The 43,476-nt window shown below is 61.0% G+C and carries 37 protein-coding genes and 1 pseudogene; 1 reads left to right on the forward strand and 37 read right to left on the reverse strand.

The features are described 5' to 3' along the window. The 33 genes and pseudogenes from ACFWAY_RS39915 to ACFWAY_RS40075 form a co-directional block, all read right to left on the reverse strand. On the reverse strand, nucleotides 1-1,116 hold a 1,116-nt coding region (locus tag ACFWAY_RS39915), incomplete at its 3' end, for an NAD(P)(+) transhydrogenase (Re/Si-specific) subunit beta (RefSeq protein ID WP_378514480.1). Then, complete coding sequence (locus ACFWAY_RS39920; RefSeq protein WP_378514444.1) at nucleotides 1,116-1,442, reverse strand: NAD(P) transhydrogenase subunit alpha; 327 nt, start codon at nucleotides 1,440-1,442, stop codon at nucleotides 1,116-1,118. The genes ACFWAY_RS39915 and ACFWAY_RS39920, both read right to left, overlap by 1 nt. Next, nucleotides 1,443-1,592, reverse strand: coding sequence for a hypothetical protein (locus ACFWAY_RS39925; RefSeq protein WP_378514445.1), 150 nt, complete (start codon nucleotides 1,590-1,592; stop codon nucleotides 1,443-1,445). It lies immediately after the preceding gene. After that, nucleotides 1,589-2,702, reverse strand: a pseudogene (locus ACFWAY_RS39930) (Re/Si-specific NAD(P)(+) transhydrogenase subunit alpha). The gene ACFWAY_RS39925 and the pseudogene ACFWAY_RS39930 overlap by 4 nt, the downstream one beginning before the upstream one ends. 397 nt (nucleotides 2,703-3,099) lie before the next feature. Continuing rightward, on the reverse strand, nucleotides 3,100-3,816 hold the full coding sequence (locus ACFWAY_RS39935) for a GntR family transcriptional regulator (RefSeq protein WP_378514446.1): 717 nt from the start codon (nucleotides 3,814-3,816) through the stop codon (nucleotides 3,100-3,102). A 329-nt stretch (nucleotides 3,817-4,145) separates the two neighbouring features. Continuing rightward, nucleotides 4,146-4,469 (reverse strand): ferredoxin, encoded by a 324-nt coding sequence (fdxA, locus tag ACFWAY_RS39940; RefSeq protein WP_378514447.1) that lies wholly within the window; start codon nucleotides 4,467-4,469, stop codon nucleotides 4,146-4,148. Nucleotides 4,470-4,471: 2 nt separating this feature from the next. Then, nucleotides 4,472-5,833 carry an FAD-dependent oxidoreductase gene (locus tag ACFWAY_RS39945; protein WP_378514448.1) on the reverse strand — a complete coding sequence of 454 codons (1,362 nt, stop codon included), beginning with the start codon at nucleotides 5,831-5,833 and terminating at the stop codon, nucleotides 4,472-4,474. Continuing rightward, a complete protein-coding gene (locus ACFWAY_RS39950; RefSeq protein WP_378514449.1) occupies nucleotides 5,833-7,248 on the reverse strand; it encodes an acetate--CoA ligase family protein in 1,416 nt (471 codons plus the stop codon). The genes ACFWAY_RS39945 and ACFWAY_RS39950 overlap by 1 nt, the downstream gene beginning before the upstream one ends. Before the next feature lie 34 nt (nucleotides 7,249-7,282). After that, nucleotides 7,283-8,086 (reverse strand): enoyl-CoA hydratase/isomerase family protein, encoded by an 804-nt coding sequence (locus ACFWAY_RS39955; protein ID WP_378514450.1) that lies wholly within the window; start codon nucleotides 8,084-8,086, stop codon nucleotides 7,283-7,285. A gap of 15 nt (nucleotides 8,087-8,101) precedes the next feature. Beyond that, nucleotides 8,102-9,313: an acetyl-CoA C-acetyltransferase gene (locus ACFWAY_RS39960; protein WP_378514451.1), complete on the reverse strand. Its 1,212-nt coding sequence runs from the start codon at nucleotides 9,311-9,313 to the stop codon at nucleotides 8,102-8,104. 10 nt (nucleotides 9,314-9,323) lie between these two features. After that, on the reverse strand, nucleotides 9,324-10,067 hold the full coding sequence (gene fabG, locus ACFWAY_RS39965; protein WP_378514452.1) for a 3-oxoacyl-ACP reductase FabG: 744 nt from the start codon (nucleotides 10,065-10,067) through the stop codon (nucleotides 9,324-9,326). A gap of 51 nt (nucleotides 10,068-10,118) precedes the next feature. Next, nucleotides 10,119-11,285, reverse strand: coding sequence for an acyl-CoA dehydrogenase family protein (locus tag ACFWAY_RS39970; protein ID WP_378514453.1), 1,167 nt, complete (start codon nucleotides 11,283-11,285; stop codon nucleotides 10,119-10,121). A gap of 10 nt (nucleotides 11,286-11,295) precedes the next feature. Then, nucleotides 11,296-13,302 (reverse strand): AMP-binding protein, encoded by a 2,007-nt coding sequence (locus ACFWAY_RS39975; RefSeq protein ID WP_378514454.1) that lies wholly within the window; start codon nucleotides 13,300-13,302, stop codon nucleotides 11,296-11,298. A 46-nt stretch (nucleotides 13,303-13,348) separates the two neighbouring features. Beyond that, a complete protein-coding gene (locus ACFWAY_RS39980) occupies nucleotides 13,349-13,813 on the reverse strand; it encodes a MaoC family dehydratase (protein ID WP_378514455.1) in 465 nt (154 codons plus the stop codon). Then, entirely contained in the window at nucleotides 13,810-14,733 is a 924-nt protein-coding gene (locus ACFWAY_RS39985) for an HpcH/HpaI aldolase/citrate lyase family protein (protein ID WP_378514456.1), read from the reverse strand. The genes ACFWAY_RS39980 and ACFWAY_RS39985 overlap by 4 nt, the downstream gene beginning before the upstream one ends. Beyond that, nucleotides 14,730-16,004, reverse strand: a complete 1,275-nt coding sequence (locus ACFWAY_RS39990; RefSeq protein ID WP_378514457.1) for a CaiB/BaiF CoA transferase family protein — start codon at nucleotides 16,002-16,004, stop codon at nucleotides 14,730-14,732. Before ACFWAY_RS39990 ends, ACFWAY_RS39985 begins: the two co-directional genes overlap by 4 nt. Then, nucleotides 16,001-16,822, reverse strand: coding sequence for an SDR family oxidoreductase (locus ACFWAY_RS39995; protein WP_378514458.1), 822 nt, complete (start codon nucleotides 16,820-16,822; stop codon nucleotides 16,001-16,003). Before ACFWAY_RS39995 ends, ACFWAY_RS39990 begins: the two co-directional genes overlap by 4 nt. A gap of 6 nt (nucleotides 16,823-16,828) precedes the next feature. Beyond that, complete coding sequence (locus ACFWAY_RS40000; RefSeq protein WP_378514459.1) at nucleotides 16,829-17,743, reverse strand: LLM class flavin-dependent oxidoreductase; 915 nt, start codon at nucleotides 17,741-17,743, stop codon at nucleotides 16,829-16,831. Between the two features lie 127 nt (nucleotides 17,744-17,870). Further along, the gene (locus ACFWAY_RS40005) at nucleotides 17,871-18,290 is read right to left on the reverse strand and encodes a carboxymuconolactone decarboxylase family protein (protein ID WP_378514460.1); all 420 of its coding nucleotides are present in this window, start codon (nucleotides 18,288-18,290) and stop codon (nucleotides 17,871-17,873) included. 817 nt (nucleotides 18,291-19,107) lie between these two features. Then, nucleotides 19,108-19,764: a cysteine hydrolase family protein gene (locus ACFWAY_RS40010; RefSeq protein ID WP_378514461.1), complete on the reverse strand. Its 657-nt coding sequence runs from the start codon at nucleotides 19,762-19,764 to the stop codon at nucleotides 19,108-19,110. Nucleotides 19,765-19,820: 56 nt separating this feature from the next. Continuing rightward, nucleotides 19,821-20,747: a polysaccharide deacetylase family protein gene (locus ACFWAY_RS40015; RefSeq protein WP_378514462.1), complete on the reverse strand. Its 927-nt coding sequence runs from the start codon at nucleotides 20,745-20,747 to the stop codon at nucleotides 19,821-19,823. A 400-nt stretch (nucleotides 20,748-21,147) separates the two neighbouring features. Next, nucleotides 21,148-22,353, reverse strand: a complete 1,206-nt coding sequence (locus ACFWAY_RS40020; protein ID WP_378514463.1) for an NAD(P)/FAD-dependent oxidoreductase — start codon at nucleotides 22,351-22,353, stop codon at nucleotides 21,148-21,150. A 2-nt stretch (nucleotides 22,354-22,355) separates the two neighbouring features. After that, entirely contained in the window at nucleotides 22,356-22,625 is a 270-nt protein-coding gene (locus ACFWAY_RS40025; protein WP_378514464.1) for a ferredoxin, read from the reverse strand. After that, on the reverse strand, nucleotides 22,559-23,794 hold the full coding sequence (locus ACFWAY_RS40030) for a cytochrome P450 (protein WP_378514465.1): 1,236 nt from the start codon (nucleotides 23,792-23,794) through the stop codon (nucleotides 22,559-22,561). The genes ACFWAY_RS40025 and ACFWAY_RS40030 overlap by 67 nt, the downstream gene beginning before the upstream one ends. 78 nt (nucleotides 23,795-23,872) lie before the next feature. After that, the gene (locus tag ACFWAY_RS40035) at nucleotides 23,873-24,715 is read right to left on the reverse strand and encodes an SDR family NAD(P)-dependent oxidoreductase (protein ID WP_378514466.1); all 843 of its coding nucleotides are present in this window, start codon (nucleotides 24,713-24,715) and stop codon (nucleotides 23,873-23,875) included. Between the two features lie 84 nt (nucleotides 24,716-24,799). After that, nucleotides 24,800-25,129: a DUF1330 domain-containing protein gene (locus tag ACFWAY_RS40040; RefSeq protein ID WP_378514467.1), complete on the reverse strand. Its 330-nt coding sequence runs from the start codon at nucleotides 25,127-25,129 to the stop codon at nucleotides 24,800-24,802. Then, a complete protein-coding gene (locus ACFWAY_RS40045) occupies nucleotides 25,129-25,980 on the reverse strand; it encodes an amidohydrolase family protein (RefSeq protein WP_378514468.1) in 852 nt (283 codons plus the stop codon). The genes ACFWAY_RS40040 and ACFWAY_RS40045 overlap by 1 nt, the downstream gene beginning before the upstream one ends. A gap of 184 nt (nucleotides 25,981-26,164) precedes the next feature. After that, on the reverse strand, nucleotides 26,165-27,091 hold the full coding sequence (locus tag ACFWAY_RS40050; protein ID WP_378514469.1) for a LysR substrate-binding domain-containing protein: 927 nt from the start codon (nucleotides 27,089-27,091) through the stop codon (nucleotides 26,165-26,167). Nucleotides 27,092-27,340: 249 nt separating this feature from the next. Further along, nucleotides 27,341-27,532: a ferredoxin gene (locus ACFWAY_RS40055; protein ID WP_378514470.1), complete on the reverse strand. Its 192-nt coding sequence runs from the start codon at nucleotides 27,530-27,532 to the stop codon at nucleotides 27,341-27,343. 3 nt (nucleotides 27,533-27,535) lie between these two features. Beyond that, nucleotides 27,536-28,828 carry a cytochrome P450 gene (locus ACFWAY_RS40060; RefSeq protein ID WP_378514471.1) on the reverse strand — a complete coding sequence of 431 codons (1,293 nt, stop codon included), beginning with the start codon at nucleotides 28,826-28,828 and terminating at the stop codon, nucleotides 27,536-27,538. A gap of 25 nt (nucleotides 28,829-28,853) precedes the next feature. After that, on the reverse strand, nucleotides 28,854-30,068 hold the full coding sequence (locus ACFWAY_RS40065; RefSeq protein ID WP_378514472.1) for an NDMA-dependent alcohol dehydrogenase: 1,215 nt from the start codon (nucleotides 30,066-30,068) through the stop codon (nucleotides 28,854-28,856). Further along, nucleotides 30,026-31,501 (reverse strand): aldehyde dehydrogenase family protein, encoded by a 1,476-nt coding sequence (locus ACFWAY_RS40070; protein WP_378514473.1) that lies wholly within the window; start codon nucleotides 31,499-31,501, stop codon nucleotides 30,026-30,028. Before ACFWAY_RS40070 ends, ACFWAY_RS40065 begins: the two co-directional genes overlap by 43 nt. 801 nt (nucleotides 31,502-32,302) lie before the next feature. Beyond that, entirely contained in the window at nucleotides 32,303-33,499 is a 1,197-nt protein-coding gene (locus tag ACFWAY_RS40075; protein ID WP_378514474.1) for an acyl-CoA dehydrogenase family protein, read from the reverse strand. Nucleotides 33,500-34,819: 1,320 nt separating this feature from the next. Between ACFWAY_RS40075 and ACFWAY_RS40080 the strand changes: the two genes are divergently transcribed. Beyond that, nucleotides 34,820-38,221 (forward strand): protein kinase, encoded by a 3,402-nt coding sequence (locus tag ACFWAY_RS40080; protein WP_378514475.1) that lies wholly within the window; start codon nucleotides 34,820-34,822, stop codon nucleotides 38,219-38,221. 367 nt (nucleotides 38,222-38,588) lie between these two features. Here the strand turns inward: ACFWAY_RS40080 and ACFWAY_RS40085 are convergent, their stop codons facing one another. The 4 genes from ACFWAY_RS40085 to ACFWAY_RS40100 all read right to left on the reverse strand — a co-directional run bounded on the left by ACFWAY_RS40085 (nucleotide 38,589) and on the right by ACFWAY_RS40100 (nucleotide 43,082). Then, nucleotides 38,589-38,879: a hypothetical protein gene (locus ACFWAY_RS40085; protein WP_378514476.1), complete on the reverse strand. Its 291-nt coding sequence runs from the start codon at nucleotides 38,877-38,879 to the stop codon at nucleotides 38,589-38,591. A gap of 355 nt (nucleotides 38,880-39,234) precedes the next feature. Next, nucleotides 39,235-40,818 carry a sugar ABC transporter ATP-binding protein gene (locus ACFWAY_RS40090; protein ID WP_378514477.1) on the reverse strand — a complete coding sequence of 528 codons (1,584 nt, stop codon included), beginning with the start codon at nucleotides 40,816-40,818 and terminating at the stop codon, nucleotides 39,235-39,237. Continuing rightward, on the reverse strand, nucleotides 40,815-41,876 hold the full coding sequence (locus ACFWAY_RS40095; protein ID WP_378514478.1) for an ABC transporter permease: 1,062 nt from the start codon (nucleotides 41,874-41,876) through the stop codon (nucleotides 40,815-40,817). The genes ACFWAY_RS40090 and ACFWAY_RS40095 overlap by 4 nt, the downstream gene beginning before the upstream one ends. Before the next feature lie 3 nt (nucleotides 41,877-41,879). Continuing rightward, the gene (locus ACFWAY_RS40100; protein WP_378514479.1) at nucleotides 41,880-43,082 is read right to left on the reverse strand and encodes a sugar ABC transporter substrate-binding protein; all 1,203 of its coding nucleotides are present in this window, start codon (nucleotides 43,080-43,082) and stop codon (nucleotides 41,880-41,882) included. Between the last annotated feature and the right edge of the window lie 394 nt (nucleotides 43,083-43,476).

Here is a 43,476-nt window from a genome sequence, read left to right on the forward strand (position 1 = left end):
GTCGGCCTCGGCGAGCAGCACGTTCATGTGCCCGGGCATCCGGCCGGCGACCGGGTGAATGGCGTACTTGACCTCGACACCCTTCGACTCGAGCATCTTCGCCATGTCCTTGACCGCGTGCTGGGCCTGCGCCACCGCCAACCCGTAGCCGGGGACCACGATCACCTGATTGGCGTACGCCATCTGGATCGCCGCGTCCGCCGCCGAGGTGGACTTCGCCGTCTTCGCGGCGGTGTCCCCGACCGCCGCCGCGACGCCGCCGCCACCGAACCCGCCGGCCACGATCGCCGGGATGGACCGGTTCATCGCCTTCGCCATCAGGTTGGTCAGGATCGAACCCGACGCACCGACGATCATGCCGGCCACGATCATCGCCTGATTATTCAAGGCCAGACCGGCGGCCGCGGCGGACAGACCGGTGAGCGCGTTGAGCAGGGAGATCACGACGGGCATGTCGGCGCCGCCGATCGGCAGCACCACCATCAACCCGAGCACCGCCGCCAGCACCAGCACACCGACGATCCACCACCCGCTGGTGGGTCCGGTCGGGTCGATCGCCTTGATCCCGATGATCACCGCCAACGCGACGGCCCCGATCAGCAGCACCGCATTGAGCGGCTGCTGCAACCGGCCGATGCCGATCGGCCGGCCCGGCAACGTTTCCTGCAGCTTGAGGAACGCGATCACCGAACCCCAGAAGGAGATCGACCCGATGATCGCCGCGAACAGCGACGCGATGACGATGTGCACCGTCGGCGACTCACCGTGCGCAAACGCGGTGAACCCGTCCGAGTCCAGGAATTCGGCGTACGCGATGAGGGCGACGGTGCCGCCGCCGACACCGTTGAACAACGCCACCAGCTGCGGCATCGCGGTCATCTTCGTCCGCAACGCCGGCGGCACCCCCAACACCACACCGATCACCAGACCGGCGACGATCAGCACCCAGTTGGAGGTGTCGCGGATCGCGATCAGGGTCGCCACCACCGCGACGACCATGCCGGCCGCGGCGATCTGGTTACCGCGGACCGCGGTCTTCGGGCCGGTCAGGCCCATCAGACCGTAGATGAACATCGCGAACGCCACGATGTACAAAACGTTGACCAAATACTCCATCACCGATCACCCGCCTTCTCAGCAGCAACAGGTGCGGCGGGCTTGGACTTGAACATCGCCAGCATCCGGTCGGTGACCACGAAACCACCGACCACGTTGATCGTTCCGAAGACCAGGGCGACGAACAGGATCACCTGCAACCCCCACGGCGGGTCCTCGACCTTGCCGAGCACCACCAGCGCACCGAGGACGACGATGCCGTGGATGGCGTTCGTGCCCGACATCAGCGGGGTGTGCAACGTGTTCGGGACCTTCGAGATCACCGCGAACCCCACGAACCCGGACAGCACCAGGATCGCGATGTTCGCCAACAATTCGGTATACATCTACGACACCTCCCGATGACCGGCGGCATCGAGGTCGTCGCCGTGTTCGTCGATGTACTCGAAGAACTCATACGTCCGTCTGGGCACCATCACGTGGTCGAGGAACACCACCAGCGGTGTCGCGAGCATTCTGAAAAGTGTTGTGATCATGAAGGTTCCTTGGTGTCGCGGGTGACGCAGGCGGCGGCGAGGACCTCGTCCGAGAAATCGGGGGCCAGCGCCCCGTCGACGAGCATCAGCTCGAGCAGCGCGGAGATGTTCTTCGAGTACAGCTCCGAGGCGTGCTCGGGCATGCTCGCGGGCAGGTTCAGCGGCGAGCAGATCGTCACCCCGTGCTTGACGACGGTCTGACCCGGTTCGGTGAGCTCGCAGTTGCCGCCGGTCTCGCCGGCCAGGTCGACCACCACGGAGCCGGGCTTCATGCCCTCCACCGCGGCGGCGGTCACCAGGGGGGGTGCCGGGCGGCCCGGCACCAGGGCGGTGGTGATGACCACGTCGAAGCCCTTGATCGCGTCCTCGAGCGCCTGCTGCTGCTGCGCCCGCTCCGCCTCGGTCAGCTCGCGGGCGTAGCCGCCCTCACCGGCGGCGTCGATCCCCAGATCGAGCCACTGGGCACCGACCGAGCGGACCTGGTCGGCGACCTCCGGGCGCACGTCGTAGCCGGTGGCCCGGCCACCGAGACGCTTCGCCGTGGCCAGGGCCTGCAGGCCGGCGACACCGACGCCGAGCACCAGCACCGTGGCCGGCTTGACGGTGCCCGCGGCGGTGGTGAGCATCGGGAAGAACCGGGTCGACTCCGACGCCGCGAGCAGCACCGACTTGTACCCGGACACGTTCGCCTGCGACGACAGCGCGTCCATCACCTGGGCGCGGGAAATCCGCGGGATCGCCTCCACCGCGAACGCCTGCACCCCCGGCAGACTTCAGCGCGGCGACCTGATTGTCCTGGTTGCGGGGGGCGAGGAACCCGATCAGGGTCTGACCGGCATGCAACCGGCCCACTTCCTCGTCCGACGGCGGGGCGACCTTGACGATCACGTCCGCCGACCACGGGTCGGCGATGGCGGCTCCTGCCAATTTGTACGACTCGTCCGGGATCAGCGCGCCCAACCCGGCACCCGACTCGACCACCACGTCGACACCCTTGGCGATCAACGACGCCACGACCTTCGGCACCAACGCCACCCGACGCTCACCCACGCCCGACTCCCGAACGACGCCGACCGTCGGGTGGGGCGCTGCCTCACCGCGCGATCCCAAATCTCCGGTTCTCAATCTTCTGACTCCTGCGTTGAATCGACACCGCACCACGATCAGCGGTGGGCTTGGTTGCACTGAGGATTGGGTGGCGCCCGGTAAGGGATCGTGGCCGTTGGGTTGGCGTAGTCCCGGCTTCATCGCGCCAGGAGAACGCTTGCCAGTTGGCGCGTGAGTCCGACCCGGCGTTGGTTCGGCGGGGCACCACCACCGTCCTCAACCCCCACCGCGAGGAAGTAGTCGCCCGGTATAGCCAAATCCGCAGACTGGCCGAACAAATGAACAGCGCCGACGGTGAGATTGCCCCGCCAAATTCGTGGACTCGAGGGGTTGGTGCAGCAGCAACCGACCGCGGCATAGGCGCAGCGCCCCAAGTCGGGTCCTTGGCCCGCTGCAAATCTCATGCCGTCGACACTTCCTCCTCTTCCGCCGCCCACATGCCCTGGCTCTCTAGGCTTGCAATAAACCTATCGGCACCCCGCAGGATGTGTTCGCGCATCAGTGAGCTCGCGATCTTTACCCTGCGCTTCTTCAGCGCCTCTAGAATTGCGGGGTGATCGTGCAGCACGCAGTCCACCCGACCCTCGATGCTGTTGTAGAACCGGTTCGGCAATTGCTGCACGATCGATCCCAGCAGAGTGGCGAGTCGACGCGAGTCGGACGCGAGGTTGATCGTCCGATGGAATTCGTGGCCGAGCGCAATCACCTTCTCCTTGTCGCCCGCATCCACTGCCTGATGATGTTGCTCCACCACATCCGAAAGATGTTTGAGCTGCTCGGCAGAAATTTCGCGTGCGACACGATATGCCAATTCGCCGGCTAACGCCGCCTGGGCCCAGAAGAGGTCCCTTACATCCTGCCGTGTGATGGAGGCAACCATGAACCCGCGACGCGGCACAAGCACGACCAAGCCCTCACCGCGAAGAAGAAGCAGGCCCTCGCGCACCGGTGTATTGCTTACGCCGACTGCTTCGGCGATCGGCTCAGTCCGGAGGAACTCACCGGGCGGGACCTTCCCTGAAATGATGAGCTCTCGTACGTAGGTGGCGACATCCTCAGAAAGCTGCCGGCGCTGGAAGTTCGCCACGCGACCCAGCTCATGGGAAGTGGGTTCCATGTATGATTCCTTTCCGCATGGCACTTCTGCGCAAGTAGACTGGTGCCGGCACGCCAAGCTGAACTAGGATGTCCTCGTCCGATCCGCATCCGAAGCCCGGCCCAGCGCAGGGCGAAGGCCAGTATCCGATTAGAATGCTCTGGATTCGAGTTCTGCATTGTCACAGCCTCTCTTGCGGAACACAGTTCGCACCTCGGGCGACAACTGCATCCCCGAGGTGCTGCTAAGCCATCACGCCATACCGCAGCATTTCCTGCGGAGCGAACTGTCCGTTGAGGCCTTGTAGCCGAAACTGCACAAAGAGAGGCTTGCCTGCTCCGAGTCAGGGTTCAGTTCTTCAACTTCGATGAGCGGGACAGGACGAACTCCGGGTCCTTATCCAACTTGCCGACCTTCTTCGCGCCGCCTGGTAGCTCAACACCCTCGAAGAAGTCCTTGTTCGCCTGCGTGTACGAATGCCACTCAGCTGGAACCTCGTCCACATAGAAGATGGCCTCCATCGGACAGATGGCCTCGCAGGCGCCGCAGTCGATGCACTCCTCAGGGTTGATGTACATCATCCTGTTGCCTTCGTAAATGCAGTCGACCGGGCACTCCCGGATACACGACTTGTCCATGATGTCGACGCAAGGTTCTGCGATTACGTAGGCCATCTCTATTTCCCTTCTCCGACAACGGCGCTTCCGCTGAGTTCAAGCATGTCTGCGGTTCGGTGGATCTTGGTACGGGTCCGCCCCACCGACTCCCCAAGAGCGATCTCACCGGCATCGATCTGTTGCCAGCCGCTCCAAGTCACCACGGATACTCCGCGATCCAGGAGCGTGCTCGTGACGCCGTCGGGGTCCGGATCTGGCGCGGGAGCGAGGGTAGGGAGGTCTTCGATGACCTTCTCGACGGTCTCGACCGCATCAGCCTTGTTGGTTCCGATCACACCGCTCGGACCCCGCTTGATCCAGCCCGTTACGTACTTTCCATCGAGTACAGCACCGTGGTTCAGTATTCGTCCGGCTCTGTTCGGAATGACGCCGCGAGCCGGGTCAAATGGAATCCCTGAAATGGGAACACCTCTGTAGCCCACTGACCGAAGCACAAGTTGCGCGGACAACGCCTCAGTTTCACCCGATGCGAGGACCTGACCGGTGTCATCTAATTCAGTGCGTTCAAATTTCACGCCTTCCACAACCGAGGTCCCAACAATTTCGGTTGGTGCACGAAAGAACCTGATGTGGATCCGTCGAGGGCGCCCCTGCGGAACACGCGCTGCACACGCATGTAGGAAGTCATAGTTGCGGCGTAGGTTGCGGTTGCGGTTGATCGCTTCTTCGTTGGCCTCATCAAGTTCCAGATCCTCGCCGTGGACGATCACGTCAGCATTGGCGAGGTCGCCAAGCTCGGCGAGTTCTTTGGTAGTGAACCGGGCATGGACGGGGCCTCGGCGGCCTACCAGATGAATGTCCTCGATCGAACTTTGGTCGAGCACATCCAAAACATGGCTTGGCATATCTGTGTGTCTAAGGTCGCCCGGGGTCTTCGCGAGGATGCGAGTGACATCGACGGCTACATTTCCATGCCCAATCACGGCAGCACTCGTCGCGTCGAGCGTAAAGCGGCCGATTTCGCTTTCGGGATGTCCGCTGTACCAGCTCACGAATTCAGTCGCAGAGTAACTTCCGTGCAAGTCTTCACCGCAGATCTCAAGCCGCCGGTCGGTAGAGGCCCCGTTGGCGACGACTACTGCGTCATAGAATCGATCCAGATCGTCGACAGTCAGATCCCGACCGATATGAACATTGCCGAGAAAACGAACATTCGGCCGTTCCAGTACTCGTTTCAGTGCGTTGACCGCGGACTTGGTCTTCAGATGATCCGGAGCGACGCCATACCGAACCAGTCCGTACGGCGAGGGAAGCCTCTCCAACACATCCACACAGACGTTGCTTGCCTGGGCCAACTCATCCGCTGCGTACAGGCCTGATGGGCCGGCCCCAATTACGGCAACACGCTGGATCCTGCTCATCACAGCCCCCTCCCGCCATGAGCAAGGAACGAGGTGTGCCGAGCAAGGTGGGAAAGAGCTCGGACCGCTCGGTTGGGATCGGTATATGTCGGTATACCCAGCTTTAGAAGCTTCTGACGTGGGCGCCCGCTACCACCGGTCCACGAAACAGCAAACGGCTTATGCGTAGCCGCATAGGCCCGTCGAAGGCACTCGACGATCTCCTCCGATCCCCGGTCGGCATTTCCGAGAACGACCAAGACCATGTCAGTCCGGTCATCGCGGCCCACTGAATCGAGCACGGCCGCAAGCATTGCTGGGTCGTTGAGCAGTGCACCGGTCAGGTCCAACGGATTGGCAGAGGAGCCAAAGGCCGGAAGGATTGTTGCCATGTGCTTGCGTGCTTCGCCGTTCCACTCTTCGACAGCGAGACCTGCCTCGACAGCCGCGTCCGTTGCAAGCGCAGCGGCCCCGCCGCTAAGGGTGACAATCGTTAGACGCCTGCCGGCGCAGCGTCTTTCGGGACAAAAGACGAGCACCGCATCGACGGCGTCCTCCATACCGTCAACCCGAACGAGCCCGTAGCGGCGAACTATGTCTTCGAACTCTGAGTCGATACCCGCCAGCGATGCTGTGTGCGCGGCGACGGCCCGCCGTCCCTCGCTCGACCGGCCCGCTTTCAGCACGATGACCGGCTTGGCGCTATCAAGGGCAGTCTGGGCTGCGCGTACGAGGAGTGCAGGATCGCGTAGGCCCTCGATGTGGCCAATGGCCATGCGGACATCGTCTCGTCGCAAGAGGTTCAGTAGTACCTCTGGGACGGTCACGTCTGACTCGTTGCCGGTATTGGCGAAATACCGGACTCCGGCTCCACACGCTACGAGAGTGCTGTAGATGAATGAGCCGACCGCACCGCTTTGGCTGACGAGACCGATAGGATCGTCAGAGACGTCCGAGGCCTCATCGAATGCCGATGAGAACGTCGCGAATGTGCTGGTTGGAACAGCAAAAGCTCCCAAGCAGTTGGGTCCGATCACCCTCAGCGAGGTCGTACTGACGATCCGGTCCAGCTCTCGTTGCAACGCGTTGGCATCAGCTCCCCCGATCTCGGAGAAGCCGGACGCAAACACCACGGCGATGCCGACCCCGGCGGATGCGCATTCGATCAAAGCCGCCGGAACCGATGCTGCTGGGGTCACAACAAGAGCGAGGTCCACCGGCACGCCGATATCGGTCAAGCTTCGAAACGCAGGGACGCCTTGGACGACCTCCCGATTGGCGTTGACAGGATAGATTTTGCCGGCGAACCCGAATCGCCTGAGGTAGTCGAGCGGGCGACCGGAGATCTTGGCCGGGTCATCCGATGCACCGATGATTGCGATGCTTCGAGGCTCGAACAGCAGCTCATCAACGAGCCGTTCAGTTTGGATAAGCATGGTTGTCCTCAGGATTCAACTGTTTCGGGCTGGGTCACGATTCGAGGGGGACGAAGCGGGGTGCGCGGCGCTCGCGGTGGGCCGCCACGCCTTCCTTGACGTCGGGCCCACCAAAGCCAAGGAACTCCAAACCCAGTGAGGCTTCGAAGAGGGGGCCCTGCGCGCGGTACCAGTTGTTGAGGGAATGCTTGGTCCAGCGGATAGCATCCTGGGCGCCGTGGCTCATATCGTTCGCGATCGCGCGAGCGGTCTCGAGGAGAATCTCGTCCCCTACGCTAAGCGACACCAGCCCTGCCCGCTCAGCATCGATACCCGAAAGCTCTTTGCAGGTAAGCAGGTAATACTTGGCTTTCGCCATCCCGCAAAGCAGCGGCCAGCACATCGCGGCGTGGTCGCCCGAGGCGACGCCGAGGCGGGTGTGCCCGTCGATGATTCGAGCGGTGTGGGCGGCCACAGAGATGTCAGCAAGGAGCGCGACCACCAAACCCGCACCTACGGCCGGGCCGTGGATGGCCGAGATGATCGGCTTGGAGCAGTTGATCACGTTGTAGAACAGGTCACGCGACTCGTGTAGCACGCGGAGCCTGACCGCGTAGTCCTCGATTTGCGCGTCGATCAGGTCGAAGCTTCCCCCTGCGGAGAAGGCCTTTCCTTCGCCCCTCACAAGCACTGCCCGAACGGCGGGATCCTTGTCGATCACCGGCCAGATCGCTGGCAGATCCGTGTGCTTAGCCTCATCGACGGCATTCAGCCCTGGTCCGTCAAAAACGACTTCAAGGACGCCCGGAAAGTGGTTCTCAAATCGTAGGCTCTTGAACTGCTCGTATTGCTTCAGCATGACATCCCTATCTGTTTATGCGCGTTCGAAGACGGCGGTCAGACCCTGGCCGCCTCCGATGCACATGGTTTCCAAGAAGTAGCGAGCATTTCGACGGTCGGCCTCGCGAAGCATCGTTGCGAGAATCCGAACGCCGGTCGCTCCGACGGGGTGGCCGAGCGAGATACCTGAGCCGTTCACGTTCAGCCTTGCGAAGTCGTCGCGACCGAATCCCCACGCAGTCGTGACGGCCAACGCCTGTGCAGCGAAGGCCTCATTCAGTTCGATCAGGTCCATCTGCGCGAGGGTGAGACCCGCGCGCCGAAGGGCCTTCTCGGTTGAGGGGACAGGGCCAATTCCCATTCGAGATGGGGTGACGCCAGCAGCTGCCCATGACACAAGCCGGGCCAGCGGCCGCAGTCCGAGAGAGTCTGCGCGGTCTCGCGTCGTGACGATGCACGCGGCCGCACCGTCGTTCTGCCCGCTGGAGTTACCTGCAGTCACAGTCGCTTCGGCGTCATGCTTGATCATGACGGGAGTGAGCTTAGCCAGCGCGGCTACACTGGCTTCTGGGCGTGGATGCTCGTCGGACGACACAACCGTCGTTTCGCCGCGCCGGCCGTGCACCGCAACTGGCACGATCTCGTAGCTGAACAGTCCACCTTGTGCAGCCGCTACAGCTCGCCGGTGCGATTCCACTGAGAACTCGTCCTGGGCCGCTCGACTTATCGAGTATTCTCTGCGGAGATTCTCAGCAGTCTCGAGCATCCCGCCAGGGACGGGGTATCGCCGCCCGCCGGCGGTTACACGACCGCGCCCTATTCGGTCCATTAGCGGTACCTGGTCGCCTCGGATGCCCCAGCGCAATCCGAGTGAGTAGTGTTCGGCTTGCGACATGCTCTCGACGCCGCCGGCGATGACAAGATCGGCCACACCCGTTTGGACTCGCATTGCCGCATCCAGGACCGCTTGGAGACCAGAACCACACCGGCGGTCGAGCTGAAGGCCTGGCACCTCCACCGGTAGCCCCGCGTCCAATAGAGCAACCCGGCCGATCGCTGGCGCCTCACCGTTCGGATAGCACTGGCCGAAGATCACATCGTCAATCTCAGCGCCGGAAACACCCGTTCGACTGAGCAGCTCTACGATTACAGCTGCGCCCAGATCGACGGCCGTCACGTCCCGGAGCGCACCGCCGTACTTGCCGACCGGCGTTCGGACCGGCTCACAGATCACAGCATCGCGCACACCGGCGCCGTTAGATCCCACGTCCACCACTCACCTCGAGGACTGCTCCACTCACATAGCTCGCGAGTGGAGATGCCAAGAACAGCACGGCATCTGCGACTTCACTTGCCGAACCCGCACGTCCGAGCGGCACTTCCGCCTCTTTCGCTGCGAAGATCTCTGGCTTCATCCTGAGCGTCATCGCGGTCCGAATCAGGCCTGGCTGGACCGCGTTGACTCGTACACCTGCTCCGCCGAGTTCCTTCGCGGCGGCTTTCGTGAGTCCGATCAGTCCAGCCTTCGCGGCGCTGTAGTTCGTCTGACCAGGATTTCCGATCTTGCCCGCCAAGGAGGACATGTTGATGATCGAACCCGAACCCCGCTCCCTCATTCGTGGAGAGACAGTCCGGATGCCGAGCCAGGCGCCCTTCAGGCTCACATCGACTACCGCGTCGAAGTCGGCCACGGACATTTTCGGCATGTACTTATCAATGTTGATGCCAGCGTTGTTGACCAGAACGTCGACAACACCAAAGCGGTCCAGACAGTGGGAAAGCAGCACCTCGTGACTGTCGATATTCGTCACGTCACAAGGGCAGAAGGTCACCCGCTCGCCATATTCGCCCATCGAGCTGGCAAGCTCGGCGAGGCGTTCCTCGTCCACATCAGCCATCACGACCGACGCGCCATTCTCGAGAAATCGCTGCGCTATTGCCTGCCCGATTCCCTGTCCAGCGCCGGTGACGATCGCTGCCTGACCGTCCAACAGGTTCATCTCATCTCGCCTTTCCGGGTGACACTTCATGACTGAGGTTCGACTTCAGTCTCAGTAAGACTTCGGGAGCCCGAGGACCTTCGTCGACACGTAGTTGAGGACCATCTCCTGGGAGATCGGTGCGATCTTGAGGAGTCGGGATTCGCGCCAGAATCTCTCGACGTGATACTCCTTCGAATAGGAGAACCCGCCGTGTGTTTGCAGTGCACGGTCACACGCCTCAAAGCCGGCCTCACTACCGAGGAACTTGGCTGCATTCGCCTCTGGGCCGCACGGCTGCTCGTCGTCGAACAGCGCGGCCGCATTCATTGCGACTACCTCGGCCGCGTGAAGACGTACCCACGAATCGGCAAGGGGATGGGCAACCGCCTGGTTCTTTCCGATCGGCCGGTCGAAAACCACCCGTGTGTTCGCGTAGTTGACGGCAAGGTCGAGAGCTGCACGTCCGAGACCTACTTGTTCCATCGCCACTACGATTCGCTCCGGGTTAAGCCCGTCGAGCAGGTAGTAGAAGCCTCGTCCTACTTCACCGACGACCTCATCGTCCGTAGCGATGAGTTCGTCGATGAACAACTCGTTGGAGTCGATGCACGACCGGCCGAGCTTCTCGATCTCCCGAATGACGACTTTCTCGCGATCGAGATCAGTGAAGAACAGTGTCATTCCGTCGAGCGGCCTTGCATCATCACGCGGAGATGTACGAGCAAGCAAGAGAATCCGCTGCGCGTTCTGAGCGTTCGTGATCCAAACCTTCTGACCGGTGATCGACCAACCTCCATCCACCTTGGTCGCCCGAGTGGTGATCCTCGAGGTGTCGACTCCGGCACCAGGCTCGGTCACCCCGAATGCCATGAGGAGCTTGCCTGCTGCAACGTCGGGGAGGTACTTGCGCTTCATCTCCTCCGACCCGTGGCGAAGGATCGGTCCGGGCGGGAAGATGTAAAAGTGGATTGCCGAGGCGCCTCCGGTACCGGCGCCCGAGGCCGCAACCTCATGAAGCATCACCGCGGACTCTGTAAGTCCGAGGCCCAGTCCGCCGTACTCCTCCGGAATCATCGCGCCGAGCCAGCCACCAGCGGCGAACGCATTCACGAACTCCCATGGGTACTCGCCGGTCTTGTCGTGCTCCCTCCAGTACTCGAGTCCAAATCGGTTCGCCAACTCACGGACCGTCTTCCTGATGAGATCCAGATCAGCCTCTGATGGGGTTTTCGGCATGCTTGAGTCCTTATTCGTGGATGGAGGGATCCGCAGCGAGACGCTGTGACCCCGTGTGGACGATGTCCGCGAGAGCGGGAATGCTCGTAATCGGCGTGGTGGGATCCAGCGCCGACAGGTCGCCCAGCGGCTGCCCGAGGTATTGCGCTCGAATAGTGCGCCGCATGGTCTTGCCGTTCTTGGTCTTCGGCAACGTTCGGACGTAGATGATGTCAGCAGGCGTAATGGCCTTGCCGATCTGCCCGGAGACACTCTCGTGCAACTCTGCCTGCGTGGGTTGGTATTGCTCATCCACAGCAACGGCAAACGCAACGATCTTCTGGCCTCGCATCGGATCTGGCACTCCGATTACCGCTGCGTCCACGATCCTGGCATCCGCGAGAATCGCGGTCTCGATTTCTGCGGGCCCGACGCGACGACCGGCAATCTTGATCGTGTCGTCGGAACGGCCTAATACCGACCAATATCCATCCTCGTCGACGAGCGCCAGGTCGCCATGCACCCACACTCCTTGGTGGGTCGACCAGTAGGTGTGCAGGTAACGCTCGTTGTCGTTCCAGAAGCCACTCGCCATCCCAGGCCATGTATTGAGGAGGGCAAGCTCGCCGACCTCGCCGGCCGTTGGAACACCCCGTTCATCGAGTACAGCGACGTCCATGCCAAGTAGCGGCCCGGAGAAGTTGGCCTCCCCCTGCGGCAAAGATGTGTAGCACGACAGAATGCCTCCTCCGACTTCGGTGCCGCCTGTGTAATTGAGTATCGGCAGGCGCGACTCTCCGACGGTCTCGTACAGCCACCGCCAAGAAGGCGAGTCCCACGCCTCGCCGGTCGAGGCAAACGCCCTCAATGAACCCAGGTTTGCGGTCGGCGGGGCACCGCCCGACTGAGCGATCAGCATGCGGGCGGCGGTCGGGGCAATCCCCTGCACAGTCACGCCGTTCCGCTCCACGATGTCCCAGAGGCGCGACGCGCTCGGATAGTTGGGCACACCTTCGATAAGTACGATCGTCGCGCCGAAGTGCAGGCCTCCAATGATCATGAGTGGACCCAGATTCCAACCCATATCAGCGATCCAGCCAAGGACATCGTCTTGTTGCATATCGAACGCGTAGCCGAAGTCGACCGCGGCTTTTGTAAGGTATCCGGCGTGTGAGTGGACGATGCCTTTCGGTTTGCCGGTCGTACCCGAGGTGTAGATGATCATCAACGGATCATTGGGATCGAGCTCCGTAGCGGCGACCGACTGGTGATTCCGTTCAAATGAGTCCCAGAACCGATCCCTATCCGGCGTCATGGGCACGGACGTCCCTGACGATCGAACAACCAGCACGTTGCGCACTTCGGCTGCATCCTGCAGGGCCTGGTCGACGATCGGCTTCAGTGCAACTGTCTTGCCGCGACGCGTGGTGGCGTCAGCGGTGATGACGACCACGGCACCGGAGTCGTGCAGCCGATTGGCGACCGCCTCCGACCCGTAGCCTGAGAATGTCGGAACGACGATCGCACCGATCCGGGCGCAGGCGAGGAAGGCAACTACGGCCTCGGGTATTACGGGGAGGAACAGGGCCACCCTGTCGCCCTTGATGACTCCCAACTCACTTAGCCCGTCGGCAATTCGAGAAACTTCCTCCGCGAGCTGTCGGTAGGTCAGCTGGCGGCGGTCGCCCGAATCAGCTTCGTAGATGACAGCCGCCTTGTCCCCGTTTGGACCGTCTGCATGCGCGTCCACGCAACTGTTGACGACGTTGAAGCCGCCGCCAACGAACCATCGAGCGAATTCCGGCCCCTCGGATTCATCCATGAGCTGCTCGTAGGGTGTCGTGAACCGAATTCCGAGATCCTCGAGAGCCGCCGGCCAGAACCATTCGGGGTCATCGACGGATGCCCTGTGCAGCTCTGTGATATCGGAATATCCCCACCTCCCCATGGCGGCCATCAACCGGCTGCGTGAGAGCTCGCGCTCAGATGGAAGCCAGACCGGGTTCGCGTGCGTACCGAACTGGGCAAGTCCCCTCATTTGCGTAGCGCCTCCAATTCCGTGACGGCCGTGCGGAAACGAATGTTCATCGATTCACGACCGAGTCACGTCGATACATGAGTGCTGCGCGCTGACAACTACAAATAGTCTCGTCGCGCTGGTTTATGCCCAGATGGCGCCAAGTGACGATCCCTGAATCCGTGCGACTCTTCGACTCACGCCGGCTCAGGATCTCGGTTACCACGTGAATCGTGTCCCCATGAAAGACCGGCTTCGGGAAGGTAACCTGCTCGAATCCCAGGTTCCCCAGAGTGGTGCCCTGGGTCGTATCAGGGACGGTGATCCCAGTTACGAGGCCAAGGATATAGATGCTGTTGACCAGGCGTTGACCGTAAATCGTTTCTTTGCTGTATTCCTCATCGAGATGTACCTGAGCCACATTCAACGTCAGTGCACAAAACAGCACGTTGTCCGTCTCGGTAACAGTTCGCCGTGTGCCGTGGTCGAAGACACGCCCTGGCTCGCACTCCTCGAAGTACAGCCCGGTCATCGCAGAACCGCCGACGTATCGTCGTTGGACTTCCGTGAGGTCAACGTCGCGTGAAGGTCCACTACCGCCTGAGCGGTCTTCACGTGCGCGTAGTCGATGTGTTGTCCCTCGTAGTCCACAGCGGCGATTCCGTCGCGTTCGGCCGCTTCGAAGGCCGCGATCATACCTTCGTAGAACTCAACTTCCGCGTCAGAGGGACTGAAGACCTCGTTGGCGATCTGGACATGCGATGGGTGGATCACGACCTGCCCGCGGAAGCCGAGGCGCCTGTTGTCGACCGCGAAGCGACGAGCGCCTTCGAGGTCGTGGACGTCTTGCCAGAGGCCGAACAATGGAAACTCACAGCCGGCGGCACGGGTTGCAAGGAGAGCTCGACTGCGCATGTACAGCGTCTCGAGCCCCTCGGGTGTGAACTGGAATCCGACAGAGCGTGCGACATCAGCATCGCGTGCCGTCCCGGCAAACAGCGTGGCATTTCGAGGCGAGGCGGCGATGAGCCGCTCACAGGATGCATATGCCTGCGCGGTTTCCAGTGCCAGGATGAACTCGAAATGACCGGACGGAACTCCGTTGCGCCGCTCGAAATGGGTCACGAGGGCATCGAAGTGGGCAATATCGACCTCGGTGAACGTCTTCGGCAGGACAAACCCGTCGAGCTGTTCGATCGCGATCACTTCCAGGTCGTCTCCCGTGAGCCCGCTGTCGAGAGCATTCAGCCTCGCGTACAGGCCGATGTCACTTCCAGACTGGCGTACCTCACGGACGGACTGGGCAACAGTGTGACGCGCCTCATCCTTGAGTGAGCTCGGGACCGAGTCCTCAAGGTCAAGTATCAGTGCGTCCGCACCGGATGCGATTCCCTTCGCGACCCAGGACTGTCGATGTCCGGGAACGAACAGGAGTGAGCGACTGAGTTTCACGATGCCTCCGAGGAAGTGAGCGTGTTGGCGTGTTGCGCGATGTCATCGGTGGGCTGGTTCTCCAGGGCCTGGAAAAGCGTGCCGGCCTCAAGGAGTTGCTGGACCTTTGGTTCCGAGAAGACGGTCACCGCAATCTGACGCGAGTGTTCTCCGATGCGAGGAACATCTGTCACACGCTTGGGCCTGCTTCCGGCAAATCGCCACGGCGCATGGACAAGTCGGGTTTGGTCCACGCCGGTAGTCATGAGATCCAGCGCTCCAGTCTGGGGGTGACCGACGACGTCCGCGAGGTTCAAGACCGGTGCAAACGGGATATCTGCGCCTGTGAGCAAGCGTCCCCACTTCACGCTGTCGCGCTGGCTGAAGACAGGTTCGAGAACTGCTCGCAACTCGAGGTAGTTCTCAACGCGATCTGAGTAGGTGAGAAACCGCGGGTCCGACTTGAGTTCTGGCTTGTCCACCAGATCCGCCAGCTGATGCCAAAACTTGTCGGACGAGGACAGATGGAGTGTAAGCCGTTCGCCATCGCCGGTCCTCAAGCAAAAGTTCTGGGCCTGCGGATGTCGAGATTCGCGCGTTGGCGGCACTCCGGTTTCGCCGAGCTGGGTGAGGGCGTCGATCGTGAGCGTCGAGACGGCCTCGAACATGGAAGTCTGAACTACCGTCCCGGCAGCGCCGTGACCGCGCGCGACGAGTCCGGCTAGCACACCTGTCGCCGCTACGATTCCGGTGATCAGGTCCGCAAGGCATGTCCCGGACAGTCTCGCGTCATCAGGGTCGTTCAGGATCGAGTACAGGCCGCCGAGACTCTGCCCAATGCTGTCGTACGCCGGCCGCTGAACCAGTGGGCCAACCTCGCCGAAGCCAGTCACTGATGTGTAGACAAGCCTCGGATTTTCTGTCAAACACGCCGCAGAACCGAGTCCGAGCGCTTCGAGCTTCCCGGGTCGGACATTTTCGATGAATACGTCCGAGGTCCGTACAAGCAGTTTTACCAGCTCAACGCCGTCCGCTTGTTTCAGATCGACTGCAACGCTCTTCTTCCCGGCGTTGTACTGGGCGAAGTACGGACTTGCGTGATCAACACCGCGCCGAAACGCGTCCCCACCTTCTGGATGTTCAATCTTGATCACCTCCGCGCCCAGGCTGCACAAGATCGAACTCGCGTACGGTGCGGCGATGTATCCACCAACCTCGAGAACCCGAACACCACTGAGGGGCGAACTGTCACGCGCGCGGGTTGACGCCTGGTCCGCTTTTCGGCCGCTCATAGCGTCGTCGCCATTCCGCCGTCGACGGGCAGAACTGTCCCGGTAACGTATGCGCCAGCGCGGGAGGCCAGGTAGATCGCCGCTCCCGCCATATCGCTGTCATCAACGAATCGCTTGGTCCGGGCCGCACCGAGCACCTCATCCGCACCCTTCGCTGCCACCGTTGCTTGCGTCATCTTGCTCAGGTACATCCCTGGTGCGATCACATTTACGGTCACGTGCCGATCCGCCAGCTCGCGAGCGAGATGTCGACTCAAGTGGTGCACAGCGGCCTTCGACGCGGAGTAGGCGTAGGTCTCGTGAGCAGGGACGTGCAGACCGTCGATCGATCCAATATTGATCACACGCGCGGGACTATCCATGGTTGCCCCTTCGCTCAACAACGGCAGAAGTCCTCGGATCAGGAAGAACGTCCCTTTGACATTCAAGTCGAAGACCTTGTCCCACCCGTTCTCTGGGTAGTCAATCAACGGCGCGGCCCAAAGCGCGCCAGCATTGTTGATCACAACGTCCAGAGACTTCTCCCTCACAGACAATTCATCGACGAGCCCCTCACAGCCGGCATACGTCCCCAGGTCGGCCGACAACGGGATACACTCGCCGATGTTGGCCAGCTCGTCCGCCGTCGCCTTGCATGCGTCGTAGTCGCGTGAGCAAACGTAGACTCTCGCACCGGCCGACACGAAGGCCTTGGCGAGCCCGCGTCCAATTCCGCGGCCGCCTCCCGTTACCAACACGGTCTTACCGCGTACGTCGAACAACGCGTCTGTCGGCACGGCATCCTCCCTTGAATCTTGTTCCTGCATATGCTTCGTCACCTACGTCTACATTCCGCTGCGGACAGCTACTCGCTTCAGTACCTCGATGGCGTCACCCGCGTCACGGGGCCCGTACGGAAGCTCAAGAATTACCTCGGAAAAGCCAAGCTCTCGGTAGCACGGGAGCGTGTCCCGGTCGATGGCACCCGACCCGGGGTCGGGACCGGGCCCCGGCTTTGCGACCAGTCGCAGTTCGCTGAAGTCGCGCTGCGCGTCATCGCACGCCCTCTTCAGACGTTCCAGGTGATGGGGAAGATTCTCCAGCGGTTGCTTCGCTGGTATCCAGCCATCACAGGCCCGGGCGACCAGTCGCATGGCCGCGGGGCTCACTCCGCCCCATAGGAACTCGATCGGTCCAGCAGCTCGAGGGAGCATCGTAAACTGCTCCTTGCGCACAGTGGTGTCGTGCGAGCGCACTGTAAACTCAGCTCCTCCTCTCGAGACCAATTGTCGGATAGACTCGATCGCCAACCGGGCGGTCGTGGCGCGTCCTTCAAACTTGGCACCAACGGCGTCGTATTCCTCGCGCAGCCAACCTGTACCGACACCGAGGGCGATCCCTCGCTGGCTGAGCCAGGACAGGGAAGACAACTGTTTGGCGAGCAGTACCGGGTTACGCAGAGTGAGGATGAGAACGCTTGTCCCGATGCGCATATTCGGGCCAATCTGCCCGGCCACCCACCCCAGCGCCAGCAGCGGATCGACCCACGGTGTGTCTGCCGAGAAGGGTCGCTGGCCATCGGAAGTGTGCGGGTACGTCGACGCGGTCGCACGAGGGAGCACCACATGATCACCGAACCAAAGCGACGTATAGCCGAGTTCCTCTGCTGCGCGAGCGATGGCGAGCAGTTCGGCCGGAGGTAGCTGGTCAGTGGCGAGCGGAAGCCGGACTCCCACTGCAACGCCTGCCGGTCCTGACACGGAACACTCCTTCGAAGAAACGAATTGCTGATTTGGATGCTGTCCACATCCCGCCGCCGCGCCGTAGGACACGGTCGAACCGTCACTCCGAACCGTGCAGAGGGCCGCGCTTGCGCCATTCGGTCGGTCAGTTGGCCCCTGGAGATGCACTCCCGGATGCTGCCTCTGCCTCGGCCAAAATGTCGTTGACGACGACGATGGCCTGACGAACCCGTAGGAATCCGAGGTACGGGATCAGATGAAGTAGCACTTCTCGAATCTCCTCGGGCTTCAGCAGGCCACAGCGCAGGGATCCTTGAATGTGCGTGGACAGTTCGTCCGTCGCCTCCATCGCCGTCATAGCGCCGATCGTCAACGCACTCCGGATGCGAAGCTCAAGTCCAGGACGCGCCCAGAAAGCGTTCCAGGCATGGAGGCCAGCTAGCCGCGAAAAATGGGCGAGCGCGTCGGTAGAGCCAGAGTTCGAGCTGTCTACCCAACCGTCACCCATTATGTCGCGTCGGAGCTGATCTCCATCAAGATAGCCATTGTCAGTACCAGAAGTCATGCCCGGCTCCAATCATCATCGATAGCGAGAATGCCCAAACTTAAGCGGCCAGTAATTCAGAAACTAGGCGAGTACGTAATGCCGGTCCAACAGCAGATTGGTTGACACTCACAGCCGGACAGCCACCAATAATTTTGGGCAGCAATAACCCAGGTGAGAGCGGTTCCGAACACGTTGGACAAGATCGTTTGGCGGCCTCGTTTTGCGCGAGCACAGCAAGTGCGCCGATCGTCAGGGCCGAGGATCTTGGCGACGAACGGCGACCTCCATAGGCCGGCAACGCGGTCGGTCGCGCCGGCCACTGCGTGCGTGAAAGTCTTCTCCCGCGCAGCCGATGGCGCTCACGCCCACACCTTTGAGTCCCACCGCGCAAATCGACCGATCTTATGTCGTTGCGCTAGGAAGGCACTGCCCGTGGCCATCGCATCGACAACCGACCAGGTCCCCATCCACGACCGCCTGGTCGCCGATCTTGGTTGTGGCCTCGCTTGGATGAATGCCACTTTCGTCGGCGCGCCGACGGCGCACAACGGCTGGGGACGAGATCAGCGTGCTTCCCTCATCCAGCGAGATTTGTCGATCGGGCGCCTGCAGTGTGATAGCAGATTCATTCGCCGCTCCGATCACTGCCGGCAACCCCGCAACGCTATTGAGTCCACAATCCGTCTGCACGTGCGACCTCACCCGCCTCACGCCAGGTGGGGCCTGCATGTCCCCAGTACGTTCCGTGACCCTCAAAGCTGTAGAAGATCAGCGCATTTCAAGTAGAGCCAGCTATCAAGCAGACGAGCGACACAGTAGCCGGTCGATTGATCGGTCAGCCACGGTGCTTCCGCCAGATGCGCAGGATCTCATCGGCGGTGGCGACGTCGTGCCGTGCCCTCTGGATCTTAATGGAGGCGGCGTGTAGCTCAGCGTTCTGCGCAGCGACTCGATCCTCGACAAGCACGTTGTAATAGTCGTGATATGCGGCATCCCGATAGGTGGCTTCCACGCACCCGGGCGTTTGTTCCCCGATGATGACGACAGTTTGGATGCCGTTGGCTCGGAGGATCAGATCCAGGTTCGTCCTTGTGAATGCGCTCGAACGGTGTTTGGTGACCACTGGTTCGCCGGGGAGTGCCTCGCACCCCTCAACGAATTCCGCGCCCCACGTTCCCTCGACCGAACAATCGCTGACGTTCGCGATGTGACGCTTGGAGCGGATCCAGGACGGCGAATCACTCTGACCATCAGGTAGGTCCACCATCCGCACGTGGATAATTTTGACGCCGAGGTCCCGTGTCTGGGAGAGAAAGTCCGCCGAGCCGATACGAAGCGCTTCCATCGCGGAGATGTCAGTACCCGCTTGCGCAACTTTGCCATTCGGATGCATGAAGTCGTTCTGCAGGTCGATCGGGACTACAGCACACCAGTCGGGATTGAGAACTTCCTCCAGCGTTTCACAGACGTCTTTTCCGAGTATTCGCTTCACCGTGTCACCTGTCGCCATTGATGCGGAATCTTCGCATCTACGTGTTGTGTTGTTGTCTAGTCGGTAAGGTTCGCCGAGCCAGGAAGGCTCGACCCGGCCGGTCGGTTATCGAGCCACCATTGGGCGATCTCGTCACGACGGGCGATCCACACCCCTGGTTGCGTCTTTGCGTACTCGATGAATCGATCGATTGCCAAGGACCTCGCAGGCTTTCCGGAGATTCTGTTGTGAAGGCCGACCGACATCATCTTCGGCACGGTCGCCGATTCGGCGAGCAGCACATCAAGGGAGTCCTTGAGGAAGGTGAAATAGTCGTTTGCGTTGACAAATCCAGGAGCTCGCCAGTAGCGGAAGTCGTTTGTGTCCGACGAGTACGGGAGGATCAGGTGGGGCTGACCGTTCACCTCGATGAAGTATGGGACGTCCTCGTTGTATTCATTCGAGTCGTACAGGAACCCTTCCTCGACGAGCAGTTCGCGCGTCTGATCCTTCAGTCCATTCTTCGCGAACCATCCCGTCGGTCTGACTCCCGTCGTGCGTTCGAGGGAGTCAGCCGCCAACCGGATGCGGGCCCGGTCGTCGTCCCGGTTCAGATTGAGATGGTCTTCCCATCGGTAGCCGTGGCTACAAACTTCATGCCCTCTGCTTGCGATGGCTTTCGCAACCGATGGATTCTTCTCCAGCGCCATACCGCAGGCGAAGAACGTCGTTTTGATCTGGTGCTTGTCGAACAAGTCCAGCAACCGCCACACACCGGCCCTGCTGCCGTACTCGGTGAAGGACTCGATTGTGTAGTTGCGCACGCCCGGACCCAGATCGAACTCGCCCCACTCGCAGATGGTCTCATCGACACCATCGCCTTCGCGAACGGTTCGTTCTGACCCCTCCTCGTAGTTGAGCACAATGGACAGCGCGAGCCGGTTGCCGCCCGGCCACTCGAGAATCGGTGGCTTCCCTGCATACCCCACGTAGTCGCGTTGCATTTTCGACTCCTTATTCTAGCGGTCGGGCTGTTCTAGACGATTGTCTGCACAGCGGGCTGTTTCGGGTGGCGATCTCGGAGTTTCAATTCTCTGGTGATTGATCGCTGACCTGGTGCTTGCGAACCCCCTGCTGGACACCGGGATTCTTGCAGCAGCTCGGGTTGTGGTCCGGGCACACGAGGCTCGAACGTACTGAGGTTCTCTCCCGCAACACAGCTCGCCGGCCCTTCAAGAAGCACAGATCCGACAGACCGAGTGCTGCCAGATTTGGAGTGGTCATTTTGGTCCTCTCACTGCGTGAATCCCTGTACCTGAATCGTCTCCCTCGTGAGAATCGGCGAGGGGCGTCGTATCGCTGGACATCTGCCATGGCAACCGAGAGCATCGCGGACCTCTCGATCTACAGTTGACGAGCTGAAATGGGACGCTGCTGGGGCCGCGGCCGCAGGTCCATCTCGCGGCGATACTTCAGGATTCTGCTCTGCATCCCCAGAGCCACGACACCGACGAGTTCATCCCCTGCGTGGTATTCGATCAAGAATGAGTCCGAGGCGAGCGAACCAGCAATCACTCGGTGACTAGATGCCAGTGAGGGAATGCCGACCGACTGCACCCTGATCCCGAACTGGTCTGACCAAAAGTACGGGACGGTCTCGAACGGCTCTGCTGCCGTGCCAGCGGCGTCGGCAAGCAAGGTGAGGACGGCAGCCGAACCTTGCTCGGAGGCGTTGGTCCAATGCTCCAACCGCATCATCGAATGCCCGAAACGTCCATTTGGCCACCTCACGACATCGCCGGCAGCTGCAACGCCCACGGCTCCTGCCACGCGGAGGAACGCATCACAGAGAACCCCGTCGTCGAGGTCGACTCCCGAACCGACCAACCAATCGGTCGATGGCGAAGCACCCAGGCCGAGTACCACCAGATCTGCCGAGAGTACGGACCCGTCGGTCAGGACCACACGCTCGCTTTTCACACCGTGCTCCAGCGCCCGTAGGCCGACCCCCAGTCGAAGTTCGACACCGTTTCTGCGGTGCAGGGACGCGATGGCATCGCCTACCTCCGTGCCAACAGCTCGCTTGAGGAGGTGGGATTGCGCCTCTACGATCGTGACTTCCACACCGAGCTGACGACAAGCGGAGGCAACCTCGCAACCGATAAAGCCACCGCCAACGACAACTACGTGTGCTGCATGATGAAGCTGTGTGGTTAGGGCGGCCGCATCGTCGAGACTGCGCAGCACATGAACTCGTGAGCCGTCCGGCTCCAACCCCGTAATCTTCCTTGCGTGCGTGCCAGTTGCGATAACAAGACCGTCAAAACCTATCGTGCCACCTCCATCAAGGGTGATCTCGCGGCGCGCCATATCGAGTGATCGAGCCGGTTCTCCCAGCATCCACTGCACGTCGAGGTCGTCGATGCGCAGTGCGGCTTGGTCGGCGTCGAGCGTCCGCATCAAGACCTGTTTTGAGAGCGGCGGGCGTTGATACGGAAGGTGCTTCTCATCGCCGACCATCACGAGTGAACCTGCGAAACCTTCTCGTCGGGCGGTCTCAGCAGCGCGCAGTCCAGCCAAGGATGCGCCCACTATAACCAGGCGATCCATCCCTACGGCTCCATTCGAATCGCCTGAGCCGGACACGCCGACGCTGCATCCCGGACCATTTCAGAGTCGCCGCCGGTAGGATCTTCGACATACTCGAGATCACCGGAATCGTTGAGTGCAAACACTTGTGGAGCAATAAACGTACATTCACCGTGGATCTCACAGAGAGATCTGTCCACCGAAATTCGCATTCTGGTCCTTTCAATCAAATCGGCTGGGACGGCGTGCTGGGATTGAACTCCAGGAGCAACTCGTCGAGGCCTCGAGTCCATACGCCACGCTCACGAGGCACGAACCCGTCCTGGTACTTCACGTCGCCCATCGAGTCCAGGAGTAGTCCGACGCCAATCTCCACTTCCGCCTTCGACAGCATGGCGCCGACGCAGAAGTGACGTCCGAGGCCGAATGCTGTGTGGTTTGCGCCAGCGGAATACGCCTTTGTCGTGTCAAGATCGGGCCGAAAGATGTCGAACCTTCCTGGATCGGCATACTTCCTGGGGTCACGGTTCGCGGCACCAATCAGCAAAATGACATCCTTGCCCGCTTCAATCCGCGTGCCGGCGATTTCCACATCCTGTTTCACCCGCCGACCAAACATATGTCCGGGAGGCGAGAATCGAAGCGTCTCGGCAAAGGCCGCCGATATCAACGACCGGTCCCGCTTCACGGACTCGAGTTGCTCGGGGTTGTCCAAAAGGTTGCGAAAGATACTGCCAATTGAGCTGTCGGTTGTTTCACCCGCGGAGACGAACAGCACGCTGCAGAAGGAGTTGATCTCATCGTCAGTGAACCGGGTGCCGTCGATCTCCGCGGTACAGAGCGTGCTGAGCAGATCGACACCCGGGTTCTGCCGGCGCTGCGAAATCAAAGGCAACATGTACTCGCGGAATTCGACTTTGGTCTGCATCGCCACTGCGGTGATTGCGGGATCCCCTGCGACGTTCTTGATGAACGCGAACATCGTCTTGTACCAGGCCCTGAACTCGTCGCGATGGTCGCTGGGCAGGGCCAACATGTCCATGATCACGTTCACCGGATACAGGCGGGTGAATTGCGAGACCAGATCGACGCTGCCGTCGCGCCTGAACGCGTCGATCAGCTTCTTGGCGCCCGCATCAATAATGGGAATGTACTTCTCACTCAGCTCATGTCCGCGAAACGCGGGCGTCACCACGCTCCGATGCACTGTGTGCTCTCGCCCATCCATCTGCAGCATTGTTCGCCCGTGCAGCGGTTCGATCTGGTCCGCATAGTGTTCGGAGGAGAAGACGGTGGCGTCCTTGAACGCCCGCGACACATCGTCGTAGCGACTGATGATGTAACGCCCTAATCCATCGTGCCAGAGGACGGGATAGTCCTCTCGCAGAACCTCGTATGCGCCATACGGATCGGCCTCGAATTCGGGCGAGAGGATGTCCGGTGCGCCCGCGCTGATCGTCATGCTGTGCTCCTACGTCAAAGAATTCGGTTTTCATATGCGAGGCGGGTGTGACCCGTGGTACGAACCGCTAGATAGGGTTCAACGCGCGGATTGACCACCATCGACGAAGACGACTTGTCCGGTGATCTGATCTGCGTTGTCGCTGGCCAGAAACAACACAGTGTCGCGGATATGATCGGCCTCGACCCTCCACTTTGCTCCCGGGAAGTTGCCGTTCTCGGAGAACTGCTCGAACGCGGCCTCAGCGGTGATTCCGATCTGTTGAGCAATGCCGCTGACCATGGCCGAGCCATGGTCGGGTCCGGGCCGAAGGCTGGCGGGCGCGACTGCGTTCACATTGATCCCGAACTCCGCAAGCTCGTATGCCCATGCGGAGGTCAGGCCGTTGACAGCATGCTTGGCTGCGACATAGTGCGACACCATCGCCATCCCAGTGCGGGTGGTCGCCGATGAGATGTTGATGATCTTGCCGCTCCGTCGACCGATCATGTTGGGGACTGCGTACTTGGCGACGTAGATCGGCCCCTTCACCATCGTGTCGATAAGGGCGCTCATCACGTCACTGCGCATCTCGTGTATCGCATCGAGCGCTACCAGACCTGCGTTGTTCACGATCACATCAATACGCCCATCGAACGCGTCAAGTGCATGACCGACCGCGCGCTTAACCTGCTCTTCGTCCCTCAGGTCACAACTCAGTGCTACACCCTGGCGACCGACGGCGACGATCGAGTCGACGGTCTCCGTAAGCATCGCCGAAGTCGATAGTGGGTACAGCCCCTCCATCGGCGCAGGCACATCGAGAGCCGCGACGTTTGCACCCGCTTGCGCGAAGGCGATCGCACAGGAGTGACCCACACCCCTTGCGGCACCGGTAATCAGGACGTTCTTTCCGTCCACTCCCCGTATCGCTGCCGTCATGTAATCTTCCTTGCTCTGAGTTGATGGTTTCGTCCGACCGGCCGGTGGCTGCACACGCGCGATACCATTGGCTGGCCGGCCTGGCTACACCTCACCGTGCGCGACCAGATACATCTCGAACTCCGCAAATACCTTGTTCCGCAGGGGAACAATGCCGAGGTACTCGCCTTCGAGGAACAGATGCTCCACCACGGATCGGTCTGGAAAGTCGATCACCATAAAGAGATCGGGCCTTGCTCTTCCATAGATGGTCCTCTCGACGAGCTGCCTCCGGACCACTGTGGCTCCATGCCGAGCCAGAAACTCCCTCATAATCGACGAATAGTCGTCGAAGTATTGTTCGTGCCCCGGGGCGAATGTTCCTTGGATCGCGACGGTCGCCCGTACAGTTCCCACGTTCGCGCGAGTGCTCATCAGAGGTTGAGAATGCGAACTGCGTTGTCACCGAGAAGCTTGGCTTCGATATCCGGGGCGAAGCCGTGATCACGCACTTGCTGGAGTGTCGGACGAAAGGCCTGAACCGGATGATCGGTGCCCCACATGACTTTGTCCGACCCGTCGACGTTGTTCCATTCCTTCTGATTGATGTAGTCGAGAAGGTCCCGTTCCCAGTCGACCGGTGGATAAGCGTCCGCGATGATGAATACGTTCTCGTAATTCCTTGCGAGCATGCACATCTCGTTCGCGAAGGGTGTGCCGACGTGCAGCCCGACAAGCTTGAGCTCAGGGAAGTCGTAAGCGATGTCGTCCAGCAGCGTCGGCCGCGCCACCATCTTGGCGTGAGCTCGAACCGACGGACTGCCGACCTGCATCGCGAACGGCACACCAAGCTCAGCGCACTTGGCGTAGATCGGGTAGTAGCGCCGGTCGTTCACCGGCAGCCCGAACCAGTGGGGATAACAGTGAACTCCCTTGAACCCGAGGTCACGGACTGCGTACTCGATGTAACGAAGGGTCTCCATCCCTTGTAGCGGGTTGATCCCGACCCAGCCGAAAACCCGATCCGGAAACTTGTCGATGAAGACCTTGACCTCGTCTGCGTGCACGAAGAGTTCCTGCCCGCCGACGTTCCAGACGTTCGAGATGAGACCAATCATGTCGATGCCCGCATCGTCCAAATGCTGGATGAGCGCGTCCGGATCCCAGCCCCTCTCTGGATCCCAACCTTCGCCCAGCCGCTGTTTGATGAAGATTCCCCCGAATGCAGAGTCATCCCATCCTCCCCCGATTCGGAAGTTCACCGCTACGTCGACAACCTTGGACACTTTCACTCCTTTCCCGGGGCCGCTGGGTCGATCGGCTAGTGCGATCGTCTCCAGTCAGCCTGTGGTGGATCTCACGTATGAGAGTCCCCCCGCAGCCATACCGCGTCAAACAATGGTTGGACACCATTTCACAGCGCCGACAAGTGAATAGGCAGACATTCGCCAACGGATTTTGGTTTGGGCGTCAGGTGCGCTGATGACGCTTCGCCACCTCGGCAGCGATCTCGAGAAAGCTATGCACCGACGGGGAACGACCTTCTCTACTAAATACCAAGTCTGTCCCGACCCACGGAGGAGGAGAGACCGGGCGCCACACGAACCCCTCGAACATTCGCGGGTAGTGGCGTTCAAACGTCACGAAAAATGCGTTCCCCGCGAGGATTTCGGCGTTGGCGAAGGTGTCGCCGAAGAAGGTGTCGTGCCCCAGTTGTTGGAGTTCGTGGACGCGCCCTTCGGCTGCGTGCATGGGGAACGAAGCAATCACCCGATCGTAGAAGCCGGGCGACAGATCTCTGGGGAGGGTGATGAGCAAGTAGCCCAACAGCTCCTCGACTGGGATCACGTCCAGATCGGCCAGTGGACTGCCAACTCCCACCACAGCGCCGAGCGGCTCGTGCATCAGCGTAATGCCTTCCAGCGCCGGGGTTAGCACCGCGCACCTGGCCACACCAACGTCTAGCCGCCCTTCCGCGACGCCGCTGGTTACATCTCGCGTCCAACCCTCGACTGTGACGACCTGCAGGTCAGGGAGCCGCCGGTGAACTTCAACCATTATCTCCGGAAGGACGCCCTTCCCCACCGTGGGGGTATAACCGATCCTCAGTCGACCGCGTTCGCCTGAAGCGATGCGGCGCGTATCCTCTACCGCGGCGTCGAGCCGAGCAAATATGTCGCGCACGTACTCGTAGAACTTTGCGCCTGCTGCGGTCAGTTCCACCTTGCGAGTGGTACGGATGAACAGCGCGACGCCCAACTCGTTCTCTAACTGCCTGATTTGGGTGCTCAGCGATTGCTGGGTCATATGCAGGGTGTTCGCGGCGCGCGTGAAGTGGAGCTGCTCGGCGGTCACAGCGAAGGCCCGAAGATGCCGCATATCAAACCGTACGGTCACGCTTACTCCTTCCAACCTACGGTGGCCACCCGCAAGGGTCCGAAGTTGGCACTATGGCGAGCATAGGCCTGTCTTTCGACGATTTGCGTGACGATTTGGCTGGTTGGTGCAAATGTCCTTCGCGTTCCGACGACGACGGGGGCCGCCATCGTCGGAACCCGCCGGCAGGTGGCCGGCCCTACGCTCAGGGGTTCGCCTAACGCGACCGCGGTACGACAGTGGCACCACCCTTCGCTAGGCGCCGAGGCATCACTCGGTCACGATCACCGCACCCGTCGGACAATTCCTCACAACTTGCGTCAAGGCAGCAAGCTTGTGGGTAGGAACTGAGTCCGACAGTACTTTCGTTGGCCCTCCGTCTTGTACCTCAAAGACCTCGGGCAGCTCGGCTTCACAGACCCCCGCGGCGCAGCAGAGGATCTCGTCAACGCTGATTCTCATCGCTCACCTCACCGGCCTATGGGGGGTGAGGCGGAGCGGCAGCCGGCTCGGCGTGTGGATGACGTAGCTGGGCTCATAGACGACTTCCGATCCCTCGTCCGCGATTCGCAGGTCATCGAAACGCTCGAGCAGCGTCTGGAATGCGACTCGCGCTTCCAGCTTTGCAAGGTTCGAGCCGATGCAGAAATGTTGGCCGTCCCCAAAGCTGAGGTGGTCGCGGACGTTCTCTCGGTCCAGGTCGAACGATCCCGGAGCTTCGAAGATCTGATCATCACGGTTGGCTGACCCGTACATCAGCCACAGGCTCGCCCCGGCCGGCACGCTCACACCACCGACTTCGGTGTCTTCCACAGCTACCCGGAAGAGACCTTGTACCGGGGATTCGGCCCTGAGCACTTCCTCCACAAAAAGTGGGATGTCCGCGGGCTTCTCCCGAAGGCGATCTGCAATAGCCGGATGCTGGCAGAGCAGCATCGTGCCCGACGTGATCAGGCTGCGGGTCGTGTCCGCTCCTGCGGCGACAAGCTGTGCCACCAGGCCCAGCATCTCGTCAAGCGTCAGCTCGGTTTCCCCGTCAACCCTTGCGTGGGCGATGGCGCTCAGGAGATCGGTCTCGGTGCCCGTCGGCGGTGTGGTGCGGCGCTCTTTGAGTTCGTTCTCGAAGTACTCCCAGAATTCCAGTTGTCGTCGCACGATGTCGCGTAGCTCCTCGACCGATGAGTTTCGGCCGACAGCTTGGTGATGCGGGTTCAGGGCATCGGCCCAGCTCTTGAAGTTGCCCGCGCTATCTCGCGAGACTCCCAGAAGCGTGGCGAGCGTCCTGACCGGGATGTGGGAGGAGTACTCGCGCACAATATCCACGGGTTCGTCTACGTCGAACGCTTCGACCAACGAATTACAGATGGACACGATCTCGGGTTCCATGCGCGCGACGATGCGCGGCGAGAACGCTTTTCCCATCAAACGTCGGTGGCGTGTGTGCAGCGGCGCGTCCGCGCTGAAGAGCACGTTGCCCCTGCGGAGTACTGTGCTCGAACGTGCTGCGAGTTCCGGGTTGTCGACCAACGCTTCGGCGATCGCGGCTTCGGTCTCTCGAATGCTGGGGCCCATGGGGCTCCGGCTCGAGAACAACGCCGGGTTCTGCAGAACGTGTTTGATGTCGTCGTATCGACTCACCAGGTAGAAGCCACCGGCATCGCTGAACGTAACTTTTGGTCCGTCACGCAACTCCGTGTACGCCGGGTAGGGACACCGGACAGCGCCCTGTTCTCTCCCAATTAGCGCATCGATGAGCATCGTACTTCCTCTCTCTCGGGAGCAACTATCCGTGCACGTGTTCGATGACGCCACGCACGACTCGTCCGTCGACCACATCTCGATAGGCGAGCCCGACTTGGTCGACGCTGTAGCGCTTGGTGATCAGCTCGTCCAATTTCAGAAGGCCCTCGTCGTACAGTCGGGCGAGCCGAGGTACGTCGTACTGGCTGTTACACCCGCCCAGTAGGGCACCTCTGACGCTGATGTTGTAGAACGTGACTCGATTGCCCGGGACCTGGACATTGATGTCCGCGGAGTCATCCGCGGTAGCGGTGAGAACAAGCCGGCCGCCCTTGCCGACCATTTCAAGTGCCGACGACGTAATCTCCGAGGTCAACACACCCACCGTCACGATGACTACGTCAGCACCGGTTCCGCGCGACAGGCGCCGAGCGAGCTCCGCGCCTTCTTCCGCGGTCGCTGCTACGTGCGTAGCACCGAGTTCCATCGCGAAGTCCCGTTTCATTACGACCGGGTCCACCGCAATGATGTGGCTGGCACCGGCCGAACGTGCACCCTGGACTGCGTTGATACCGACGCCTCCCACACCGACCACGACCACGGTCTCGCCGGGTTGGACCTCACCGACGTAGACGGCTGACCCCCACCCCGTGGGTACCCCACAGCTCAGGAGTGCCGCGACGTCCAGCGGGAACCACGGTTCGATCTTGACGCAGGACGCCTGCGTGACCACCACATGGTCCGCGAAGGTCCCCAGCATGCAGAAGCCGCCGAGATACTCGCCGTCCAGGCGAGCTCTGAACGTGCCGTCAGGCATTGCGCCCGTCGGAACATGTGCCGCCAGGTCGCACATACGGGACCGTCCCGTTGTACAGAACTGGCACATTCCGCACTGCGGCAGCACCGAGAGAATGACATGATCTCCCGGCTGGAGTCGCGTTACTCCATCTCCGACCGCTTCAACGATGCCGGATCCCTCGTGACCACCCACCAGCGGATACCGGCCTTCCGGGTTGCCATGGCGCCGGTGTTCGTCGGAGCGGCAGAGGCCCGCGTATTCGACTCTGACTAGAACTTCGCCGGCCTTGGGTGGATCAAGTTCGAGCGTCGCTGTCTGCCAGTCTTCGCCAGCGCCAGTGAGGATTGCGGCCTTAACCTTCACGTCAGAACCTCCAGGGTCTGGATACGTAGTAGTGAACTGAGCACGCCGCTGGCCTATCCTGCGTAGGGCAGCGATCGATTTGTGGTGAGGTCCCACACGACGGACTTCGGACGCAGGAATGCGTCTACTCCGGCGAATCTGTTTTCGCGGCCGAACCCGCTGTCTTTGACACCGCCGATTGAGATCGTGGGGTGAAGCGAGCGATAGGAGTTGACCCAGACTGTTCCGGCTTCGAGCCGACGAACGAGGAACTGGATTGCGCCGGCATCGTTTCCCCACACCTGGGCGGCAAGTCCCATTCCCGTGTTGTTCGATCGATACAGGACCTCATCGATGTCGCGGAAACTGAGCACGCTCGCGACTGGCGCAAAGAACTCCTCCCGCGCGGCGATATTGTCATCCGTCACGTCCGCGAGAACGGTCGGAGCGAAGTAGTTCCCCGATCCGAGGTCGGCTTTCTCCGATGCCTGGCCTCCAGAAATGATCGTCGCGCCTTGGTCGACTGCGTCGGCGACCAAGGATGCCACGCGGTCCCGCTGTGTCCGCGTGATAAGCGGACCCATATGCGTACGAGGATCCCGTGGATCCCCCATCACCACGGTTTCGGCCAGTCGCTTGGCCATCTCGCAAAACCGTTCATGAAGTGACTCGTGTACGAAGACCCGAGATCCCGCGACGCAGCTCTGGCCACTCTTAACGAAGTTCGAGTGCAGAATCGATGGGACCGCGATATCCAAGTCTGCGTCCTTCAACACGATTACCGCGTTCTTGCCACCGAGTTCCATCGTCACTGGTTTGATTGCGCCACCGGCCTGTGCGGCAACTGCCCGACCCCCGGCGGTGCTCCCAGTGAATGACACCATTCCGATTCCGACGTGCTCGCTCAGGAGCTTGCCAGTGGACGCCCCCCGGCCGCTCACGACGTTCATCACTCCTGCGGGCAATCCGGCTTCGCGAGCCAGCTCAGCGAAGCGGTATGAGGAGAACGGGCTTACCTCCGGGGCTTTCAGGACGAAACAGTTTCCCGCTGCGAGAGAGGCGCTGGCCTTGATGCTGGCGAGGACGAGATTTGCGTTGAAGGGGATGATCCCGGCGACGACACCGTATGGCTCTCGCACTTCGTAAGCCAGGCGGTCTGGATAGTTTGCGTATACGTGACTTTCAAGCTTGTCAGCCATGCCGCCGTAGTAGGTCAGCCATTGCGCCGCCCGCTGCGCGTCAGCCGTTGCATCTCTTGTCGGGTGCCCGACGTCCGCGGTCTCGAGTTCAACGAGCTCCTGCGCGTGCGCCGACACTCGGTCGGCCCATGCGCGTAAAAGCGCTCCGCGCTGCTCTGGCGGCATATCCCGCCAGACGCAGGAATAGGCCGTTTGCGCACCATCGACGACATCGTCGAGCTGGGACGCGTCGGCCTCGAGCACTTCGCCGAGAATTCTGCCGTCGCTCGGGTTGTGGACCGGCAGATAGTGCCCGAGCGGGACCTCGGCACCACGTGGCCCGACCAATCCGGATCGCAATCGTTCCGCCATCGCACTATCTCCCAATCACGTATGTTCGGCATCGGCCGAACGGTGGATTTCTCAGTTGAACACCTGCCGTCCCCGTGCGGACTACTCGCGCACCGTTTCATGCGCTGCAGACAGGCGGAATTGGACTTTCTTGAATTTAGAGTCCCTATGACAAGCGTTCTTTCGCACTGTCTTTCCAATACGTTTCGAACTCTCGTAAATTTCGTTCTCTATTAGACCTACGGGCCGTAACACTACCGCTGAATTTACAGGTGTTCTAACAACAAATCGATGCGCTTTGACAGTCTGACTAGCTAGATCAGCGATGTGAACCTCACGAGGCCGCTCTTCGCAACGTCGTCGTCGGACCGTCGCATTGTGCTCGCTAGGCGGTCCGAGGCGGCTGGGGCCTCCCCCTGGGCGCGGGCTACACGGCATCGTTGCGGCGTTTGGAGTGAGGAAGAGCGCACCGGACCGCCAGCCGGCCGCCGGATCGCCTCGACGTCCTAGCATCATCCCTCATCTGCACGGGCGACAGCACCGTGAGTGCCCGCTCTCGGACGGATCACTTTGGCACGAAGAATGACGGGATACCCATATGCATAGCGCTTTTGACGGTGATCGACAAGGAGTATTTCGGATCACCGCGCCCGTTCTTGCGCTACCAACGCGCCGCCGCTAGCGCACCAGCACTGTCGGGTGAACAGCGCGATATGCGTTGACTAAACCAGTACCGAACTTGAGATACCCGTGCCGCGCCCGATCGCACCCATGCGTGACCATTCGAAGCAACCTCACCTATCCATCGTCGATTCCGCTTCCTCAGCGTCGCGACTTGTACTCGCGCAGTACGCCCCGACTGATGATGGTTTTCTGAATCTCGCTCGTGCCTTCACCGATCAGAAGGAACGGCGCCTCCCGCATTAGCCGCTCTATCTCGTACTCCTTGGAGTACCCATATCCGCCATGGATCCGGAACGCGTCTTGCGTGATTTTGGCGCATTGCTCGCTCGCAAAGAGCTTCGCCATGCCAGCCTCTACGTCGTTCCGCTGACCCGAATCCTTCAGCCGTGCAGCGTTGACCATGATCAAATGCGAGGCCTCCACCTTGGTAGCCATCTCGGCTAGTTTGAATGCAATGGCCTGGTGCTCGGCGATCGGCTTCCCGAAAGTCTTACGTTGTTGTGCATACTCGATCGCGAGTTCGAATGCACGAATTGAGATGCCGCACGCGCGGGCTGCAACATTGACACGGCCGACCTCGACGCCGTCCATCATGTGCGAAAAGCCATGTCCAGGAGCCATACCGAGCACCTTGTCGGCTCCGATCCGGAAGCCGTCGAAGACGGCTTCGGTCGTATCGACGCCCTTATAGCCCATCTTTTCGATCTTTCCTGGGATGGCCAGACCGGGCGCAACCTCTCCGAACCCTTCAGGTTTTTCGATCAGGAACGTGGTGAGGTTCTTGTACGACTTGTCGGCACCTTCGTCCGTCTTTGCCAGCAGAGCAATAAGGTTCGAGCTGCCTCCGTTGGTGATCCACATTTTGGAACCATCGATCACATACTCGTCGCCGTCGCGCCTGGCCCGAGTCTTGATGGCTGCGACATCCGACCCGAGGTCAGGCTCGGACATTGAGAACGCCCCGCGAACTTCGCCGACGGCCATTCGCGGCAGATACAGCTGCTTCTGCGCCTCTGTGCCGTGCCGCGCGATCATGTGTGCCACGATGAAATGAGTATTGATCACGCCTGAGACGCTCATCCAGCCGCGCGCTATCTGTTCGACGACGAGCGCGTAGGTGAGCAGGGACTCCCCCAGTCCGCCGTATGCGACTGGAATGGTCAAGCCGAACAGGCCCATCTCTTTCATCCCGTCCACGATGTCCGTGGGGTATGAGTCGGCGTGCTCGAGAGCGTTTGCATACGGGAGAATCTCCTTGTCGACAAACGCCCGCACGGTGGACAAGATCTCTTGTTGGATATCGGTCAGTCCTGCGGTCTGCGCAAGCTGGGCCATGTTTACTCCTTTGTGCCGGATCGACAATCAACTCTGCTACCCGACTGTCGGTCGAAAGTGGACTTCCATCTGTTCATTAGTTCGGGGACTACCGTCGCCGGATCCAGCAGTGTCTGGCCCGCGATTGATCGCGTCCGGGATGCCAAGAGCACGACCTGCGTATCTATCGCCGCTTTGCTCACGTCTGCTCGGCGGGAGATTCGACGTATGACATGAACTTGCTTGCGAACCAGGACCGTTTGTCTTGGGCAGCGCGGCTGCGGTCCGTTCGGTTTGTAGATCCCGGCTTCGGCATCGCCGGTTCAATGCGCGCATCGTGATCCGGGGAATCCTTCACTATTGACGGCAGTCCGACCATCGCGATGCCGACTTCGCCGGGGGCGACCGCTGCCGCTAACGGTGCGACTGATGCTGCCTAGGAAGTTAGGTGAACCGATTCGGCGGTGTCAGCGCAGGATAGTGCCCGAGCGAAACCTCGGCGCCGCGTGGCCCGACCAATCCGGATCGCAAACGTTCCGCCATCGCACTATCTCCCAATCACGTATGTTCGGCATCGGTTAAACGGTGGATCTCTCAGTTGCGTACTTGTCGGCCTGGGCGGACTACTCGGGCCGTTTGTACGCGGCAGACAGGCAGAATTGGACTTTCTTCTATTAAGAGTGCCTACGAAAGGCATTTGTTCGTACTGTCGTTTCAATACGTGCCGATCGCTCGGCCACCTCGGTCGCTATTAGACCTACGAGTCGTAACACTACCGCTGAATTTAGAGGTGTTCTAACAAAAAATCGATGCGCTTTGACAGTCTGACGAGCTGGATCAGCGATGTGAAACGGTTCGTGAGGCCGCTCTGCGCAACGTGGGTGGCGGGGCCGTCGCGGGTGCTCGTTGGGTGATTCGGGGTGGGTAGGGCCTCCCACAGCTTGTGGCTCTGCCGGCCAGGACCGCTTCCTGTCTGCAACCGACTTTCACATATGCGCGAGACCCCAGAAACACCAAGCGCAGCCCCGCAGAACGAGACCACGAAGCCGGTAAGGGGCGGCCCTATAGGCTTCGTGCCCGCTAACCTGCACCGTCTGAGCGCGCACGCGAGTTGGCCGATCCCTGCTCACCCAGTCGCGCCGGAGATCGACTTTGATAACACGTTAGCGGGTCTCGCCCGCGAGAGCTAACGATCTCCTCCTGGCGATGTCTCAGCGATACGAAGGAAGCCTCACTAGGCCCAAGGTGATCTGGAGGATATCCTGGAAGGGCTGGAGTTCTGACGTGATGGCGTGGGTGGATGGCCGCTATGGGTGACACTGATCGGGATTGAGGCCATCGATGGCCGATTTCGAGCCCCTTCCGACCCAACGTGAACAGATCACTGGGGTCATAGCCAGTGCGGACATAGCAGATCTTGAGGCAGCAGGCTTCGAAGATCCCGTGGAGATCGGACACGGCGGTTTTGGGATGGTGTACCGGTGCCGACAGCCATTGCTCGATCGCACTGTCGCAATCAAGGTACTCACCGCGGAGCTCGATCCGGAGAACATGGATAGATTCCTGCGCGAGCAGCAGGCGATGGGCCGATTGTCTGGCCATCCGCACATTGCGAACGTCTTGCAGGTCGGTGCCACGGGAAATGGTCGGCCATACATCGTGATGCAGTACCACCGGCACGGTTCGTTGGAGTCACGGATACGCCGGGACGGCCCACTTGGATTGGCCGGGGCTTTATCCGTCGGAGTCAAACTAGCCGGAGCGCTCGAGACCGCGCACAGCGCGGGCATTCTGCACCGGGATGTCAAGCCAGCGAATGTGCTACTCACCGATTACGGCGAGCCGCAGCTGACAGACTTCGGGATCGCCAGGATCGCGGGGGCGTTCGTAACCACGACCGGAACGATCGCTGGCTCGCCGGCGTTCACGGCTCCGGAGGTGCTGAAGGGCCAGGCCCCATCTCGCTTATCGGATGTTTACAGTTTGGGGGCAACCTTGTTTTGCGCGATCACGGGTCATGCTGCCTTCGAGCGCCGCAGCGGCGAGAAGGTCGTCGCGCAGTTTCTGCGCATTACCAGTGAACCGGTGCCCGACTTGCGCCAGCAAGGCGTTGCGGCGGAGGTGGCGGCAGCAATCGAGCACGCGATGGCAGATCAGCCCGAAGAACGACCAGCCACAGCCGCCGAGTTCGGCGAGGAGCTCCGGCATGCGCAACGCAACACGGGTATGCATGTCGACGCTATGGCACTACGCGGTGACAAGCTGAGCATGGAGCATCGAGACGACCAGGATTCCCTAAGTGGGGTCCCACGGCGCAGAGAGGCTGCGCCCGACAATCCCGCGCCCTTGAAGACAGGCGCCCGGAATCCTTCAATTGAGACACTCCCACCCGAAAGCGATGCCATCCACCGCGGGGAGGGACGTCTGCCCTTGAATCTGACCAGCTTCGTCGGCCGCCGACACGAGACTACGGAGGCGAGGGGGCTCTTGTCTGCCTCGCGCCTGGTGACATTGACCGGAATCGGTGGCGTCGGAAAGAGCCGGCTCGCTCTCCGAATTGCCGAAGATTCACGGCGGGTATTCCACGACGGCGCGTGGCTGGTCGAGCTGGGTGAGCTGAAGGAGGCTGACTTACTTGTGGAGACCGTGTCCGTGGCTCTTGGGCTGCGCGACCGCTCTGCCAGGCCACCATTTGTGGTGCTGGCAGAGCAACTCGCTGACAAACAGTTGCTGTTGATACTGGACAACTGCGAGCATCTGGTGGATGCGGTCGCACCTTTCGCCGAGGCGCTCCTCCGGACCTGCTCCAGTTTGCGGATCCTGGCGACGAGCCGTGAGTCTCTGGGGGTCCGCGGGGAGATCACGATGCGCGTGCCACCACTGGCGGTACCGGATCGAGACCTGCCGGCATCGCTAAGCGAGACTTCCCGGTATGACGCCATTACGCTCTTTGCGCAACGCGCTGCCTCGGTCGTGCCAGGGTTCACACTTACGGAGGAAAACCGGGTCTCCGTGGCCCGTATCTGTCAAAGACTGGAGGGTCTGCCACTGCCGATCGAGTTGGCTGCGGCGCGGTTGAGGGCTCTATCGGCCGACCAGATTCTTCAGCGGCTCAGCGACCGGTTCCGACTGCTCACCGGCGGCAACCGTGACGCCCCAACCCGCCAGCAGACGCTGAGATTGTGCATCGACTGGAGTCATGACCTGTGTTCGGTCGCGGAGCAGCAGTTGTGGGCTCGGCTAGCGGTGTTCGCCAGCACTTTTGATCTAGATGCGGTGGAGGGCATCTGCACGGGTGAGGTGGTGAAGGACGACGTGCTCGACTTGATCGCCTCGCTTATTGACAAGTCGATCCTGATCCGGGAAGAAGCGGAATCGGCGGTGCGGTTCCGACTGTTGAATACTCTCCGAGACTACGGCCGAGAGAAGCTTCAAGAGTCGGGTGAGTACGCGTCGTTCCGGCGGCGGCATCGGGACTGGTATGGAGAGTTAGCATTCCGGGCGAAGGCCGATTGGGTCGGGTCCGAGCAACTGGTGTGGCTAGCCCGCCTGGACAGTGAGCAGCCGAATCTGCGCGATGCGATGGAGTTCTGCATCACCGAGCCGGGCGAGGCACAGACAGGGATTAAGATCGCGAACGCGGCGTATACGCTCTGGCGCTCTCGTGGTTTGTTTAGCGAGGGGAGGCATTGGTTCAATCGCGTATTGTCCTGTCAGGGCGCGCAGTTGACGGCCGGGCGAGTCGAGGCGTTGTGCTCGGACAGCATGCTGGCCGGATTGCAAAGTGATCTCTCGGCGAGTACAGCCTTGATGGAGGAAGCACGCACTGCGGCAGAAGAACTCGGTGACACCGTGACGAGTGCACTGGTCACATGTGCGGAGGGATATCTAGACGTCTTTCGTGGCGATCTCCCACGTGCCGTGCCCCGCTTCAAGGAGGCGATTGAAGTGTTCCGCGAGAATGCCGTTCCCGCTCTCAACGAGACTGTAGCCTTGGCCGGGCTCGCTTATGCAGTCGGGCAGCTCGGAGACACGACCCAAGCGCTCGCCACCTACCGGGAGATGACCGCGCTCACAGACCCCCAGGGTGAAGCGTTCTGGAAGGCTGAGTCGCTAGTAGGCCTAAGCCTGGCGATGTGGCAACAGGGCGACAGCCAGCGGGCGACCAATCTAGCGGAGGACGCATTCCGGGCGGCCCTCACTGTGAAGGACCTTTTCAGCTGCGCGTGGTGCCTAGAGGTGCTGGCATGGATTGCCGCCGACAAGAACCGCACCCAGCGCGCCGCTCAGCTTCTCGGTGCCGCGGACACCCTGTTTTGCGCCACAGGCAGTGCCACAGCTGCGTTTCCCAGTTTGCCCATCCACCACGATGAGTGCCAGCGGCGAGTTCGCAGTTCCCTCGGCGAGCGAGCGTCTGACGCCGCCCTGCAGCGCGGCCGGGAGTTGAGTCTCGAGGAGGCCGCCGCTCTCGCTCTCGACGAGAAACAGCAGGCATCAGCACCATCGGTTCCCAAGGCGGCAAGCAGGATCCTAACTCCACGTGAGCAGCAGATCGCTGAGCTCGTTGCTCAAGGACTCACCAATAAGGCGATCGCAGACAAGTTGGTAATCTCTCAACGCACCGCAGCAGGGCACGTCGAGCACGTACTCACCAAGCTTGGGTTCGCCTCACGCACCCAGATCGCGGCCTGGGTTGTGCAAGGGCAGCAAGGACCAACGGCCTCGCATCCGGATTCGACCTGATCGAGAATCAACTCGACGATGCAACTGCGTCCGCCGGGAACCGCAGGGGTCGGCGGGGCCTGATCCGACCACATCTGGCCCCAAGGCTGATGGCGACAGAGGCGCTGGAGATTGTCGTCGCCCCTCAACGCCGCCCGAGGCGTTCAGGGCTGACATGCTCATGCGGGCATTTGGTGTCGTAGCACGGCTGGACGCAGCGGGTGCGTATTGAGAAAGTACGGGAAACGGCAGGGTGCACCAGTAGCGACTCTCCTTCCCAGAGAAGCGCAAAGTCGAGAATGCTGTTGTCGTGATGGCTGTTCCACACTTCCCTGCCGAAGTTCGCTTCTCTAACTTCTTTCGCAAGTTCTTGGGACCTGTCGGACCGTCAGCCGCCGGATCCGCGGTGGTGCGGGTATGCGCGCTCTAAACTACGTATCTCGTCTTGGACACAGTTCGATTCAGGGACGACCTGCCACAATCGCTCGATGAACCGGCGCGTTGTCATTCCGAAGTGCACAAGAATTTCCTCCTCGGTAGCGCCCCCGAATGGTGCCCACATGCTGGCGAACTGGATGAGGCGCTCGGCCTCGGTGTCAGGATGGTTGCGTTTGCGGTTGGCTTCGATCCAAGCGGCGCGACGCCTCTGGCGCCATTGGCGATACTCACGAGGGTTCACGGGAATTCACACATCTGATCGGGACTTCGGAAGCCTTGGAAGTTTGGGGAGACCTCACCGCAGCGAGGGAAATACGGGGAGTGCCAGTCGCTCTCGCCCTGACCATCAAATTAGAATGAGCATTGGCGTACGTCGAACTCGTTGGTCTAAGCTAAGGCAAGCTGCCGGTGCTCCGCACTGCGTCGCTATCGGTGTGGTGTGGGATGGCGCCGCAGCCCCACAAGACTTCACGCACGAGCCCCCGGCAGGCATGCTACCGGCGGCCAGCCCGACCGTCACCGACAATCTTATTCTGAGGGAGTGAGGACCAGCACGAGACGGAGAGCGCGCCACGTGTAGCACCTTCAGTGAAAGATCAGGTCGCGCTCTTAAAGCATTCATGCACGATGTCCTGCTTCTGCACAGGCCCTTGCAATTCGGCGACGATGGCTCCGTTCCGAAGTACCAGCACGCGGTCGCAAATCGCGGCGAGTTGGTCGTAATCAGAACTCGCGCAGATCACCGACATGCCGTTGTCGGTTGCCTCGCGGACGAATTCGAAGATCTGCTCGCGTGATCCGATGTCGACGCCCTGAGTCGGTTCGTGCAGCAACAATACCTTGGGACTCGCGGCCAACCACTTCGCCAACACCACCTTCTGCTGGTTTCCGCCCGACAGTGTCCACAACTCTTGCCGAGCGTCGCGGGGCCGGACATCGAAGTCGTGCATGAAGGTCTGTGCCTGGCCCAGCATTCGCCGCCGGCGGAGCACACCTCCCCGCCTGAAGCGATCGAGAAGTTGGAGCGTTACGTTGTCCGAGATCGGGAGGTTCGGCACACTCGCGTCCCCGAGTCGATCCGCTGGGACAAGTGCGAGTCCTGCACTGATGGCACCTCGCGGCGTTATCCTGGCCAGGTCGTGCCGAGCCCCATCGATCGTCATCGTGCCCCGAGCGTCTGGACGAGAACCGAAGAGCAGATAGGGCAGTTCCTCGAACCCAGAACCGACCAGACCGGTAATGCCCACCGTCTCCCCAGCGCCTACTTGCAGGTCGAACCCCCGAACCCGGGAACCGCTCACGTCCCGCAACCTGAGCTTGACCGGGCCGCCACAGCCGCGACCTGTCTTCGGGCCACCGACCTTCAACTCGCGACCGAGGATAAGGTCGACAACCTCGCGCGGGCTCGTGTCGGCAGTGACAACTGTCCCCACGTTGGCTCCGTCTCGCAGCACGGTCACCCGGTCCGTGACCTCGCGCACCTCGTCCAGGTCATGCGAGACGAACAAGACGCTCGCGCCGCGAGCAACGATCTCACGCACCAGGCGGAAGACCTTTTCGACGCCTTCGCGAGGCAGGAAGACCGTCGGCTCATCGAGCACCAGAAGCCCGCGGTGGCCTGTGCCGCTGCGTTGCAGGGACCGGTTCAGCGCGTCGACCGCTCGTACGATCGCGAGCAGAGCACGCTCGACATGATCGATGTCGGCGACCTTTGCCGATGGGTCCAACGTGAGGCCGTAGTCGGCGAAGAGCTTGATCGCGCGGCGGCGTTCATTGCGCCACGACACATGCCAGCGACTCATCTCCGATGCAAGGTCACTGAGCCGCAGATTTTCCGTCACAGAAAGCGAAGGAACCAAACCCAGGTCTTGGTGGACGAACTCGATGCCGAGCGCGTGCGCCCCGCCGATGCGCATCGGAAGATCGATTTGACGCCCATCCACGAGGAGGCTGCCCGAGTCGGGTGCGTGAAATCCCGCCAGTACCTTGATCAGTGTCGACTTACCGGACCCGTTCTCACCCAACACGCCATGCACTTCGCCGGCGGCGATCCGGAGCGAGACACCCTTCAGTGCCTTTGCGCCACCGAAGCTCTTGACTATGTCGCGTAGTTCGAGGGCCGGAGCAGAAGCTGCTTTGCGGCGCTTATTGCGGACAGTGACATCCGATGGGCTCGTCATCCGACGCCCCAGGCTGCCTTGCGCCCGCGAACGACTTGCGAGATCGCTACTGCGAGCACCAACGCGCCTCCATAGAACAGATTCTGCACAAAACTGTCCGAACCGAGCATCTGCAGGCCGGTGATTCCCGTGATGAGAAAGTAGACGGCGATCAGTGTGCCCACAGGATTGAATCTGCCAGGCATGATCGTCGTCGCGCCCAGGAAGGCTGCTGCGAACGCGGGCAGTAGAAGCTGGGTGCCAGATGAGGGGTCCGCCGAGCCGGAGATTCCGGTGTAGAGGATTCCGGCGACGGCACTGAGCAGGCCCGCCCATACGAAGGAGCCAATTCGCGATTGCGTCACATTGATTCCGGACAACTTCGCGACGCTGCGACTGCGCCCTACGATCAAGAGCCTGCGTCCGACTGGTGTGAACTCGAAGACGTATAGCATCACTGCGCCGAGCAGCAACGCATAATAGAAGCCCATTGGTACACCGAACAGTTGCTTCACGATCACCCAGTCGACCAGGCCGGGCGCGACTCCACTGATCGTGTTCGAGTCACTCATCCATAACACCACTCCCCCGATGAACGTTCCGGTACCCAGCGTGACGATGATGGACTCGATCCGGAAGAAGGTGACGATCGCGCCGTTGATGAAGCCCACAGTCGCACCTGCGAGGAGAGCGAGCAACATCGAGGGGACGATGGGCCACCCATGTTCAACATTGAGTAACGCGGTGATCATCGCCGACAGCGTCAGCGTGAATGCCACCGAGAGGTCGTAGTCGCCGGCCGTCATGGGAATGATGAGTGCCAGCGCAAGTACCGCCAGCACGGCCTGCGAGCCGAAGACCGTCCCGAAGTTGTCGGCCGTCGGGAAGGTATCAGGCTTGAGGACGCTGAAGACAGCGATCAATACGGCCCACGCTCCGACCAAGGCGAATCGTTCGACGAACCCTCGGGTTCTATCTATTGGCCGGCTCGCCGTACTCGCGGCGGTCTCAGCGTCGCTGATTTGGTTAACCGAATTCTCGGATGGCCGAACGGAAACAGGAGTTTGCTGATCTTTCATTTTCTACTTCCCTGACCAAAGGCTCGTAAAGCCATCTATGTACGAATTGCCGTAGCCTTTTTCAATCGTGGGCGGTGTTCCGGCCTCACTGACGTTCTCGCGGGTGAAAACCCTCAATGGAATACTTTGCTTTTCCAGCGTCGGGACGCCTGCCATCGACCGCATGATCTGGTCCATCACCGCCCAGCCAGTCCATTCCAGACCCTGTCCGACATCCATTCGGATGATGTCCTCGTCCTGCATCATCTTCAGCACGAAAGGCTGGCCGTTCTCAGTCGCAACATGAACCTTTCCGACACGGTTAGCAGATTTAATGGCCGGAACGACCCACTGGGTCATTCCATCGTAGATAGGAATCACATAGTTGATCGAAGGGTCCTTGACCAGTTCCGACTGGACCGCGGATTGGATCCGGGTCGCCCACTGAGTCGCTGGCACGTCCACGATTGTAAGTTTGCAACTGTCTCCGCACCGCGCCTTGAATTCGTCTTCGAGCGCATCGGCCATCGGCTGTGAGCTCGGTTGATCACTACTCACCACAGCGACGACGTTGGCCTTACCTGAGGTGTCATGTATGGTCCAGTCCGCCATGAGTCGGGCAACAGTCTCCCATTCAAATGGAATCACCACGGGGACTGTCGAAGGAATGAGCGACATCTGGGTGGGGCCGAACTCCATGCTGCTGGATACCGAAATTCCCGCGTCCTGCGCTGCGTGCAGTTGCGGACCGAGCACACGCGGGTCGATGGTGCTCAGGTTGATTGCGTCGACCTTCTTGCTGATCGCCTGGTTGATCCCCGCGACGAAATCCGCCTGCGAGCCTTGACTCTGGAAGAAGGTGTAGTCGATGCCGTATTTTTTCGCCACCGACTCCATCGCATTGTTCAACGTCTGGTTGTAGCTGACGCCACTGGAGAACGGGATGTTCATCAGGGACTTGCCCGCGACTCTGCTCGCATCGAACGTGGGCCCCAGCGCCTCGAACTGAGGGACGCTGGTGTAACTGTCTAACTGCTGCTTCACATAGGCGAGGTCAGCGCTGGTCGATGCGTCGGCCGAGCCTCCGGTAGAACGCGCATCGCTCGCGCCGGAACATGCCGTGAGACCGGCCATTGCGGTCGCCCCGAGCAATGCGCCCGCAATTCGCATTCGTGCGCGGGCTCGGGTGTGGGGGCGCGGGCCCCGGAATACCTTCAGAATGGACATCATCATCTCCTTGTCGGCTATCCGACACTCCGATGGCGGCTGTTTCGTCAAAGCTCTGTGACAACGCCAATAGGCAAAAGGCATCTTCGTGGAGCTGTGAGCCATGACACTATGCGTTGAAAACTCCAGCACCAACATCGATTTGACCGAGATTCACCACTGCCGCCGGTTAATACTCACGAGAGCTTCGATGACTCAAGACACCTCGCTACCGAGGCCTGGTTGGCCATCTCGTGCATATTCGATGTCATCTCAGTTCGCGGCGACGGCTCGCGATCTACCCGCCGGGACGACTGCTTCTAGGAGGCCGCTGAACATGGGCGGTTTCGGGGCTGGCCGCTGTACGGGCTGAGGCGGAAAAGGTGGCGGGCGGCGGCGCGGGATGTCGGATTGG

Source organism: Rhodococcus sp. NPDC059968, assembly GCF_042738615.1.
Classification (GTDB): Bacteria; Actinomycetota; Actinomycetes; order Mycobacteriales; family Mycobacteriaceae; genus Rhodococcus_F.

Bases quoted from the DNA above. Each gene is read 5' to 3' on its own strand.
- ACFWAY_RS39980 (WP_378514455.1), bottom strand. From the start codon at position 13,813: ATGACCGGGCTGTACTTCGAGGAGTGCGAGCCAGGGCGTGTCTTCGAC.
- ACFWAY_RS39935 (WP_378514446.1), bottom strand. From the start codon at position 3,816: ATGGAACCCACTTCCCATGAGCTGGGTCGCGTGGCGAACTTCCAGCGC.
- ACFWAY_RS40060 (WP_378514471.1), bottom strand. From the start codon at position 28,828: ATGCTCATCGATGCGCTAATTGGGAGAGAACAGGGCGCTGTCCGGTGT.
- ACFWAY_RS40040 (WP_378514467.1), bottom strand. From the start codon at position 25,129: ATGAGCACTCGCGCGAACGTGGGAACTGTACGGGCGACCGTCGCGATC.
- ACFWAY_RS40095 (WP_378514478.1), bottom strand. From the start codon at position 41,876: ATGAAAGATCAGCAAACTCCTGTTTCCGTTCGGCCATCCGAGAATTCG.
- ACFWAY_RS40030 (WP_378514465.1), bottom strand. From the start codon at position 23,794: ATGACGATCAGCGCGGGCGCACCGGACATCCTCTCGCCCGAATTCGAG.
- ACFWAY_RS40035 (WP_378514466.1), bottom strand. From the start codon at position 24,715: ATGACGGCAGCGATACGGGGAGTGGACGGAAAGAACGTCCTGATTACC.
- ACFWAY_RS39950 (WP_378514449.1), bottom strand. From the start codon at position 7,248: ATGCTTATCCAAACTGAACGGCTCGTTGATGAGCTGCTGTTCGAGCCT.
- ACFWAY_RS39945 (WP_378514448.1), bottom strand. From the start codon at position 5,833: ATGAGCAGGATCCAGCGTGTTGCCGTAATTGGGGCCGGCCCATCAGGC.
- ACFWAY_RS40020 (WP_378514463.1), bottom strand. From the start codon at position 22,353: ATGGATCGCCTGGTTATAGTGGGCGCATCCTTGGCTGGACTGCGCGCT.
- ACFWAY_RS39975 (WP_378514454.1), bottom strand. From the start codon at position 13,302: ATGAGGGGACTTGCCCAGTTCGGTACGCACGCGAACCCGGTCTGGCTT.
- ACFWAY_RS40090 (WP_378514477.1), bottom strand. From the start codon at position 40,818: ATGACGAGCCCATCGGATGTCACTGTCCGCAATAAGCGCCGCAAAGCA.
- ACFWAY_RS39990 (WP_378514457.1), bottom strand. From the start codon at position 16,004: ATGAGCGGCCGAAAAGCGGACCAGGCGTCAACCCGCGCGCGTGACAGT.
- ACFWAY_RS39955 (WP_378514450.1), bottom strand. From the start codon at position 8,086: ATGCTGAAGCAATACGAGCAGTTCAAGAGCCTACGATTTGAGAACCAC.
- ACFWAY_RS40100 (WP_378514479.1), bottom strand. From the start codon at position 43,082: ATGTCCATTCTGAAGGTATTCCGGGGCCCGCGCCCCCACACCCGAGCC.
- ACFWAY_RS39925 (WP_378514445.1), bottom strand. From the start codon at position 1,592: ATGATCACAACACTTTTCAGAATGCTCGCGACACCGCTGGTGGTGTTC.
- fabG (WP_378514452.1), bottom strand. From the start codon at position 10,067: ATGAACCTGTTGGACGGTCAGGCAGCGATCGTCACCGGCGCTGGACAG.
- ACFWAY_RS40015 (WP_378514462.1), bottom strand. From the start codon at position 20,747: ATGCAACGCGACTACGTGGGGTATGCAGGGAAGCCACCGATTCTCGAG.
- ACFWAY_RS40080 (WP_378514475.1), top strand. From the start codon at position 34,820: ATGGCCGATTTCGAGCCCCTTCCGACCCAACGTGAACAGATCACTGGG.
- ACFWAY_RS40075 (WP_378514474.1), bottom strand. From the start codon at position 33,499: ATGGCCCAGCTTGCGCAGACCGCAGGACTGACCGATATCCAACAAGAG.
- ACFWAY_RS40070 (WP_378514473.1), bottom strand. From the start codon at position 31,501: ATGGCGGAACGATTGCGATCCGGATTGGTCGGGCCACGTGGTGCCGAG.
- ACFWAY_RS40005 (WP_378514460.1), bottom strand. From the start codon at position 18,290: ATGACTTCTGGTACTGACAATGGCTATCTTGATGGAGATCAGCTCCGA.
- ACFWAY_RS39920 (WP_378514444.1), bottom strand. From the start codon at position 1,442: ATGTATACCGAATTGTTGGCGAACATCGCGATCCTGGTGCTGTCCGGG.
- ACFWAY_RS40055 (WP_378514470.1), bottom strand. From the start codon at position 27,532: ATGAGAATCAGCGTTGACGAGATCCTCTGCTGCGCCGCGGGGGTCTGT.
- fdxA (WP_378514447.1), bottom strand. From the start codon at position 4,469: ATGGCCTACGTAATCGCAGAACCTTGCGTCGACATCATGGACAAGTCG.
- ACFWAY_RS39970 (WP_378514453.1), bottom strand. From the start codon at position 11,285: ATGCCGAAAACCCCATCAGAGGCTGATCTGGATCTCATCAGGAAGACG.
- ACFWAY_RS40025 (WP_378514464.1), bottom strand. From the start codon at position 22,625: ATGGACTCGAGGCCTCGACGAGTTGCTCCTGGAGTTCAATCCCAGCAC.